At 57.3% G+C, this 57,671-nt stretch carries 50 protein-coding genes and 1 pseudogene (1 of these 51 running past the window's edge); 41 read left to right on the top strand and 10 right to left on the bottom strand.

The window, feature by feature from the left end:
• Positions 1-214 precede the first annotated feature (214 nt).
• Positions 215-1,477 carry a type II toxin-antitoxin system HipA family toxin gene (locus FVV99_RS15975; RefSeq protein WP_148255135.1) on the bottom strand — a complete coding sequence of 421 codons (1,263 nt, stop codon included), beginning with the start codon at positions 1,475-1,477 and terminating at the stop codon, positions 215-217.
• Positions 1,474-1,803 carry a helix-turn-helix domain-containing protein gene (locus FVV99_RS15980; RefSeq protein ID WP_201745125.1) on the bottom strand — a complete coding sequence of 110 codons (330 nt, stop codon included), beginning with the start codon at positions 1,801-1,803 and terminating at the stop codon, positions 1,474-1,476. The genes FVV99_RS15975 and FVV99_RS15980 overlap by 4 nt, the downstream gene beginning before the upstream one ends.
• Before the next feature lie 401 nt (positions 1,804-2,204).
• On the opposite strand from FVV99_RS15980, the gene FVV99_RS18855 reads away from it, so the two are divergent.
• The 10 genes from FVV99_RS18855 to FVV99_RS16030 all read left to right on the top strand — a co-directional run bounded on the left by FVV99_RS18855 (position 2,205) and on the right by FVV99_RS16030 (position 13,222).
• Positions 2,205-2,675, top strand: a complete 471-nt coding sequence (locus tag FVV99_RS18855; protein ID WP_236645439.1) for a hypothetical protein — start codon at positions 2,205-2,207, stop codon at positions 2,673-2,675.
• Positions 2,676-2,698: 23 nt separating this feature from the next.
• Positions 2,699-3,781, top strand: a complete 1,083-nt coding sequence (locus FVV99_RS15990; RefSeq protein WP_236645440.1) for a GGDEF domain-containing protein — start codon at positions 2,699-2,701, stop codon at positions 3,779-3,781.
• A gap of 195 nt (positions 3,782-3,976) precedes the next feature.
• Positions 3,977-4,189: an addiction module protein gene (locus FVV99_RS15995; protein ID WP_201745126.1), complete on the top strand. Its 213-nt coding sequence runs from the start codon at positions 3,977-3,979 to the stop codon at positions 4,187-4,189.
• Positions 4,186-4,482, top strand: coding sequence for a type II toxin-antitoxin system RelE/ParE family toxin (locus FVV99_RS16000; RefSeq protein ID WP_148255136.1), 297 nt, complete (start codon positions 4,186-4,188; stop codon positions 4,480-4,482). Before FVV99_RS15995 ends, FVV99_RS16000 begins: the two co-directional genes overlap by 4 nt.
• Positions 4,483-4,685: 203 nt before the next feature.
• Entirely contained in the window at positions 4,686-4,991 is a 306-nt protein-coding gene (locus FVV99_RS16005; RefSeq protein ID WP_148255137.1) for a nucleotidyltransferase domain-containing protein, read from the top strand.
• Positions 4,992-5,321: 330 nt separating this feature from the next.
• Entirely contained in the window at positions 5,322-6,092 is a 771-nt protein-coding gene (locus tag FVV99_RS16010; RefSeq protein WP_148255138.1) for a hypothetical protein, read from the top strand.
• A 109-nt stretch (positions 6,093-6,201) separates the two neighbouring features.
• Positions 6,202-7,236, top strand: a complete 1,035-nt coding sequence (locus FVV99_RS16015; RefSeq protein ID WP_148255139.1) for a helix-turn-helix domain-containing protein — start codon at positions 6,202-6,204, stop codon at positions 7,234-7,236.
• A 420-nt stretch (positions 7,237-7,656) separates the two neighbouring features.
• Complete coding sequence (locus FVV99_RS16020) at positions 7,657-10,320, top strand: autotransporter family protein (RefSeq protein WP_148255140.1); 2,664 nt, start codon at positions 7,657-7,659, stop codon at positions 10,318-10,320.
• A 545-nt stretch (positions 10,321-10,865) separates the two neighbouring features.
• A complete protein-coding gene (gene garD, locus FVV99_RS16025; protein WP_148255141.1) occupies positions 10,866-12,434 on the top strand; it encodes a galactarate dehydratase in 1,569 nt (522 codons plus the stop codon).
• A 38-nt stretch (positions 12,435-12,472) separates the two neighbouring features.
• The gene (locus FVV99_RS16030; RefSeq protein ID WP_148255142.1) at positions 12,473-13,222 is read left to right on the top strand and encodes an SDR family oxidoreductase; all 750 of its coding nucleotides are present in this window, start codon (positions 12,473-12,475) and stop codon (positions 13,220-13,222) included.
• Between the two features lie 7 nt (positions 13,223-13,229).
• On the opposite strand, the gene FVV99_RS16035 is transcribed toward FVV99_RS16030, so the two are convergent.
• From FVV99_RS16035 to FVV99_RS16060, 6 genes are all read right to left on the bottom strand, one after another.
• A complete protein-coding gene (locus FVV99_RS16035) occupies positions 13,230-14,657 on the bottom strand; it encodes an FAD-binding oxidoreductase (protein WP_148255143.1) in 1,428 nt (475 codons plus the stop codon).
• Positions 14,658-14,696: 39 nt separating this feature from the next.
• A complete protein-coding gene (locus tag FVV99_RS16040; RefSeq protein WP_148255144.1) occupies positions 14,697-16,376 on the bottom strand; it encodes a thiamine pyrophosphate-binding protein in 1,680 nt (559 codons plus the stop codon).
• 133 nt (positions 16,377-16,509) lie between these two features.
• Positions 16,510-18,402, bottom strand: coding sequence for a TRAP transporter permease (locus FVV99_RS16045; protein WP_148255145.1), 1,893 nt, complete (start codon positions 18,400-18,402; stop codon positions 16,510-16,512).
• Positions 18,403-18,512: 110 nt separating this feature from the next.
• Positions 18,513-19,463, bottom strand: coding sequence for a TAXI family TRAP transporter solute-binding subunit (locus FVV99_RS16050; RefSeq protein WP_148255146.1), 951 nt, complete (start codon positions 19,461-19,463; stop codon positions 18,513-18,515).
• A 176-nt stretch (positions 19,464-19,639) separates the two neighbouring features.
• Complete coding sequence (locus tag FVV99_RS16055) at positions 19,640-20,605, bottom strand: 2-hydroxyacid dehydrogenase (RefSeq protein WP_148255147.1); 966 nt, start codon at positions 20,603-20,605, stop codon at positions 19,640-19,642.
• Between the two features lie 12 nt (positions 20,606-20,617).
• Positions 20,618-21,946 carry a nickel pincer cofactor-dependent isomerase, group 22 gene (locus FVV99_RS16060; protein WP_161599016.1) on the bottom strand — a complete coding sequence of 443 codons (1,329 nt, stop codon included), beginning with the start codon at positions 21,944-21,946 and terminating at the stop codon, positions 20,618-20,620.
• Between the two features lie 113 nt (positions 21,947-22,059).
• Between FVV99_RS16060 and FVV99_RS16065 the strand changes: the two genes are divergently transcribed.
• The 28 genes from FVV99_RS16065 to FVV99_RS16200 all read left to right on the top strand — a co-directional run bounded on the left by FVV99_RS16065 (position 22,060) and on the right by FVV99_RS16200 (position 52,233).
• The gene (locus tag FVV99_RS16065) at positions 22,060-22,797 is read left to right on the top strand and encodes a FadR/GntR family transcriptional regulator (protein ID WP_148255149.1); all 738 of its coding nucleotides are present in this window, start codon (positions 22,060-22,062) and stop codon (positions 22,795-22,797) included.
• 33 nt (positions 22,798-22,830) lie between these two features.
• The gene (gene larC / locus FVV99_RS16070; RefSeq protein WP_161599017.1) at positions 22,831-24,027 is read left to right on the top strand and encodes a nickel pincer cofactor biosynthesis protein LarC; all 1,197 of its coding nucleotides are present in this window, start codon (positions 22,831-22,833) and stop codon (positions 24,025-24,027) included.
• A complete protein-coding gene (locus FVV99_RS16075; RefSeq protein ID WP_236645441.1) occupies positions 24,027-24,842 on the top strand; it encodes an adenine nucleotide alpha-hydrolase family protein in 816 nt (271 codons plus the stop codon). The genes larC and FVV99_RS16075 overlap by 1 nt, the downstream gene beginning before the upstream one ends.
• Positions 24,835-25,497 carry a nickel pincer cofactor biosynthesis protein LarB gene (larB, locus tag FVV99_RS16080; protein WP_148255152.1) on the top strand — a complete coding sequence of 221 codons (663 nt, stop codon included), beginning with the start codon at positions 24,835-24,837 and terminating at the stop codon, positions 25,495-25,497. Before FVV99_RS16075 ends, larB begins: the two co-directional genes overlap by 8 nt.
• Before the next feature lie 31 nt (positions 25,498-25,528).
• Positions 25,529-26,311 carry an HpcH/HpaI aldolase family protein gene (locus FVV99_RS16085; protein WP_148255153.1) on the top strand — a complete coding sequence of 261 codons (783 nt, stop codon included), beginning with the start codon at positions 25,529-25,531 and terminating at the stop codon, positions 26,309-26,311.
• Between the two features lie 120 nt (positions 26,312-26,431).
• Positions 26,432-28,174, top strand: coding sequence for an L-arabinonate dehydratase (gene araD / locus FVV99_RS16090; protein ID WP_201745127.1), 1,743 nt, complete (start codon positions 26,432-26,434; stop codon positions 28,172-28,174).
• 14 nt (positions 28,175-28,188) lie between these two features.
• Positions 28,189-28,914 carry a ribonuclease activity regulator RraA gene (locus tag FVV99_RS16095; protein ID WP_148255154.1) on the top strand — a complete coding sequence of 242 codons (726 nt, stop codon included), beginning with the start codon at positions 28,189-28,191 and terminating at the stop codon, positions 28,912-28,914.
• A 71-nt stretch (positions 28,915-28,985) separates the two neighbouring features.
• Entirely contained in the window at positions 28,986-29,585 is a 600-nt protein-coding gene (locus tag FVV99_RS16100; RefSeq protein ID WP_148255155.1) for a HupE/UreJ family protein, read from the top strand.
• A 151-nt stretch (positions 29,586-29,736) separates the two neighbouring features.
• Positions 29,737-30,666 carry a dihydrodipicolinate synthase family protein gene (locus FVV99_RS16105; protein WP_148255156.1) on the top strand — a complete coding sequence of 310 codons (930 nt, stop codon included), beginning with the start codon at positions 29,737-29,739 and terminating at the stop codon, positions 30,664-30,666.
• 335 nt (positions 30,667-31,001) lie between these two features.
• Positions 31,002-31,520 carry a hypothetical protein gene (locus FVV99_RS16110; protein ID WP_148255157.1) on the top strand — a complete coding sequence of 173 codons (519 nt, stop codon included), beginning with the start codon at positions 31,002-31,004 and terminating at the stop codon, positions 31,518-31,520.
• Between the two features lie 220 nt (positions 31,521-31,740).
• Complete coding sequence (locus FVV99_RS16115; RefSeq protein ID WP_148255158.1) at positions 31,741-32,994, top strand: O-antigen ligase family protein; 1,254 nt, start codon at positions 31,741-31,743, stop codon at positions 32,992-32,994.
• A 333-nt stretch (positions 32,995-33,327) separates the two neighbouring features.
• Positions 33,328-34,446, top strand: a complete 1,119-nt coding sequence (locus FVV99_RS16120; RefSeq protein WP_148255159.1) for a polysaccharide export protein — start codon at positions 33,328-33,330, stop codon at positions 34,444-34,446.
• Between the two features lie 5 nt (positions 34,447-34,451).
• Positions 34,452-34,904 carry a low molecular weight protein-tyrosine-phosphatase gene (locus tag FVV99_RS16125; protein WP_148255160.1) on the top strand — a complete coding sequence of 151 codons (453 nt, stop codon included), beginning with the start codon at positions 34,452-34,454 and terminating at the stop codon, positions 34,902-34,904.
• 19 nt (positions 34,905-34,923) lie between these two features.
• Positions 34,924-37,197, top strand: coding sequence for a polysaccharide biosynthesis tyrosine autokinase (locus FVV99_RS16130; protein WP_236645442.1), 2,274 nt, complete (start codon positions 34,924-34,926; stop codon positions 37,195-37,197).
• Between the two features lie 8 nt (positions 37,198-37,205).
• Positions 37,206-39,026 carry an ABC transporter ATP-binding protein gene (locus FVV99_RS16135; protein ID WP_148255161.1) on the top strand — a complete coding sequence of 607 codons (1,821 nt, stop codon included), beginning with the start codon at positions 37,206-37,208 and terminating at the stop codon, positions 39,024-39,026.
• A 39-nt stretch (positions 39,027-39,065) separates the two neighbouring features.
• A complete protein-coding gene (locus FVV99_RS16140; protein ID WP_148255162.1) occupies positions 39,066-40,076 on the top strand; it encodes an NAD-dependent 4,6-dehydratase LegB in 1,011 nt (336 codons plus the stop codon).
• Positions 40,077-40,118: 42 nt separating this feature from the next.
• Positions 40,119-40,745: an acetyltransferase gene (locus FVV99_RS16145; RefSeq protein WP_148255163.1), complete on the top strand. Its 627-nt coding sequence runs from the start codon at positions 40,119-40,121 to the stop codon at positions 40,743-40,745.
• Entirely contained in the window at positions 40,742-41,761 is a 1,020-nt protein-coding gene (gene neuB / locus FVV99_RS16150) for an N-acetylneuraminate synthase (protein WP_201745128.1), read from the top strand. Before FVV99_RS16145 ends, neuB begins: the two co-directional genes overlap by 4 nt.
• Positions 41,758-42,954 (top strand): UDP-N-acetylglucosamine 2-epimerase, encoded by a 1,197-nt coding sequence (gene neuC, locus FVV99_RS16155; RefSeq protein ID WP_148255164.1) that lies wholly within the window; start codon positions 41,758-41,760, stop codon positions 42,952-42,954. Before neuB ends, neuC begins: the two co-directional genes overlap by 4 nt.
• Positions 42,947-44,032 carry a sugar phosphate nucleotidyltransferase gene (locus FVV99_RS16160; protein ID WP_148255165.1) on the top strand — a complete coding sequence of 362 codons (1,086 nt, stop codon included), beginning with the start codon at positions 42,947-42,949 and terminating at the stop codon, positions 44,030-44,032. The genes neuC and FVV99_RS16160 overlap by 8 nt, the downstream gene beginning before the upstream one ends.
• A gap of 42 nt (positions 44,033-44,074) precedes the next feature.
• Positions 44,075-44,791, top strand: a complete 717-nt coding sequence (locus FVV99_RS16165) for an acylneuraminate cytidylyltransferase family protein (protein ID WP_148255166.1) — start codon at positions 44,075-44,077, stop codon at positions 44,789-44,791.
• Entirely contained in the window at positions 44,772-45,569 is a 798-nt protein-coding gene (locus FVV99_RS16170) for an SDR family NAD(P)-dependent oxidoreductase (RefSeq protein ID WP_148255167.1), read from the top strand. Before FVV99_RS16165 ends, FVV99_RS16170 begins: the two co-directional genes overlap by 20 nt.
• An 11-nt stretch (positions 45,570-45,580) precedes the next feature.
• A complete protein-coding gene (locus FVV99_RS16175; RefSeq protein ID WP_161599018.1) occupies positions 45,581-46,741 on the top strand; it encodes a polysaccharide pyruvyl transferase family protein in 1,161 nt (386 codons plus the stop codon).
• Positions 46,742-46,784: 43 nt separating this feature from the next.
• Positions 46,785-47,711 carry a Gfo/Idh/MocA family protein gene (locus FVV99_RS16180; protein WP_148255169.1) on the top strand — a complete coding sequence of 309 codons (927 nt, stop codon included), beginning with the start codon at positions 46,785-46,787 and terminating at the stop codon, positions 47,709-47,711.
• Positions 47,692-48,516 carry an SDR family NAD(P)-dependent oxidoreductase gene (locus tag FVV99_RS16185; RefSeq protein ID WP_148255170.1) on the top strand — a complete coding sequence of 275 codons (825 nt, stop codon included), beginning with the start codon at positions 47,692-47,694 and terminating at the stop codon, positions 48,514-48,516. The genes FVV99_RS16180 and FVV99_RS16185 overlap by 20 nt, the downstream gene beginning before the upstream one ends.
• Positions 48,517-48,542: 26 nt before the next feature.
• Complete coding sequence (locus FVV99_RS16190) at positions 48,543-49,532, top strand: polysaccharide deacetylase family protein (protein WP_148255171.1); 990 nt, start codon at positions 48,543-48,545, stop codon at positions 49,530-49,532.
• A 46-nt stretch (positions 49,533-49,578) separates the two neighbouring features.
• Positions 49,579-50,868 carry a DUF4910 domain-containing protein gene (locus FVV99_RS16195; RefSeq protein ID WP_161599019.1) on the top strand — a complete coding sequence of 430 codons (1,290 nt, stop codon included), beginning with the start codon at positions 49,579-49,581 and terminating at the stop codon, positions 50,866-50,868.
• Between the two features lie 417 nt (positions 50,869-51,285).
• A complete protein-coding gene (locus FVV99_RS16200; protein WP_148255173.1) occupies positions 51,286-52,233 on the top strand; it encodes a glycosyltransferase in 948 nt (315 codons plus the stop codon).
• A gap of 373 nt (positions 52,234-52,606) precedes the next feature.
• On the opposite strand, the gene FVV99_RS16205 is transcribed toward FVV99_RS16200, so the two are convergent.
• Together FVV99_RS16205 and FVV99_RS16210 are read right to left on the bottom strand one after the other, a co-directional pair.
• A complete protein-coding gene (locus tag FVV99_RS16205) occupies positions 52,607-52,834 on the bottom strand; it encodes a hypothetical protein (protein ID WP_236645443.1) in 228 nt (75 codons plus the stop codon).
• Between the two features lie 116 nt (positions 52,835-52,950).
• Positions 52,951-53,962, bottom strand: a pseudogene (locus tag FVV99_RS16210) (IS630 family transposase).
• Between the two features lie 250 nt (positions 53,963-54,212).
• Here FVV99_RS16210 and FVV99_RS16215 point away from each other — a divergent pair.
• The 3 genes from FVV99_RS16215 to FVV99_RS16225 form a co-directional block, all read left to right on the top strand.
• A complete protein-coding gene (locus FVV99_RS16215) occupies positions 54,213-55,259 on the top strand; it encodes a glycosyltransferase family 2 protein (protein ID WP_148255174.1) in 1,047 nt (348 codons plus the stop codon).
• A gap of 360 nt (positions 55,260-55,619) precedes the next feature.
• Positions 55,620-56,891: a protoporphyrinogen/coproporphyrinogen oxidase gene (locus tag FVV99_RS16220; RefSeq protein ID WP_148255175.1), complete on the top strand. Its 1,272-nt coding sequence runs from the start codon at positions 55,620-55,622 to the stop codon at positions 56,889-56,891.
• Positions 56,891-57,671, top strand: partial view of a polysialyltransferase family glycosyltransferase gene (locus tag FVV99_RS16225; protein WP_148255176.1) — the 5' portion only. The gene runs 413 nt beyond the window's last position; the window shows 781 of its 1,194 coding nt (coding positions 1-781); the start codon lies at positions 56,891-56,893; the stop codon falls past the right edge of the window. Before FVV99_RS16220 ends, FVV99_RS16225 begins: the two co-directional genes overlap by 1 nt.

Consider the following 57,671-nt stretch of genomic DNA (forward strand, 5'->3'; position numbering starts at 1 on the left):
TGCCGCTAACAGGCCGGATATAAGCGTGCAGTCTCACCCCGGCCATGGCGATTCGGGCTTGCACAACGGGACGGGTCCATATAAGCGGTTTCAACCGCGATGCAGGACGTGGGTCCTGCCTGGGTGGCTCGGCCAATCGCGACTGAAGTCGCTCCTGCAAAGACCTTGCGGGAGGATGGCCCTGCATTGGCCTGGGTGCATGGGGTTGCGTGCTCTAGGGGGTATCGATGCGCCACTCTGGAGGCAACTGCCGCCAGTGGGTTTTCAATAGTGCTTGGTGTTCAGGCAGCATTGGGCTGTTTGCCAGAAGCCTTGGCCAGTGTTCCCGAGCGCGTTGCATGGTGTCGTTCAATGCGATGCGAACCGATGCCCAGGGGATTCCGATGGCATTTGCCCAGGCTCTGAAGTCGTCCTGTTCGATGCGATACCAGTTCTTATGCCCATTGAGATTGAGGGCAATGTCCTGCTCGTCGTCGATATACGCTTTGGTCATGACGATGTCGTAGGCAGGCGAAAGTACGGGGGTGCGCTGGTCAGGGTAAAGGAGACTCCAGTTCTTGAGATGGGCATCACCATTGGCCAAGAGAATGTTCACCAACAAGCGACGGGCGAATTGCTGCACGTTGGCCAGCCCATCCTGGGTGTAGGTTCTGAGCAGTTTGCCGATCTGTTCGTAGTTGGTGGTACCGTACTTGTCGTGCGGATAGCGAACCAGAACTTGCGCCAGGTCTTCGGCGTGTTGGCGTGCTCCATCCAGCCGGTCGAATCGTTTGATGGCATAGACCCATTCTTCATCGGGCAGGCTGATGGCAGGAAGTCCTTCCAGGTCGCCCAAGGCGGCCAGTCGGACCTCGGGAATCTCTACACCACCGGCTTCGGCTAACTGCATGGCGGTGAACTCATTGGCGGGCACACCACGATGACGTGTCGAAGGCGTTTTGACGATCCAATCGCCCACCTCGTCGGCATGGTTGAAATGAAATCGCCCCTCACGCTCACGCATCGAGAATTTCATCTGGATGCCGGCCAGGGAAAACCCTTGTCCTGGCCGTGGAGTCCGTTTGACTGGCGTGATGCGTGTTCTATGGGCAAGAACATGATCGGGAATGTCTTCAGCGGCCACGGGGGTGGCCACCACGGCTCCCGGCAGATCCTGGCCGAGTTGGGACAAGAGAGGAAATTCGTGGTCGGGATGCACTTTCAGGGTTTGTGCCAGCCAGTCTCGCAATGCACCTTCCGGAAGTAGATTCGAAAAGTAGGGGTGAAGCCTTTGTTGACGGATCCACGGAGATGCCATGAGTTGGGTGGCACGTGGAAACGCCGGATGAGTTGTTAGCGTAAGGACCGGTCGTTGAGGGTCATGGCGGTAAGGCTCATTGAAGACCATGACATTGCGGCCACCTTGATATCCCGCTAAATAGCCGACATGAGTGTCATGCAGGCGAATATCCAGGACCTCCACCATTTCGGTTTTCATTGTTCATGTCCCGATGTGTCATCCATATCGTCCAGGAGGCCATGCCAGGGATCGACATCAAGGGGCGGCGCCTCGGCCATATCCGTGGCTTCCTCGAGCAGCCTCTGCACGAGGTGTACCTTGTCACGGGGAATCAGCATGAGCTCGGCGTTGAGGCCTTCGGCAACGAGGGTGAGGGTTTCCAGCCGCGGGTTGCCATGAGCTTCCAGGCGTTGATATTGCTGGCGGGACATATCGATACGAGATTGCATGTCCCGTTGCGTCAGACCGAGTTGGCGACGTCTACGCTTGATTTGTGTATAAAGGTCCATGATGATAGGCAACATATTTATTTCTTCTTGACCAGAGTAGAAACATTTATGTTGCTTTTCAAGATGAATTGCAACTTATTTGTTGCCTTTTGCCAACTGGCTTGGCGGTGATATCGCGACTGAAGTCGCTCCTACACAACCCGTGCCAACGGAATGCAGTGGTTGTGGGGTTCGTGGGAACGGTTTCAACCGCGAAACAGGGCGGTGAGCCCTGCCGAGGATGCACCGCGTGAATCGCGAGTGCAGTGATGTTTTTTCATGACGCCTGTCATCTTTGATGACGGGCGTTTTTGTTACATTGGTATGGTAACCTTTCGTTGGTGCGTAAATAGGCACCTGTCGCCGTGTGATTCCGTGACGGCATTGGATAATAACGCGTTCCAACTACGCAGGGGCGGTGAGGGGAGAGTGCGGCTATGCCGATCTGCAGGTCGTTCCGCTGGTTTGGCAGCTTCCTGGTGCTGATCGCACTGCATGTACAGGCGAATCCAAATCAGCTTGTGATCAGTCAGAATGACCGGGAGCATGTCATACCGGTCGAGACGCTACGCCAGCAGGCGGATATCGAATTTACCTTCCATGATCCTTACCAGCGCCAGGAGATAACGGTCCGTGGTCTAGCATTCTCTGAGTGGATCCGGGATCACTTCGATCCGGTGCCGGAGAAGCTGCGTATCATGGGTTGGGATGGCTACGAAACGGTTTTCGAAGGGTGGGATGATCCGCGGTGGGTGTTGGTGACCCATGAAAACGGTCGACCCCTGGGATTGCGCGAGAAGGGGCCGTTGCGCCTGGTAGAGCGTGACTACGGTGATCGTGATCCGGATAACCTGCGCAGCTTTAATGATTGGATCTGGATGATCAAGCGCATTGAGGTGGTCCCTTGAGTCTATCGCGCTGGAAGGGCTCAGTGAGATGGTTCTGGCTGAGCTTGATGAGCTTCACCCTGCTCGTCATGTTATTGATCTATGAAACGCGCTGGGTATCACCGGAAATCGACCGGTACTTCAGTCAATCGAACAACCTGACCGGCCAACAACTGGCGACACGCTCCAGGGAATTCCTGCATGAGGCCCTGGCGGCGTTTCATGAGGGCGCGCCGGATGACGGCACGACGGCCATGCATCTCGAGATGGCGTACAGTTTCATGGATATCGGTGTCTACCGTGAGAATTACCCCTGCACCGGGCCATCGCTGAGCCAGTTGAACCGGTTCATGCAACGCGCGGCCGAGCCTCCGCTGCCTTCGGGCGATGAAGCGAGTACAGCGCTGTTGCCCATCCTGGAGTGTTTGACGGCGATCGAAATGGGGCAGTTGAGTCGCCGCAGCCAGGCGGCCGCCGAATTTGCCGACAACACTCGCCGTCACCAATTCTGGGTCATGGTGGGCAGTGTACTGATTTATCTGCTCGGGCTCGTGTTCTGGCTGCTGCATGAACGCCAGCGGCGTGTGGCGGAACAGGCGACTCAGGAGAGCCTCGAATGGATGAAGAGGGCGCTACACGATCCCTTGACCGGCGTGAGCAACCGTAGCGCGTTGCATGAGCGTGTCGAAACGCACCCGGGCGACTGGCTGGGCATGATTCTGGTCGATATCGATTACTTCAAGCAATACAACGACACCCTGGGCCACCCGGAAGGCGATCAGTTGCTGCGACAACTGGCCTCGCTGATCGATGTGGCGCTGAAGGGTGAAGCGACACTCTATCGCATGGGCGGCGACGAGTTCGCGGCACTCTTTCCCTGCGATTCCGAAGCGGAATTGCGTGATCGTTGCCAGGAGTTGATAGCCCGGGTGCATAGCCAGGCGATACCTCATCCCGGCCACCCCGAACGCGATATCGTCACCCTCAGCATCGGCGGCACGTATTTTCAGGCGGCAAGCGACACCTTCCCGGCGGCGTATGCATCGGCGGATCATGCGTTGTATGCCGTCAAGGCCAGAGGGCGCGATGGCTGGCAGGTCCAGTCTTGTATGGAAACCGTTCAGTGAGCTGCACGTCCGCGAGATAACCCAATCGCGACTGAGGACCCTCCCACAAAACCTGGCGAGATGGTGGTGGTGTAGGAGGGGCTTCAGCCGCGATGCAGTTCATCACCCTTTGGGCGTTTCTTTCTTGAGGTAACGATTGCAATATGGTGTTTGGTGGCAGCATTATTGAAGGTAAGCCGCTGTTGGAGGTAGGCCATGACCATGAGGTTGGGCGACATGAGTACGCGCGAGAAGCTTCGCGCTATGGAGGCGTTATGGGACGATCTGACCCGAGATCCGGAATCTGTCCCCGCGCCTGACTGGCATCAGGAGGCATTGGAGGAAAGGGCGTTACGTGCTGAGACTGGTAGCTCCACATTCAGTGAGTGGGAAACCGTAAAGCAGCGTCTGCGCGAGAATACGCGTTGAAAATCGAGATATTGGAAGAGGCTGAGCAGGATCTGCTGGCAGGATTCCGGTTTTATGATCGATTGGAACCGGGGCTTGGTCAGTACTTTATAGATGCCTTGTTCTCTGACATCGACTCGCTTCTCTTATATGCTGGAGTCCACCAACAAGTCTTCGGCTACTATCGCCTTTTGGCGAAGCGCTTTCCGTTCTCCGTTTATTATCGGTATGAGCAGGATACAGTGCGCGTCTATGCCGTTCTGGATAATCGTCAGTCTCCTTCACAGGCAGTAAAGCGCTTGTTTGAATCCTGAGCTCAGGTTTTTTCGGTCGTTCTGTCCGCCCATTGCGACTGAAGTCGCTCCCACAAAACCTGGCGAGATGGTGGTGTGGTAGGAGAGACTTTAGCCGCGATGCAGGGCGGCGAGCCCTGCCTGGATTACACCGCTGATCGCGACTGCGACGTTTCCGCTGTGCAGTGTGATACGCTGAGTGAAACGTACCTGAAGGTGGCGATATGAGGTTGACAGCCTATCAATGCCAGGTGATCCGCGAGACTGTCGCGGACTGTTTCGGCCATGGTGCCAAGGTCCATCTCTTCGGGTCTCGTGCGGATGATACCGCGCGTGGTGGCGACATTGATCTTCTGGTCGAGACGGACATGACCGATGTCAATGCCATTGTCAGGGCCGAGATTCGCTGTCAGGTCAGGATTCAGCAGAAGCTTGGCGAACAGAAAGTGGATCTGCTCATCGATTATCCGGGACGAGGAGAACATCCGCCGATCTTTGAGGTCGCTGAACGGACAGGTATTCCCCTATGACGATGAATGGTAACGGAGTTGGTGGAGTTATTGAAAAGGATCGAGCAGAAGCTTGATCTACCTTCGCTTGAAGAGGCCTGAACGGCTTCAACGTTGATCGCGACTGAAGTCGCTCCTACAAGACCCGTACTCCGGGATCGGGTGGTTGTGGGGTTCGTAGGGGCGGTTTCAACCGCGATGCAGGGCGGTGAGCCCTGCTCATCAGGTGTCATCAGGTCCCGCCATTGCCACTATGTTCGGCGATTACAATAAGCTAACTGAGCGTTCCCTAAAGCTGTGTGATGATTCGTTCGCTTTCGCAGGTCACTAAAAGAACTGAAAGGGAACGACATGCTTCAAAAACTGGAACATATTTATTTAGGGATACTCCGTGCGTTTGTCATCGTGGTGGCGGGCATTCTGCTGATATCGGCGGCGTTTTTTGCATTGGGCGCGCTGAAGGGGCTTCAGTCTCCGCCGGAGCACGAGACGTTTGTCCCGCGAGTCGAGCATGAGGGGGCGGCACAGGATATCGTCGATTCCTATGCCGACGCGCCGGATGCTTCGCAATCCATGTCTGAGTCTCAGGAAGCAGCGGGGCCGGTGGGTGAGGAGAAGGAAGATCCGAATCTGGCCCATTATGAGGAAGTGGCCGATCTCATCGATTCATTCGTGGTCGAGGTGACCGATGGTCAGTTGACGACGAATATCGACTTCCTGATTGCAAACATTCGCGACCGGGCGGAATACTATTCCTATCAGGCGAGAACCGATGCCTACGCCGAGGGGTTGGTCTCCTACCTCGACGAGATTTTGAATGATGACGCTGTCAGAGACAGTGCGGAGCGGACGAATGCGTTCGATATCGTCAACCGGGCGCTGGATTCCTATGATCAGACATTCGATCGGCAGATAGAGCAGGAAGAGCAACGCCGGAACCAGGAGCGTCACCAGCATATTCAGGACAAGGCCAATGCGACCCAGAGCCTGTATATCGCCGGCGGGGCGCTCGGGGCCTTCCTGTTCATCGTGTTCCTGTCCATTTTCATCAAGATCGAGCGTAACCTCAGAACCTTGAGCCAGCATGTGACCGCTCAGAACGAGGCGCGTCAGAACGGCTAGCCCGTGCACTGAACGTTACGGTGTTTCCCATGAGCGCCCGTCACCCCACCGGTGGCGGGCGTTTGTGTTATGTTGGAATGAAAATCTGTCGTTGTCCGGAGCGATCCCCATGTTCGAGGACCTGAATTCTCCCCGTGAACGTCTGTCACAGGTCATCGAGTCGCTGGGCGACAGCTCGTTTCACGAGGCCTTGATGGCCTATCTGTCCGGGCTGTTCGGGAATTTGAATGGCTTGGTCATTCGCTACCATATGAGCGCTCGTCCCGAGATGCTGATCAATCAGGTTCTCGACGATAAGGTGCAGCAGGTGTATCTCAACGGCCTGTATATGCTCGATCCGCTCAACAATATTAATCGGGCCAGCTTCACCGCCGGGGTCTACAGCTTCAGCGAAAGCTTCGAGATCGACAGCGACAAGATCCGCTATCAGGAAGAGGTCTTCCAGCGCGCCCGAATCAGTGATGAGTTGGCGTGGTTGGTCATGATGCCGGATGCCAGCATGCTGGCTTTCTGTCTCGACAAGCCGGATGGGCGCTTTTCCGATACCGAGATCCAGTTGGCGAGTGCCGAGTTGCCGGTGGTCAAGGCGCTGGCGGCCAAACATTTCACGCTGGAGTTTCTCAGCAAGCTCAAGGAGCGGCCCGGGGTGTTCACCCAGGTCGAGCGCATCATTCATCTGGCGAGTGAGCGGGTGACTGAATCGTCGCGGTGGCGCCCCGACTTTGCGTCGATGGGCGATAGCGATAAATCGTTGATCGAGCAGGAGGCGCTCACGGTGCGTCGCGAGGGAGGGTATAGCGAGGCCTTGCTGGGGGATGAGTCGATACTGAGCAGTTGCATCGTGTCGCTGGATGGGGAGCAGTATCTTCAGCAGCGTATACGCCCACGGAACACCACCAGCGCAGAGGGCTACAAGGCCCTGATCGATAAGGCGCTGGCGCCGTTCGCGCTCTCTGAACGAGAGCAGGACGTCGTTTTCCTCTCACTGTTGGGTTATCCCAACTCCTTGATTGCCGGGAAACTGTCGATTTCCAGTGGCACGGTCAAGAATCACAAGTACTCCATTTACAATAAACTCGATATCACGTCCGAGCGGGAACTGTTCAACCTGGTGCTCAAGAATATCGTTGGCGTGGCGACGTGAAAGGCGATAGCAACCACCCCCCATCAGCGACTGAAGTCGCTCCTACCTGGAATCAGCAGCGGGTGTTGTAGGAGCGGTTTCAACCGCGAAGCAGGGCGGTGAGCCCTGCTTGGGAGGCACCGCTGATCGCGACTGAAGTCGCTCCTACGAACCCCCGTGCCCGGAGATGTAGGAGCGGTTTCAACCGCGATGCAGGGCGATAAGCCCTGCCTCTCATTTGCCTGTCCGTCTCTTTATGCCTCCGGTACTTGACTGTGCGTCTCGATATGCCGGAGAGGCGTTGCTCCCCTTCGGGCCGGTTGCTAAGTTGCCGAATCTCCAGTACCCCCATGACCGCGTCGTAAACGCGCTCGAGGCTACCCACCATACGATCGATTAACGACTAAATGACAAGATTGGTAACGCAGGGGCATTCACTACATGGTTACAGTACGTCGAGCGGTGTATTTACGACAACGGTGGTGCGTCCAGATCTTGGTGATCGGCGCTGCCAATCTGGTAGCGATCTCGCCACTTCATGCCATTGAAGTCATTGATGGCGGAGATACCGTTAACGTGCCTGGCGACAAGGCTTCCCCCTGGGACATGGGCGATACACTGTATGTGGGGGATGATGGCTCGGGAACGCTGAACATTGTCGATGGCCAGGTCGAGGTCGATGACAATATTCATGTTGGCGGTGACGCTGGCGAGGGTGAGATCAACGTCTCCGGGGGCGGCCATCTTGGCACCACTAGCAATCTATGGGTGGGTGCTGCAGGCACTGGCAGTCTCAACGTCGACGACGCCACAGTCACGGTCGGTGGTACATTCCAGGTCGGTCGGGATTCTAATGGAGACGGCGTTGCGGTCCTGGCCAGTGGTGGTCGGCTAACGGCCACCGATATGTGGATCGGGAATTACGGTGATGGCCGAGTGATCGTGGATGGTAGTGGTAGTGAGGCAAGCAGCACCAATACTATAGCGATTGGACGACTTAGTACTGGCCGTGGCAGCTTGACGGTCACCGATGGCGGCCGGGTTATAGCCCCGTCGATCGATTTTGGCAACCTGAGTGGCTCTCGCGGTATTCTGAACATCGGCGCCCCGGCGAGCGAAGAAGCCGCCGCACCGGGCATTGTCGACGCCGATACTCTGCAGTTCCGTGGCGGCAGCGGCCAACTGGTTTTCAACCATGACGACCCGGGTTATGTCTTCGATACCGATGTCGAGACCAGCACCGGGAGCGACCTGGATGACGCCACGATCCGGCATATGTCGGGGACCACCCATTTTACCGGCAATGGCAGCGGCTTTGCCGGAGTGCTGAGCATCGAGGGCGGTACCTTCCATGCTGATGAGTCGGTCGGCGGTGACGCCGTCGTCTCCGGCGGTATACTGAGCGGTACAGGCAGTGTTGGCGCTTTGAGGGTGGAAAATGGTGGCACGCTCTCGCCGGGTAACTCAGTCGGCACTCTCAGTGTAAACGATGGCGTCGTCTTCAATGCCGGAAGCACGTTCCTGGTGGAAGTGGACGGTACGGGGACAGACCGCCTGACAGCAGCCAATGATGTTCGCATCAATGGTGGTGATGTGCGTGTCGTCAGTCTGGAGCCTAACCAGGATGAAAGTGTTTTAGGTACTTACACTGTGCTCGAGTCTGTCACGGGCATCGACGGCGAGTTCGACACTGTCGAGGCCAACTACGCTTTCCTCGACCCTTCACTGAGCTACTCGGACCAAGCGGTCGAGTTGACTCTGCATATTGTTGACAGCGGTGAAGACGATAATGGTGGAGGAAATGAAGATAGTGAGAATGGCGGGGAGGGTGATGACGCTGGCCCATCGCCTTCACCTTCACCTTCACCTTCACCTTCTCCTTCCCCCGGCAGCCTGCTGTCTCCATATGCCGCCAGCGGTAATTCGCAGCGGCTTGCGTCGGCGCTGGAGACGATGGATTCCGATACATCGGGGTATCACGACTTCGAGAATGCCCTGCTGCTGCTGGAATTCGGAGAGGCCGGTCAGGCCGCCGAGGAGCTGGCCGGCAGCGACATTCCCGCCAGCCAGACGGCCATCGATCAGCTGACTCAGTCCTTCTCGGCCTCGCTGCAGGGGCGCATGAGTGGTGCCGGCAGCGAAACGCCACTGGCGGCGGCCGCCTTGCAGCAGCTGCATCGGGGCGATGCCGGGTATGCACCGCAACAACTGTCGATGCTGGAGTCGGCCTTTGCACCACCGTCTCGACAGGATCGCGAAGCGGTCGGCCCTCGTGGTTATGCGCCCACGTTGAGTCAGCCAACGGGGCCGGTGAGTTGGGCGCGAGCCGTCAGCAGCGACAGCCGGCTCGGCGGGGATGGCGAGTCACCCGGTGTATCCTCGCGCTCCTCCGGAGTGCATACGGGCAGCGAACTGTTCCTTGCGGACGAATTGATGGTTGGGGTCGCCGTCGGCATCGAGCGGGGCCGAGTCAGCGGCGATAGTGCCCAGAGCGATTTCGACGCCTACACAGCGGGGCTATATGCTCGCCAGCATGTCGGTGACTGGCGGCTGTCCGGCTCGGCCAGCCTGGGCTGGCTGGATCTGGAGGGCGAGCGCTATGTGACCGGTTTCGGCAGGCATCAGGCCGATTACGAGGCCCGCGTCGGCACTGTCGATGCCGAACTGGCGTATGACTTGCCACTCGAAGCTCGCGCCTGGCGTCTTTCACCGCTGATCGGTGTGACCTACACCCATACGTACCGCGACGGTTATCGGGAAGACGGCTTGGCGGGGCTGGATGTCGATGCCTCCAGCGACGACAGTGTGCGTGGTCGGCTTGGCGGTGAGTTTGCCTATCGGGTCTCGGACAGTGCCGTGATCACCGGGCGCCTGGCATGGAGTCACGAACTGGGCAATCCTGACGCCTCCACCGAGGCTTCGCTGTTGGGGAGTGAGACTTTCACCATCGAAGGCCAGACATTGCCGACCGACCTGATGGATGTGGGTGTGGGCATGGAAGCCCGAATCACCGACCGGGTCGATGTGTACGCCGCGTACGACGGCCGCCTGGGCAGTGGCTATGAGGATCACGCCGGTCAGGTGGGCATGCGTTGGCGGTGGTGAGTTCTCCTGTATGTTCGTGGGAGCGGTTTCAACCGCGATGCGGGTCGGTGAGCCCCGCCTGGGAGGCACCGCTGATCGCGACTGAAGTCGCTCCTACATAACCCGTGCCAGTGAGATGGTGTTGTGGTGTTCGTGGGAGCGGTTTCAACCGCGATGCGGGGCGACGAGCCCCGCCTGGGTGGCACCGCTGATCGCGACTGAAGTCGCTCCTACATAACCCGTGCCAGTGAGATGGTGTTGTGGTGTTCGTGGGAGCGGTTTCAACCGCGATGCGGGGCGACGAGCCCCGCCTGGGTGGCACCGCTGATCGCGACTGAAGTCGCTCCTGCACAACCTCTTGCCAGTGAGATGGTGTTATGGTGTTCGTGGGAGCGGTTTCAACCGCGATAAGCCGGTTCGATGCACTGGTCATATTTATCAACTTGTATGATATGTTATAAGATGATTAGTTATGATGAGGCATTGAACCGGTACTCGACGATTCGTTTCGACATGACGGGAGGTCGGGATGCAATGCACTGGCTGGCATGCATGAGGTGATAACCATGACCCAAACCATGGACGACAAGAAAATCATCAAGGTCCATGACAGCGACAACGTCGCCATCGTCATCGGGCAAGGCGGGGTGAACGCCGGAACGGAGCTGCAGGCCGGGCTGATAGCCGTTGCGGATATCCCGCAAGGGCACAAAGTCGCCTTGTCGGATATTCCGTCGGGTGCCGAGGTCATTCGTTACAGTGAGATCATTGGTACGGCGACCGAGACGATCCCGTTGGGTGGCCATGTCAATGAGCACAATATCGCGTTGCGCCAGCCGCCCGCCTTGCATGAGCTAGAGTCGGCGACCCGTGAGTATGGGCCGCCGGAAAGGTTGGAAGGGTATACCTTCCAGGGGTATCGCAACGCGGATGGCAGTGTCGGCACGAAGAATGTACTCGGCATCACGACGAGCGTGCAGTGCGTCGCCGGTACCGTCGAGCATGTCGTCAAGCGTATCAAGGCGGAATTGCTGCCGAAGTACCCCAATGTCGATGATGTCGTCGGGCTGACGCACACGTATGGCTGCGGGGTGGCGATCAATGCGCCTGCCGCGATCATTCCCATTCGTACCCTCAAGAACATCACGCTCAACCCCAACTTCGGCGGGGAGGTGATGGTCATTGGCCTGGGGTGCGAAAAACTGCAACCGTCGACGTTGGTGTCCGAGCAACCCGTCAAGATGTACGACTCGAGTGAGGAGGCATCGGCCACCGGCAATATTCTCAGCTTGCAGGACGAGCAGTTTGTCGGTTTTGCGGAAATGGTGGCCGGTATCATGGCCATGGCCGAGCAGCATCTCGCCAAGCTGAATCAACGGCGGCGCGAACCCTGCCCCGTGTCGGAACTGGTGGTGGGTACGCAGTGCGGTGGCAGCGATGCCTTCTCCGGGGTGACGGCCAACCCGGCCGTCGGTTTTGCCGCGGATCTGATCGTGCGGGCCGGTGGTACGGTCATGTTTTCGGAGGTGACGGAAGTCCGCGATGCGATTCACCTGCTGTCGCCACGGGTCGTCGATAAGGGCGTGGGCGAGAAGCTGGTTCAGGAAATGCAATGGTACGACGATTACCTGGCACAGGGGCAGGCGGACAGAAGTGCCAACCCGTCACCGGGAAACAAGAGCGGCGGGTTGAGCAATGTCATCGAGAAGGCATTGGGGTCGATTGCCAAGTCGGGTACGAGTCCCATCGTCGATGTGCTCGGGCCGGGCGAGCGGATCAGCAAGCGAGGGTTGAATTTCGTCGCGACTCCGGCCAGCGACTTCATCTGCGGCACGTTGCAGTTGGCGGCGGGCATGAACATGCATGTGTTCACGACCGGGCGCGGTACCCCTTATGGGTTGTCCATGGTGCCGGTGATCAAGGTCGGGACGAACACCACGCTAAGCCGCCGCTGGCATGATCTCATCGATCTGGACGCCGGCCGCATTGCTTCCGGCGAGGCCACGATCGAGACGATGGGGTGGGAACTGTTCCATCTGATCCTGGAGATTGCCAGTGGGCGTGAACAGGCGGCGGTCGACCGGCTGGGGATACATAACGATCTGGCGCTGTTCAATCCCGCCCCTGTGACGTAATACCGCCAGCAGCGACGAGAACCATTGAGGAGAGCACCATGACAGGCAAGGTTGCGGTAGTGACAGGCGCAGGGAGTGGTATCGGCCGGGTGGCATCGCTGGCCCTGGTCGCCGAGGGGTATCGCGTCGCGTTGGTGGGGAGACGGCGTGATCGCCTCGAGGAAACGGCGAGTCTCGCCAGTGATCGTGAAGCCACGCTGGTCGTAGAGGCCGATGTCATCGATGAGGCGTCGGTCGATGCGGCATTCGATCGGGTCGCCACTGCCTGGGGGCGGGTGGATCTGCTGTTCAACAATGCGGGACGCGGGGCACCACCGGCGACCCCGGATGAGTTGCCGGTCGCCGTATGGCGCGAGGTCGTCGATACCAACCTGACCGGCAGCTTCCTGTGCGCCAGAGCGGCGTTTCGTGTCATGCGCGAGCAGTCGCCACGAGGTGGCCGAATCATCAACAACGGTTCGATCTCCGCTTATGTGCCTCGACCGTTGAGTGTGGCCTATACGGCCACCAAGCACGCCATTACCGGGCTGACGCGGTCGCTGTCGCTGGATGGCCGTGCCTATGACATCGCCTGCGGCCAGTTGGACATCGGTAATGCCGACACCGATATGACGGCCCGAATGGCCGAGGGGATACTCCAGCCCAATGGCGACGTCGTGCCCGAACCGCGCATGGACGCCGACGAGGTGGGAAGGGCGGTCGTACACATGGCGAGTCTGCCGTTGGCGGCGAATGTGCAGTTCATGACGGTGATGGCGACCAAGATGCCCTACGTCGGGCGCGGTTGAGGCTGCGTCACAGCAATTTGCCGGGATTGAACAGCCCTTGCGGGTCCAGCGCCGCCTTGATGCGTTCCATCATCGCCAGGGCGACGGGGTCCTGGTAGCGGCGCAATTCGGTCCGCTTGGAAAGCCCGATACCATGCTCTGCCGAAATCGAGCCGTTCATGTCGGCGACCAGGTCGTGTACGGCGCGGTTGAACTGCGGTGTCAGGTCCATGAAGGCGGCAGTATCCATGGCCTCGGGCTGGCTGACGTTGAAGTGGAGGTTGCCGTCACCGACATGGCCGAAGGCGCAAATGCGGCATGCCGGAAGGATCGACCGGCAGGCGGCGCTGGCGGCCTCGATGAAATCCGCGATACGCGATACCGGTACGGAGATGTCGTGCTTGATCGAGGCGCCTTCGGCGATCTGGGCTTCCGCGACTCCTTCACGCAGCCGCCACAACGCCTGTGATTGCGTGCTGCTCGTAGCGATGACGGCATCCTTGATCACGTCGTTCTCGAAGGCGTCGGCCAGGGCCGCTTCCAGACGCGTATTCAGATCGAGTCCGGCATCCGGAGTCGTCAGCTCGATCAGCGCGTATGACGCATAGCTCTGGTCGAAGGGCGCGCGTGCCCCCTGAATGTGGGACAGCACGGCGTCCATCGCAAAGCGCGGCAGGAATTCGAAGGCCGTCAATGTATCGCTGAGTTGGCCCCGCAACTGGTCGTACAATGCCAGCACCTGATGCGGAGAGTCGCAGCCGACCAGCGCGGTGGCTGTCACTCGCGGCATGGGAAACAACTTGAGCACCGCAGCCGTGATGATGCCCAGCGTGCCCTCGGAGCCGATGAAGAGTTGCTTGAGATCGTAACCGGTGTTGTCCTTGCGCAAGGCGGTCAATCCGTTCATGACGCGGCCATCGGCCAGCACCACTTCCAGCCCGAGCACCAGGTCACGGGCATTGCCATAGCGCAGCACATTGATGCCGCCGGCATTCGTGGCCAGATTCCCGCCGATCTGACACGATCCCTCGGCGGCCAGCGATAGCGGAAACAGACGCCCGGCGTCATGGGCGGCGTCTTGCACCACCTGCAGGATACAGCCCGCCTCCACGGTGATGGTGGCATTGGTGGGATCGATGTCGCGAATCCGACTCATGCGTCCCAGTGCCACGACGAGGCTTTGCTGCGGTACGCCGCCTCCCACCAGCCCGGTGTTCCCGCCTTGCGGTACCAACGGCACGCCATGCGCGCGACACTGCTCGACGATGAAGGCGACATCGGCGGTGCAGGCCGGCAAGATCACGGCCAATGCATCCCCTGGATACAGCCGACGCTGTTCCTGGACATAAGGCAGCATGTCGGCAGCGTCGGTCAGTACGTAGTCGGCCCCGAGTCGATGGACCAGCGTGTCGAGCAACTCGTCGGCGATCGGCTGTCGGTTCAGGGCGTCGGGCATGTCGGGCTCCAGTGGGTGAGGCGTTCGATGTCGTAGGTGTCAACCGCGCTTGGCGAGACGTAGTCGGGTGATGGTGGTTCGCGTCGAGATGCGTTCGGGATCGGTGCGCAACTCGATGACCGCCGGGCGGTGTGCCTCGATGGCACCCTGCAGCGCCGGCAGGAATTCGTCGGTGCGGTTGACCATGGCCGTGTAAGCCCCCATGCCCGCCGCCATCGTGAGGAAATCCGGATTGACCAGGTCGGTGCCGACCACGCGCTCCGGATGCTCACGCTCCTGATGCATGCGGATGGTGCCGTAGGTGCCGTTGTTGAAGAGCAATACGATCGGGCGCCCGCCATGGTGTACGGCGGTGGCCAGTTCCTGGCCGCTCATCATGAAACCGCCATCGCCGACGAAGGCGAGCACCACCCGCTCAGGATCCTGCAGTGAGGCCGAGACGGCGGCCGGTACGGAGTAGCCCATGGCGCCGCACGTGGAGCCCAACTGACGGCCGGGGCGGCCGTAACGCAGATAGCGTTGGGCCCAGCCGGTATGGTTGCCGGCGTCGAGCGTGATGACCGTGTCGGCGGGGAGTTGATCGCGCACGGCCATCATGGCTTGACCGATATTGAGCGGTCCGTCTTCATCCGAGCTGCTGATATCGTCGAAATACGCTTGCCGGGCCTGCCGACGCCATTCGCTCCAACGCTCGGCGAGTTGTTCCCAGCGGCAGTCTCTCAGTGCGCGCGCGACCCGTTCCGGGGCCGCTGCTATGCCGATCTCGGGGCTGTAGACGCGGCCGATTTCATCGCTGTCACCATGGATATGGATCAGCGTCTGGTTGGCGACGGGGGGTGTCAAGGTCGTGTATGTCTTCGTGGTCATTTCCCCGAGCCGTGCACCAATCACGAGCAGTAGATCCGCCTCGGCAATGCGCTTGACCAATTGGGGCGAACTCGCGGTTCCGAAGTCGCCGATATAGACGTCAGAGCGGTTGTTCACGATGTCCTGGCGGCGGAACGAGCATGCCACCGGCAGGTCGTGTGCTTCGGCGAAGGCCGTGATGTCGCGGCAGGCCGTATCATCCCAGCCACTACCGCCGACCAGCAGCAATGGCCGTCTTGCTGACGATAGCGCCTCGCGGATGCGCGTCAGGTCGGCAGCGCCGATGTCGGCACGCGTGGGGCGATAGGGAGGGGCATCCACCGTATCGACGACATCGGTCAGCATGTCTTCAGGCAGTGCCAGCACGACCGGGCCCGGCCGGCCCGATGTCGCGATACGGAAGGCGCGTGCCATGTATTCGGGAATCCGCGCCGCATCATCGATCTGCGCTACCCACTTGGCGATGCTGCCGAACATTTGCTGGTAGTCGATCTCCTGGAACGCTTCACGGTCCCGTGAGGGGCGATCCACCTGGCCGATCAACAGGATCATGGGCGTGGAATCCTGCTGGGCGATGTGGACCCCGATCGAGGCATGGCAGGCACCGGGGCCGCGTGTCACCAGGCAGATGCCCGGCTTGTCGGTCAACTTGCCGTATGCCTCGGCCATGTTGGCGGCACCGGCTTCATGGCGTGCGTTGTAGAGGCTGATGCGATCCCGGACATCATGCAGCGCATCCAGGACTTCGAGATAACTTTCGCCCGGAACGCAGTAAGCGGATTCGACGCCGTGGATCAGCAACTGATCGACAAGCACCTGACCGCCGGAACGAGGGCGGAGAGACTGAGACATGGTAGTGACACTCCCAATGGACAATTCGGGATAGACCGGGGACTGTGCGATACGCGGCGGCAGTGGCCGAGGTTGCGCACGGTCCCCGGGCCTCGGGACGGCTGTCGTCAGCATCCCGAGGCGGGTGCGTGAGTCATTGCCGTGGCGACTCGTACAGATCCTGATCGCTCTTCGTGGTGAGAGACTGCCTGTTGAGCAGTATCGGCAGCATGCTGATCAGTAGCACCAGACTACCGCCGAGAGTGACTCGCCAATCGGGATAGATGAAGCTGATGGCAGTGCCGAAGAGCAGGAACTGTTGCCAGCGCCGTAGCGGCGCGAACATGTACCGTTGTAGTGCTGCGGCCAGCACAATGACGCCGATGGTGGCCTGCGTCAGCACCAGTGCGATGCGCAGCGGTTCTCCCTGCAGCAGGATGGTCGGTTCATAGACGAACATGAACGGCACGATGAAACCGGCGGCGCCCAGTTTGAGGGCCTCGATGCTCGATTCCCATATCTTGGCTTTCGACAGTGTATTGGCCGCGTAGACCGCCATGGCTACCGGAGGCGTGATGGCGGACAGGATGGCAAAGTAGAACACGAACAGGTGGGCGGCTTCGGCTTGCACGCCGAGTTTGGTCAGGGCCGGGACCAGCAGGGCGACCTGGACGATGTAGGCCGGCGTGGTCGGCATGCCCATGCCCAGGATGATACCCGCCACCATACTGAGCAGCAGGGCCAGTACCAGGATGTCCTGTGAAGCCGAAATGACGAAGTTCGAGAAGCTCAGGCCGATGCCGGTGATGTCGATCACGCCGACGACGATGCCGGCGCAGGCACAGGCGGCGGCGATCGGTAATACGTTCCTCGCCCCGTTTTCCAGTGCATCGATGGTGTTGCGCAGCGTGACGTAGTGGCGGGTCGTCTTGCGCAGAAACGCGGTAGGGATCACCGAGGCGATACCGCACATGGCGGAGTAGGGCGCAGAGTAACCGAGCACCAGGGCGCCGATGATGACGACCAGCGGAATGAACAGGTGGCCGCGTTCCTTGAGGACGCGCCCTAGTGGCACTTGATCCTCTTCAGGCACGCTGCCGACATTGTTGCGTTTGGCCGCGAAATGGATGCCGAAGAACAGGGCGACATAGAACAGCACGGCAGGTGTAATGGCATACATCGCCACTTTGAGATAGCCGGTGCCGAGATACTCGGCCATGACGAAGGCCGCTGCGCCCATGACCGGTGGCATGATCTGCCCCCCCGTCGAGGCGACGGCTTCCGTGGCACCGGCAAAGGCCGGCCGGAATCCCATGCGCTTGATCAAGGGAATGGTGAAGGTGCCGGTCGTCATGACATTGGCAACGGCCGAGCCGGACACGGAGCCGAACATGCCGCTGGTGACGCAGGCGACCTTGGCGGGACCGCCGGCCTGGCGTCCTGTCAGTGCGACGGCGAAATCCATGAACAACTGACCGATCCCCATGCGCTCGACAAGGGCGCCGAAGATGATGAACAGCACCATGTAGGTTGCCGAGACGGCGATCGGGATACCGAAGATGCCTTCCGTGGTGATGGCGAGCTGTTCGAGCACGACGGTAGGTAGCGTATTGGTTGCTGTAAAGGCGTAGACCAGAAAGCAGATGGCGGTAATCGGTAGCGCCGGTCCGATCGCTCGCCTGGCGGCTTCCAGCACCAGGATCACGAGGGTGATGGAGGCGATGATGTCACGCGTGGTCAGCGGGTCGACATAGATGAAGCGCGAGAAGATGTAGTCCAGATTCAAGCTGGGGTATAGCGCTGCAAACAGGCCTATGACCGCCAGTATCATGTCGTACCAGGGCGGTATGGTGACAGATTCGCGTCGGTAGTTGCTGGTCAGGAAAATCAGGGAAACGGCCAGCGCAACATGGATGCCGCGCAGTATGTAAGGGCCTGGCGTTCCGGCCAGCGCGATATAGATATGGTATAGCGACATACCGACCAGGATGACCTTGATCGATAGTCCGAAAACCCGGGCATAGAGCGACGTTGAGGTGTGGCGCACGGAGAACTCCCGATTTTATTGCTGTTCTTCGCCGATGACCTGGCTGCCGATAGGGGCTTGCCCCCTTGCCCAGTTCGGCTGGGCAAGGGCAGCGGTCGTCATGATGGCGTTTACAGTGCGTCGTGTTCGCGGTAGAACGCTTCCGCGGCGGGATGCAGCGGCACGCCGATGTCGGTGGCCATGTCTTCAGGCGTCAGATCCTTCATGGCCTGACTGATATCGCCGAGAGAGTCCGTGTTCTCGACCACAGCCTCCAGAAAGGCGGTGACGATCTCGTCATCGAAATCACACTGGGCGATCATGTGCGTGTCATAGGTGATGGCCGGCACATCCTCATCCACGCCCGGGTAGCTGCCCGCGTGAACCATGCGTTTCTGGAAGGCGGCGTTCTGCTCCTTGAACTGATCGAAGGTCGCGTCGTCGATCGGTACGAAGCTGATGTCACGGCTATTGGCCAGGTCCATCACCGAACCGGCAGGCAGGGCGGTACCGAGCGTGAAGATATCGGCGTGACCATCCTTCATGGCGATGACCGAATCGGAATATGACAGGTGGCTGACACTCTCTAGATCGTCGTAGCTCAAGTCGTTGGTATCCAGCAGGCCGCGCGTGAGCATCTCGCCGGTGTGACCATTCTGTTGCGTGGTGAGACGCTTGCCTTCGAAATCGGCGACGGATTCGACCTCGGCGTCGTCAAGCGCCATGACCTGGAAATACTGTGGATAGAGCGTGCCGAGGTTGCAGACGTTGTCGATGGCTTTGTTGAAGGGATCTCTGCCATTGATGCCATCGACCGTGGAGATGGAGTTGGCGAAGGCGATCGGGAAGCGCCCATTGGCCACACCCTGGACGTTGGCGAGGCCGGAACCTGGTGTCACCGTGATGGAAACATCATCGACCTTGTCTTCAACGACGGCTTTCAGTGCCCCTCCGATCGGATACCAGGATCCTCCCTGTGACCCGGTCGAGAGGGTGAAATCCTGGGCCTGAGCCATGGAAACCGCAGTGACACTCAGGGCAGCGATTGTTGTCATGGAGGCGTGCTTACCCAGTTTGAACATGACGTTACTCCTCACTTCTTGTCTTAGTTCGGTGCTGCACTGTCTTCATTGAGCTTGTTCAGTGCAGGTGTGAGCCTCGTTCAGCAAGGCAATTTTAAAGTATTGTTTATCATATGTTCTGTCAACTGGTTATATGACAAGTTATATAATTAATTGATAGAAAAGGATTTATAAGGTCATTCCTCCGACGTGGCCAGGTGGCTCGGTTGAGCCCCGGAAAAATGCTGTATCAGATGCTCCACGCTCTGAAGGGCCATCGCATTGCGCGTCTCGACGGTGGCACTTGCCCGATGAGCCGACAGCACGACGTTATCCAGCGTCAGCAGAGCATCGTTGATGCGGGGCTCATCGGCGAACACATCGAGGCCGGCTCCGAGCAATTCACCACGTTCGAGCCGGGCGATCAGGGCGCTCTCATCGACGAGCACGCCACGTCCCACGTTGACGACGATACCGTCCGGACCAAGTGCGGCCAGCACGTTGTCGTCGACCAAGGCCCGCATGCCGGGGGAGCTGGCGGCGGCCACCATCAGGACATCGCTCCAGGCGGCCAGTCGTTGCAGGTCCGGTTCGAACGCATAGGACACATCCTCTCTGGGTGTCCGGTTGGTATAGGCGATTTCCATACCGAAGGCTTCCGCCCGTGTCGCGATGGCCTGGCCGATACGACCGAGTCCGAGTATGCCGAGACGTTTGCTCGTCAGGCTGCGGGTCAAGGGAGGCTGCTTGCCTTGTGCCCAATGCCCCGCCTTGACGAAATCGTGTCCTTGCGGCAGGCGCCGAAGCGTCGACATCATGAGTCCGAAACCCATGTCGGCGACATCCGCGGTCAGCACGTCCGGGGTATAGGCGATGCGCAGGCCCTTGCGCTGGGCGTGATCGATATCGACCCGATCGAGACCGACGCCGTGCAGCGAGATGATCTCGAGGTTGGTCAACCGTTCCGCTTGCTCCGGTGTCAGCCCGATGTTGGCACCCGTCAGGACGCCCCTGGCGGTGTCCGCATGGTCGTGCATGGCGCGTTCGGGTGTCGGGCTATCCCATAGGTGGACGACGTTGAAATGTTCCTCGAGTCGCTCCATACCGGGGTCGGCGATACGTTGCAACAGAAGAACTTCGGGCTTGGAGGCTTGTTCTGTCATGACTCGTTATCCTCAATGAGTGTCGAAATGCTGATGCCAGAGCGAGGTCATCAGCTCGCCTTGCGCGTTGAACTGAAGTGTCTGCGGAGGGCCTATCGGTTCCGCCATGCCGTCGGGGATATCGTCCAGCAGGGCGGGAGATACCATGATCCGGTCCAGGTGCAGGGTGGTCGAGATCATGCAGAACCGGGCGTCTTCATCGTTGAGCGCCCACGACGTGGTGACGGCAGCCGCGATCACGTCCCGTTCGGTCGGCAGCACGATGGGGATGCGTGACTTATCCACCAGGGTGGCCGTCAGCGCATTCATGTAGGTGGCCTTGAAGTCGACGGCTTCGGCGGCCGCTCGGGTCGTGAAATCGGCCATGCCGATACCGACGGCGTTGCCCGCGGTCTCCTTGGTCAGGTTCAGCAACCCCAGTTTATGGATGAACGGCGTTGCGGGGTTGTCGATGCCGCGGATGTCGGTGCGTCCCGTGACGGCAAAGTCCATCCCCGTGCCGCTGATCTCCTTGCCGCTGCGTTCGACGATCAGTACATCGGCCTGAGTGATGGGCAGACGCGGAAGGTAGGATTTGGCCTCCTTGAGCAGGCGTTCGTCGGTTGCCATGATGGCGTCGGGTTCGGCCCCTTCGAGGTGCACGATATCCTTGTTGGCGTTCTCGACCAGGCCGATGCCGAGCGTGATGGGCGCATTGGCCAGGGCGATGCGTGCCAGGTTGGGCAGTACGTCGGAGAGGCCGCGCGGGCCGAGTTTGTGCACGCGTCGCGCCCCTTCGGCCTTGCCCAGCCCGACGGCGATCATCTTGGTCAAGCCGCTTTCGATGGGGCGGTCGAACGTCGTGTGGGATTTGATACGGTTGACGATGATGATGCCGTCCGCGTCGGCGGCATTGCGATCGAACTTGCATTCGATGCCTTCCGCCGTCTTGCCGTATTCGACGACGTCCATCGTGGCGTGCACGGGAGCGCCCACGCTGGCTTCGGTGATGCCCAGCTTGGCCAGCACCGCTTCCTGACCTTCGGCCGTGCCGCCGCCATGGCTGCCCATGGCCGGAACGATGAACGGTGTATGCCCCAGTGATTGAAGTTCGGACACGACAGCCGTGATGACCTCGACGAGCGCGGCGATGCCGCGGCTTCCGACACCGACCGCGACACGGCTGCCGGGGGCGAGCCGTGCGACTTGACGGCTTTCTCGCACCACCTGCCGGGTACGTCGGTCGATATCGGACACCGGCGTGCCTAGTCGGTGATTGAGTCGAACGGGGATGACTCGGGGCAGTCTGACCTCGGCCAGGTGGGGGAACTCGACGTCGGGAAAGCTGGCATGCTGGCCCATTTCGGTCTCCTTATTGTGGTGTTCGAGCAACGCTGTTAACACGCTTGCTGTTGGACGTGTATCTTGTATGATAAGAATATAAATCGCATTTTGTAAGTCATGAGTGAGAGAGAATGAAAGAGCCATCTGGATTCCGTGCCGTTCGCAAGACCGTCAGCTTGAGCGATCAAGTGACGGATGAACTTCGCAGCATGGTGACATCCGGTGACCTCGAGGTGGGGGAGCTACTGCCTTCCGAGAGCACACTGGCCAAGAAACTGGGCGTCAGTCGCACCGTGGTTCGTGAAGCTGTGTCTCGCTTGAAGGTGGATGGCTTGTTGAGCAGCCAGCAGGGGCGAGGGGTGTTCGTGGTATCGACACGCCCGGATCGCGGGTTCTCCATGCGTGGCCATGATGCGCAGAGCATCGAGCATGTGCTGCGCATGGTGGAGTTACGCATGGGGTTCGAGGTCGAGGCTGCGGCGTTTGCCGCCGAGCGACGTACCCGCCACGACTTGACGATGATGCGCGATGCTCAGAATTCGTTTCAGGAAGCGGTGGCGTCGGGCGACATTCAGGCCGGGGTCGATGCGGATATGGCGTTCCATCGGGCTGTCTGTACCGCCACCGACAACGAGCTGTATCTCGAGTTTTTCAACTATCTGAGCAGTTATCTCAAGGAAACGATCCTGGTGTCGCGGCGCAAGGCAGCGACCCGTGTCGATGGCGGGCAGGCCCCCATCGCCGAGCACCAGACCCTGATCGATGCCATCGCCGATCAGGATGTCGATGCCGCCCGGATTGCCGCGAGATATCACATCGAGTGCAACATGCACCGCCTGAAGACGTACTACGGCGTCATGAATCCGTAGCGTGCCTACGCGATAACGAGGATGGAGCTCGCCATGCAGCGAAAGCGCTTGATTCGGATCGATCCGCTCGGTGGCGTTGCCGGTGACATGATGGTCGCCGCGCTGCTGGATGCGTTTCCTGAACATGAACCGGCGCTGGCGGACTCGCTGGCGTGTTTGCGCTTGCCGGCCGCGGTGAACTGGCGTGTCGAGCCGGGGACGTTTGCGGGATTTCAAGGCAAACGGTTCCGCGTCGAGGCCGCAAGCGAACGGGCGGCCCATAGCCACCATCATTATCCCGATCTCGTCGAGCGCATCGGCCATTGCGGGCTGCCGCAGGGTGTTGCACGCCGAGCGCTGGATATCTATGCGCTGCTGGCGGATGCCGAGGCGACCGTTCACGGGACGACCCGCGAACAGGTGGCGTTCCATGAGGTCGGCGCCTGGGACTCGGTGATCGATGTCGTGGCGGTTGCCACGCTGCTTGAGGCCATCGGGGAAACCAAGTGGTTGTGCGGTTCTCTCCCCTTGGGGAGTGGCCAGGTGCCTACCGATCACGGCTGGGTGCCGGTGCCGGCACCCGCGACGGCCCAGCTTCTTGACGGGATGCCGGTGCATGACGATGGGCTCGGCGGGGAGCGCATCACCCCGACCGGGGCGGCCATTCTGCGCCATCTCGACTGTCGTTTCGATACCCGCTGCAGTGGACGACTGCGCGATACCGGCATGGGATTCGGCACGCGGGAACTGCCTGACCGGGCCAATGCCCTGCGTTTGCTGGTGCTCGAGGCGACGGCCAACGACGCCGGATGCGTACATGACCGGGTCATTCGGGCAACCTTCGATATCGATGACCAGACACCGGAAGACATCGCGATTGCCGTCGATATCCTGCGTGACACGGCCGGTGTGCTGGATGTCACGCTGGCGACCCGGGCAGCGAAAAAGGGGCGGGTCGGTTTTCAGGTCGAACTGCTGGCGCAGCCCGAGTGTTTCGACGACATCCTGGCGGCGTGTTTTCGCCAGACCACGACGCTCGGCATTCGCTATCACGAGATCGAGCGCGCGCTGCTGACCAGAGAACATGGCGAAGCCACTACCAGCCAGGGACAGGTCCGCATCAAGACGGCATCCCGGCCATCCGGTGCTACCCGTAAAGCCGAGGCGGATGACATCGCTCGACTGCGGGAGTCTCAACAGCGTCGACAGCAGGTCAGGCGTGAAGCCGAACAGGCAGGGGAGGAGCCGTGATGTGCGTACCCGCCGCACTGCATGATGCCTTGCAGACACCCGAAATGCTGGTCATAGCCGTCAGCGGTGGCGTGGATAGCCTGACCCTGGCAGCGGCCGCCCGTCGGGTCCGGGGCCGGGAGAACGTGACGCTCTGCCATGCGCTGTCGCCGGCCGTGCCGGGGGATGCCTCAGCCCGGGTCCGGCGGCTTGCCGGCCAATGGCAGTTGCAGCTCGAGGTCATCGATGCGGGGGAGTTCGACGATCCCGATTATCTCCGTAATCCCGTCAATCGCTGTTATTACTGCAAGACTCACCTGTACCACACGATGTCGCGCCTGCAGGCGCATTTCCAGGGGACGTCCCTGACGATGGCCTCGGGAACCAATACTGACGACCTGGGTGATTATCGTCCCGGTCTGATCGCCGCGAGCGAGCATGGGGTGTTCCATCCATTCGTGGATGCGGGTATGGACAAGGCTGCGGTTCGCGCGCTGGCGCACTCGTTGGGTCTGACCGATATCGCGCGTCTACCCGCCGCGCCCTGTCTGTCGAGCCGTGTCGAGACGGGGCTGGCGGTCGAGGCCGATACGCTGCTGATGGTGGATGCGATCGAAAAATCGGTACGTGACCGGCTGGGCAACATCACGGTGCGGTGCCGCGTTCGTCATTCGGAATACTGCATCGAGCTGGGCGACGCATCGTTCGAATCGCTGAGCCCGGCCATGCAGCGGCAATTGCTGTCTCAGGCCAGACGCATCATGGCGGATCATGGGCGTGAAGCGCCCGTTACCCTGGAAGCCTATCAACAAGGGAGCGCTTTTCTGCATGGCTGATGAACAGATTGTCCGTTTCGATCGCAATCGAGCCTCTCGTATCGGGTTGGAGGAGGCGGTCTTTGCGCAATCCAAGACGCCGGATCGCATTGCCGCGATCGTCGATGAGGCCGTCGCGGAGGAGCGCCGCTTGCTCATTACCCGCATCAGCCAGCAGTGCTGGGAGGCCCAACCTGCGCACATTCAGCAGATTCTCGATTATGACTCGCTGTCCAGCACGGCCGTGTTGGGTGACATGCCGTCCCCTCGGGATGCGCCGGCCATCGCCATCGTCACGGCCGGTACGGCGGATGCGCGAGTCGCTGCCGAAGCGCGGCGCACGCTCGAATATAACGGCTATGCCGTCGATGTGGTCAGCGACGTGGGCGTGGCCGGCCTGTGGCGGCTGCTCGACCATGTCGAGCGGCTGGAGGCCGTCCCCATCAAGCTGGTGTTCGCCGGCATGGACGCTGCCTTGCCCAGTGTCGTCGCCGGCCTGGTATCGGGAAGCATCATCGCGGTACCGACGTCGGTGGGCTATGGCGTCGCTGACGGTGGTCGAGCAGCCCTGGATTCGGCGTTGTCCAGCTGTGCTCCGGGCGTGACCGTGGTGAATATCGATAACGGATACGGGGCGGCCTGTGCCGCCATCCGGATTCTAGGAAGCCAGTCGTGATCATCGACAATAACAAACCCAAGGAGACGCTATGCCTGCCACCTTACCCAAGAACCGCTTCAAGTCGTTGTTGAACGAACAGGCGCAGATCGGTATATGGAGCACCTTGTGTTCCAACATCGTGATCGACGCCCTGAGCGATTCCGGATTCGATTGGGTGCTGTTGGACACCGAGCATTCACCGAATGAACTCCCCAATGTCGTGACACAACTGCAGGCGTTGGCGGGAACCCAGACCGCGGCTGTCGTACGCCCGGCCTGGAACGATCCGGTTCTCATCAAGCGCTTTCTCGACATCGGGGCGCAGACCTTGCTGATTCCCTTCGTGCAGACGGCGGAAGAGGCCGAACGCGCGGTCGCGGCAGTTCGCTATCCCAACCAGGGTATCCGCGGCGTGGCTGCTGCCCATCGTGCCAACCGCTATGGCCGCGTGCCTGACTATGTCCACCGGGCCAATGACGAGCTGTGCCTGATCGTGCAGGTCGAGACGTCGAGCGCGATCGACAATATTCCCGCCATTGCCGCGGTGGAAGGGGTCGATGCCATTTTCATCGGTCCTTCCGATCTCGCCGCCGACCTGGGGCATATCGGTGAAGCCGGACATGTCGACGTGCAACGGGAGATCGCCAGGGGCCTGGCACTGTGCAGTGAGCACCGACTGCCGGCGGGCATCCTCGCGCCCGTGCAGGAACAGGCGGAACAATGGCTCGATGCCGGCTTTGCGTTCATTGCGGTGGCCTCGGACATGGGGCTGTTGACTCGCCAGGCCGATGCCAGGGCGGATCATTTCAAGGCCTTGGTTGCCAATCGTTAAGCCGTTCGCTACCGCGTAGATCTTCTATCAAGAGAACGGCATCACTGTCATCTCATTCATCATATGAATGATAAGCAGACGAGTTGAATGTCGCGTCTCCTAGCTGTTTCAGGACATGTCATGACGATCAACAACAGAAAACGCCCCGATACCTTACGGAGTGCCCGCTGGTATGCGCCCGACGACCTGCGTTCCTTCGGTCATCGCTCGCGGGCCATGCAGATGGGCCGGGAACCGAGTGATTGGGAAGCCCGGCCGCAGATTGCCATCATCAATACCTGGTCCGATATCAATCCCTGCCATGCGCATTTCAAGCACCGCGTAGACGATGTCCGTCGTGGGATTCTCGAAGCCGGCGGTTTTCCTATCGAGCTACCCGCGCTCTCTCTCGCCGAGAACTTCGTGAAACCGACCACCATGCTGTATCGCAACATGCTGGCCATGGAAGTCGAGGAGCTACTGCGCTCGCACCCCGTGGACGGCGTGGTGTTGATGGGGGGGTGCGACAAGACCACGCCGGGCTTGGTATTGGGTGCGGTCAGTGCAGGACTCCCTGCGATTTTCGTGCCGGCCGGCCCGATGCTGCGTGGCAATTGGCAGGGCAATGTCCTGGGCAGTGGCTCGGATGCCTGGAAGTATTGGGATGAACGCCGCGCCGGCAACATCTCGCGTGACGAGTGGATCGCCATTGAAGGCGGGATTGCCCGTTCCTATGGCCACTGCATGACGATGGGAACGGCCAGCACCATGACCGCGATAGCTGAAGCCATGGGCCTGACGTTGCCGGCGGCCAGTTCGATTCCCGCCGCAGATGCCAACCATATACGCATGTGTGCGGCCTCGGGGCGTCGAGTCGTCGCCATGGTCTGGGAAGACCTGACCCCGGATCGAATCATCACGCCGGCGGCGGTCAACAATGCCGTCACCGTCGCCATGGCGACGGGATGTTCGACGAATGCGGTCATCCACTTGATTGCCATGGCCCGCCGCGCGGGCATCGACATGACGCTGGATGATTTCGATCAGGCCAGCCGTGATATTCCCGTCATCGCCAATGTGCGACCGAGCGGCGAGCACTATCTCATGGAGGACTTTTACTACGCGGGGGGTCTACGTGCGTTGATGACCCGTCTGACCGATTATCTGGCGCTCGACGCCTTGACGGTGGCCGGTGAGCCCCTGGGCGAGACGTTGCAGGGTGCCGAAGTCTACAACGATGAGGTGATACGCCCCTTGTCGAATCCGGTGTATCGGGAAGGGTCACTGGCGGTATTGCGTGGCAATCTGGCTCCCGATGGGTGCGTGATCAAGCCCGCCGCCTGCGACCCCAGGTTTCATGACCATACGGGGCCTGCCCTGGTATTCGATAGTTACCCCGAAATGAAGGCGGCCATCGACGACGACGATCTGGATGTCACGGCCGACCATGTGATGGTGCTTCGCAACGTGGGGCCCTTGGGAGGGCCGGGGATGCCCGAGTGGGGCATGCTGCCGATTCCGACCAAGCTCGTTAAGCAGGGCGTGCGCGACATGCTGCGCCTTTCCGATGCCCGCATGAGCGGTACGAGTTATGGCGCCTGCATGCTGCACGCCGCCCCCGAAGCGGCGGCCGGCGGGCCGTTGGCGCTGTTGAGAACCGGCGACATGGTCCACGTCGATATTGCGCAGCGGCGTCTTTCCATGGATGTCTCGGACGAGGAACTGGCGCGTCGCCGCGCTGAATGGACGCCCCCCAGGCCGGCCTTCGCCCGAGGCTATGGCTGGATGTTTGCGCAACACATCAAACAGGCGAACGAAGGCTGTGACTTCGACTTTCTGGAGACCGATTTCGGTCCTGCCGTGGGCGAGCCCGATATTTATTAAGGAGCACGAACGTCATGTCAGAAACGACCCTTACGACACAGACACGCGAAAAGCTGATGGGCGTCAGTACGGCCACCTTGAGTACGGCGCTATTCAAGCGTGGGTTGCGCAATCAGTTCATTCAGGAGGTAAGCCCTCTCGATCCCGAGAAACCCAATATGGTGGGAGAGGCGTTCACGCTCCGGTATATCCCCGCCAGGGAGGATCTCAACCCCATCACGGTCTTCCAGGATCCTGACCATCCTCAACGCGCCGCCGTCGAGCAGTGTCCTGCCGGCGGGGTGATGGTCATCGACAGTCGACGCGATCCTCGCGCGGCGTCGGCGGGATCCATCCTCATTTCACGAATGATGGTGCGGGGAGTGGCCGGTGTCGTGACGGACGGCGGTTTTCGCGACTCGCCGGAGATCGCCGGACTGGAGATTCCGGCGTATCACCAGCGTCCGTCCGCGCCGACCAACCTGACGCTCCACCAGGCGATCGGCATCAATGTGCCGATCGGTTGCGGCGATGTCCCTGTCTTCCCCGGCGATGTCATCGTCGGAGACAGTGAGGGAGTGATTGTCATACCGGCACATCTCGCCGATGAAATCGCTGATGAGGCCGTTGAAATGACAGCATTTGAAGACTTCGTCACGGAAGAGGTCCTGGCCGGTCGATCCATCATCGGTCTGTACCCACCGACGAAGCAGCAGAGCAAGGATGATTTTGCGGCCTGGCGACAACGTCAGGGCCGATAAGCACCACCGACGTTTGCCGAGGGCCGCATCGGTCCCGTGTTAATGCATTGATGATGAATCAGGAGGTAGCTATGTCGCGGCTTGTCAACGAAGCGGCCAGGGTGGGACTGGCACTGGGTGCCGTGGTTCTCGTGTGGTCGGGTAGCGTTCACGCCCATCCGGGACATGACGTCGTCGGCGGTGGGTTTGGGGCAGGGCTGACCCATCCGCTGTTTGGACTCGATCATTTGGTGGCAATGATGGCGATCGGCGTCTGGAGTCTCAATCAACGTCCGACGTGTCGGGCGGTGATCCCTCTGTTGGCTGCTTGCGGCATGCTGCTTGGTGCCGTCGTTGCGTGGGGAGGCTTACTCTTGCCGGGGATTGAATTCGGTATCGTCATGTCGGTCCTGCTGATGGGGATGCTGGTTACCACGCTCTGCAGGGCACCGACAATGCTGGGCGCCCCGATGGTCGTGCTTTTCCTGTTTTTCCATGGCCAGGCACATGGGGCGGAAATGCCGGCGGGGATAGCGCCGTTGGCCTATTTAGCCGGCTTTACTGTCGCCACGTTATTGATCATCTACACGGCCCGTTGGGTTGGCCAGCGGCTGATGTCACACGACAAACGCCTCGTACAACTGCTGGGTGCTCTCATCACGACCGGCGGTGCGTTCCTGACACTCAGCTAAGATGAAAAGCGGAATCGCGACTGAAGTCGCTCCTACCAAACCGGTGCCACCAGGATAGGCGGTTAGGGGGGCTGGTGGGAAATGGGATGGACCCGTCCCTATGCCATCGAGCCCTGGCAGTGATGGGTACCGATTCGATAAGGAGAACGTCATGTCCCAGCAACATGGAGACGTCTGGTCTCCGGTGATCACTCCCTTCGGCGCCGATCTGGCGCCGGATGAGCGGCGATTCGTGTCGCATTGCCGCTGGCTTGCCTCGCATGGTGTCGGGCTTGCGGTGTTCGGTACCAACTCCGAAGCCAATTCGCTGACGGTGGCGGAGAAGCAGGGGCTATTGAATGCCCTGGTCGAGGGTGGGATCGATCCCGCCCGTTTGATGCCCGGTACCGGGCACTGCGCGATTGGCGACAGCGTGACACTAACGCACGAGGCCCTGACGGCGGGCTGTGCGGGCGTATTGATGCTACCGCCTTTCTACTACAAGGGAGTCAGCGACGAGGGGCTGTTTCGCTACTACAGCGAGGTCATCGAGCGGGTAGGGGATGCACGGCTGCAAGTCTATCTCTATCACATTCCGCCCGTCGCCCAGGTGCCGCTGTCGTTGGCACTGATCGAGCGACTGCGCGATGCCTTCCCCGGCACCATCGCCGGGATCAAGGACAGCGGCGGGGATTGGGAACATACCCAGGCCCTTATCGATCGCTTCGGCGATGGCGACTTCGCCATCTATGCCGGCAGTGAGCGCTTCTTGCTGGATACCTTGCGAGCCGGCGGCGCCGGTTGTATCAGTGCTACCGCCAACGTCAATCCTGGCGCCATCGCCGGCCTGGCCGCGAACTGGCAGGCCGGGGATGCCGATCAGCGGCAGCAGGCACTCAACGTGCTGCGCGACCTGTTCGAGAGCTATCCCTTGATTCCCGCCATGAAAGCGGCGACGGCGCACTTCTCCGGGGCAGCAGATTGGCGACGCGTACGACCGCCGCTGGTCGAGTTGGACGAGTCGCGCTCCGCAGAACTCGTCGCCTCATTGGACGCCTTGGGATTTCGCATGGAGGGGCTGGAGAAGACCAATCATGGATGAGGCGTTGATGGAATCTTGTTTAAAGATTGAGATACTGCCTGCTGACTATACATTGGCTAGCTGAGATTACCCGTTGCAAGGAGGCATGCATGATCTCGTCATGGAGGATCTTTATTGATTGCGTGAGAGAGCCTTTTAAAAGACAGACTCCCAGCGAGATCGTTTCATGCCATCAGCCGATCAGTGATCCCAGCTTTACGTTACTGCTCGCCATGCAGCGGAGCCTCTCTCCAAGACCTCAAAGTTTCTTTGGTTTTCTGGCCTGGCATACGGTCGTGGTACTTGCCTCGTTGGTTGTCGTCATGGCCTGTTTATGGCTGTTTGGGAATTGGCTCATGTCGCTCCCTGGAGCCAATATCGCCCTCCTGATGTATGTGATTTTTCTGTATCTCTATGGTATCTGGATGATGTTGGTGCCTATATGGCAGGGAGCTAGTGCCATCATCGATCCATGCAACGACCTGTTGCAGGAACAGGATAAGCGGTTAGCGAAATCGATGGAGATGATCGCCAAGCTGGACAGCATGGTCTTTCCCAGTGCGCGATTGAGGCTGGCATATTTGACCTCGTTGATGAGAAGGCTATCTCGTCAGCAGCAGGTGATTCGGGGCATCGTATTAGGATCTCCGCTTCTGGGCATTCTCATTGATCACTTGGCGGGAACCGAGTGGGAACAGCTATTTGACACGCCACTGATGCTGTACCCCGCTTGTTTCATGATCGGTATACTCATTGGCTGGATACGCATGTATTCGGTATTGAGAGAATTATCCGATTTGCAGTTTGCTCTGGCGCACTGTCGCCATATTGGAAGTCAGTGCGAGGGTGCCCATGCGGGAGAGAACAGCCAGTAGGCCGTTGCGCCGAGGCTGCCGGATGTGCCGCTGTGGGTGCCTGACGGCACTAATCGCGACTGAAGTCGCTCCTACAGAACCTGTGTCCCGGGATCGGGGGGTGTGGGGGCGTAGGAGCGGTTTCAACCGCGATGCAGGGCGATGAGCCCTGCCTGGGTGGTACGGTCAATCGCGACTGAAGTCGCACTTACATCTGATGTGACGGAGGTTGGGCATATCTATGCAGCAGGCTTCGGGGTGGCAGCGGGTTAACGGTTGGGGTGTGGTGGCCATTGCCGCACTCCTGGTCACGCTTCCCTTGCTGTTGGAGGGGGTGTTGCTGTTGCTGCTGCCCGGGCTGGTGCTGGGGCTGTCGTTCCATGCCAGGTCGCTGTGGCTTGATCGGGATGATGGGAAGCTGGTGACGGCACTGGTCGTATTCGGGGCGGTGTGGCTGGCGGATGTCGGTTGGCGGGGCGAGGGCCTGATGCCCTGGTCGATGGCGCTCTGGCCACTGTGGGCGGTGGCCGGTCTGGTGTGGTTGCGCCGGTTCTGTCCGCCATTTCGTTACTGGTATTTCGGGATCGTGGCGGGTGCCTCGGGGGCCGGTGTGGTGGCGGTGATCGAGCGGTTGCTCGGGGCGGAGCGCGCCGGTGGGCATATCAATGCGATTCCGTTCGGTAATCTGTCGTTGCTGTTGGCGGCGATGTCAGTGGTGCTGGCACTGATGACACTGGAGAACGGGCGGTACCGATCATCTCGATGGCATCTGGTGGCTGCGGTGCTGGCCACGGTATGGGCGCTGGTGGCGATGGTGCTGTCGGGCACACGTGGAGCCTGGGTCGCCGTACCGGTGATGGGGCTCGTGATTGTATTAGCCTACCGTCGTAGTCTGTTCCGGTTGATTAATCCCTGGCTGGTGGCCGGGGTCCTGGTGGTGTGTTGCATCGTGGTGTTAGTCGCGCCTGTGGGAGTCATGCCACGCTTGCTGGAATTGGCCCAGGAGGTCGGTGCTTATCACCGTACCGGCGAGGCGGATACGTCATACGGAGCACGTGTCGAGATGTGGCGAACGGCCTGGCTGCTGTTCCAGTCTTCACCTTGGCTGGGTTGGGGGGAGGGGGATCTCATCGCCGGACGTGACATGTTGATCGCCGGCGCGTCGGTGTCACCGGCGATTCACTATTACGACCAACTCCACAGCGATATTCTCGATACGCTGGCGCGACGGGGCATCGTCGGCGGTCTCGGCCTTGCCATGGTGTATGGCGTCCCGGCATGGCTTTTCATTCGCTATCGGCGGCATGCGTGTCCCGAAGTAAAGGCGTTGATGGTATCCGGCATACTTCTGGTGATTGCCTTTCTAATTTTCGGTATGAGTCAGTCCATGCTACGCGATTCCAGAGGTCTCATTGCCTACCTGGGATTTCTGGCAATCTTATGGGCACTGTTGCAACGACGAGTGTCATTGTTACAAAAAGAAACTGATCGTTAATCTCGCTATACACCCCACTTCGATGCCTGACTTGTATAGAGGTATCGATTGGTTTGTTTTAATATTTCTTTTTAAATCAGTAAATTACACTTTTATTGATTTTCTTAGTCCTCTCTCGATAAAAAGCATTAGAAAATCCCTCCGTGCAGAAACCCCGACTATATGTAATCTTATGTAGTGCAGGGAGTTTTATTGTAACTAAGTGTATTAATCCCTTGTCGCATCGATATCGTTGCGATGGAAAGCGTTGTGCGGCTTGAGAGAATGCCGAGGTAACTCTGGGGCGGTAGCGTGGGTAAAGCATCGTTGATAACGAAAACAATAGGTACCGGTATGTTGATGCAGGGTGGACGTCACTGGTTGGGAGTTATCGCGCTATCAGCCGGCATCAGTGGCTGTGCAATGGCGCCTGGAGGGCATATCGATTATGAAACGGAATCCGTCTCGTTGGATGGCCTGGTCGATATCGAGCCGATTACGCCGGAGTTGGTCTCCGAGTACCGGGCCCGCCTGAACGGGAGCATTGCCAGCCCGATATCGCCGGCACTCAGTGCGGCGGTCACCGAGTACGAGTATCTGGTCGGGCCGGGCGATATCCTCAGCATTGTGGTCTATGACCATCCGGAGTTGACCATTCCCGCGGGTGGCGAAAGAAGCGCTGCCGAGGCGGGCAATGTCGTCCATCCCGATGGAACCCTCTTCTATCCCTATATCGGCCGGGTCGAGGTCGAGGGTATGACGGTCGAGGCGGTTCGCGACTTGTTGACTCGCCGGTTGTCCGAATACATCAACGACCCGCAGATCGAGGTGACCGTCGCTGACTATCGTGCCAAGAAGGTCTATGTCAGTGGCGCGGTCGGTTCGCCGGGCACCATTCCCATTACCAATGTGCCGTTGACGGCCATGGATGCCATCAGTCTGTCCGGTGGCATCAGCGGTGAAGGTAATTGGCATGAGGTGACGCTGACCCGCGATGACGAAGAGGAAGTTCTCTCCTTGTACGACATGATGCAGCGGGGCGACCGGACACAGAACCGGCTGCTTCAGGACGGCGATATTCTGCATGTACCGACGCGGGAGAACCAGAACGTGGCAGTGCTCGGGCAGGTGCGCGCGCCGGGCAACCTCAATCTGGGCAATGAGCGGATAACGTTGACCGATGCATTGGCCCGGGCCGGCGGCGTGGTGGAAGAGCGGGCCGAGCCGACGGGGATTTTCGTGATCCGCACCCACCGCGATGCCAGTGACAAGGTGGCCACGGTCTATCAGCTCGATATCAGCAATGCGGTGGCGCTGGCGATGGGTACCCGGTTCCCGCTGGAACCGCAGGATATCATTTACGTGACATCGGCGCCGCTGGCTCGCTGGAATACCGTCATCAGCCTGCTGTTGCCCTCCGTCAACCTACCGGGGTCGGTCGTGAATACCACCACGGACGTGAACGATCTGTGACATCGATGTTCGATTCGATTCTGGTGGTGTGCAGCGGCAATCTCTGTCGCAGTCCGGTGGCGACCGCCTTGTTGCAAGCCCGCCTTCCCGGTCGGGTGATCCACTCGGCCGGGTTGAATGCCAACCTGCAAGAGGGGCTGGGTGTGGCAAGTACGGCCAGGGAGTTGGCCGAGGCGGATGGACTGGGTGTACACCACCATCGTTCGCGATCGTTACGCAGGGAATGGCTGGAAAACGTCGATCTGGTGCTAGTGATGACCGAATCACAGCGGTTGGCGATCGGCGACATGGCCCCGGAAGCCACCGGCCGGACTTTCCTGTTCGGGCGCTGGCTCGAAGGGGGCGGCCCGCAGGGTGTGGAAATCCCCGATCCTTACCGCAAAAGCCGCGAAGCCTATGCCTATGTGCATCAGTTGCTCGTGAGGGCAGCCGACGAGTGGTATCACCGGCTGATATGACAGCCGCAGGGAACAACCAATGACACAAATGCCCTACCTTCCCCATAGAGAACCGTCCTCTTCCGGCGGCAGCGATATCGATTTCGGTCGCTTGTTCGGCATGCTGCTGGATCACAAGTGGTTCATCATCCTCGTCACGGCGTTGTTCTTCGTTGGTGGCGTCGTCTATGCCGCACTGTCCACGCCAATCTACCAGGGTGATGCGCTGGTCCAGGTCGAGCGCCGCTCTTCGGTCAGTCCGTTGGGTGATCTGGACTCCATCATGGGCAATGAAGAGGCCAACACCTCGGCGGAAGTCGAGATACTGCGCTCACGGATGGTGCTGGGCAAAGTGGTCGATCGAACCGGGCTCGATACGCTGGTGATTCCCGAGCGGGTGCCGTATATCGGTGATTACGTACGCCGCAACGGTATTGCCCGGCCCGAGCCGTTTTCGGTGCCGTACCTCTCGCAGTGGGGTATCGATGAGATCGACCTTCCCGACTTGCTGGGGATCGATACGGCGGCCTGGGGTGGCGAGAATGTGAGAGTCGGGCGCTTCGATGTCGAAGCATCGTTGCGGGGGTATCCCTTTACCCTCCGGGTCGAGGATGGTGACAGTTACTCGCTCGTTCAGGGGGAACGGACGATCGGCCAGGGGCGCGTCGGTGACAATGTCACGTTCCTTGATGGCGATATGCACCTGCGGGTGTCGGAGATCACTGCGCCGGCCGGAGTGGAGTTTACCCTGGTCAAACAGACTCGCGCGGTGGCGGCCGGGTCGCTGGGGGCACGTCTTGGTGTGAGCGAGCAGGGCGCGAGTGGCGGTAGCAGCACCGGCATGTTGCGACTGCGCCTGACGGGTACTGACCGGGCCGAGATCCAGGATTCGCTCGATGCAATCAGTGAGGCCTTCCTGATGCAGAATGTCGAGCGTCAGTCCGCGCAGGCGGATCAGAGTCTCGAATTTCTGGAAGAGCAGACGCCGGAACTACGGACCAAGCTGAATGAGGCTGAAGAGCGGCTGAATCAGTATCGGGTCGACACCAATAGTGTCGATCTCAATTCGGAATCGCAGTCCGTGGTCAATCAGATGATTGCCGTCGAGCAACAGCTCAGTGATCTCGAGTTGCAGGAAGCCGAGCTGGCGCAGCGCTTCACGGGCAATCATCCCTCCTACCGGGCACTGGGACGTCAACGAGCCCACCTGCAGGAGGAGCGCGAAGAGCTCAATCAGCGGATCGACAGTCTGCCGGCGGCCCAGCAGGAAGTCGTGCGGCTGACCCGGGATGTCGAGGTGACCCAGGCGATCTATGTCAACCTGCTCAATCGCGCTCAGGAATTGCAGGTGGCCAAGGCCGGCACGATCGGCAATGTGCGAATCATCGATGATACCGTGGTCGGCGCCGGTCCGATTGCCCCGAATAAGCCGGTGATCGTCATGCTGGCGACTGTCATGGGTGGTTTCCTGTCAGTGGCGTTCGTCCTGGCGCGCGGGTTTCTCAACCGCGGCGTGGAAAACCCCGAACAACTTGAGGAACTTGGACTGCCGGTCTATGCGACCGTGCCGTTGTCCGACGCCCAGACCAAACTGGTCAAACGCATCAAGCATCGGCGTGACAAGAAGAGTCGAGCGGTCATCGGTGGGTTGCTGGCATCGACGAACCCGACTGATACCGCCATCGAGGCCATGCGAGGCCTGCGTACCAGCCTACACTTCGCCATGCTGGACGCTATCAATAACAGCATCATGATCACCGGCCCGAGTCCGAATGTCGGCAAGAGCTTTCTGTCGGCCAATCTTGGGGCGGTCTGTGCCCAGGCCGAACAGCGGGTGCTGGTCATCGATGCCGATATGCGCAAGGGACACATTCACCATATCTTCGGCGACAAGCCCGATAACGGGTTGTCGGATGTCCTGTCGGGCAGATGCCATTGGCAGAAAGCCATCCGTTATACCTCGATCGAAGGGCTCTGTTATCTGTCGCGGGGTGTGGTCCCTCCCAATCCGTCGGAGCTGTTGATGCAGGAGCGGTTTTCACGCTTCCTGCAGAGTGTCAGCCCCGAGTTCGATCTTGTGATCATCGATACGCCGCCGATTCTGGCCGTCACCGATGCCGCGATTGTCGGCAAGCAGGTCGGAACGACGTTGATGGTCGCACGCTTCCAGTTGAATCCTCCCCGTGAAGTGAACATTGCCCTCAAGCGCCTCGAAAACGCCGGTGTCGAGGTCAAGGGCTGCATCATGAACGCCCTCGAGAACAAGGCGGCCGCCAGCTACGGCTACGGGTACTACCATTACACCTACTCCTGAGTCCACGCATGTTCCACCAACTCAAGGAACTCTACACGTTGCTGACCCGCGAGCAGCGCCGCAAGCTCAAGGCGTTGCAGTTGTTGGTAGTGATCATGTCGTTCACCGAAATCGCCAGCGTCGTCTCGATCGGGCCGTTCATGGCGCTGGTGGGTGATATTGAACAACTTCAGGGCAATGGCTGGTTGGCGGAGATCTATCAGTTCAGCGGTGCGGCAACACCCGAAGACTTCCTGTTCATGACGGGCATCATCGTCCTACTGTTGCTGGTGGTGGCCGGGCTGTTCTCCATGTACACGACCTGGCGTTTGTCTCTCTATGGAACCTATGTAGGTACGGAGATCTCCAGTCGACTCTACCGGTACTACATGCATCAACCCTGGCTGTTTCATACCACGGGTAGCAGCAGCTACCTGACCAAGCAGATCGCACAGGAGTGTCAGCGTGTCATCAACGGCATCATCACCCCGGTCATGGAGATGAACGCCAAGTTGTTGATGGCCAGCATGATGTCGGTGGCGATCTTTATCTACAATCCGGTCGTGGCACTGATTGCACTGGTACTATTCGGTGTTTCGTACTACGTCTTGTATAAGACGGTACGCAAGAAACTGATCGATAATGGCCGAGACATTTCGGAGGCTCAGAATCAGCGTTATCGACTGATGGCGGAAGGATTCGGCGGTATCAAGGATGTGTTGTTGCTGGGTCGGCAACGTCTATTTACTTCACAGTTCAATAGGACAAGCCGGCATCTAGCATATGCCATGGGCACCAATCAGGCGCTACGACAGGTACCTCGGTATGCCATGGAGATAGTCGCCTTCGGTGCGGTGATCTTTCTGGTGTTGTATCTGTTGAGATCCCATCAGGGCAACCTGGGAAGCATCCTGCCAGTATTGTCGGTGTATGCCCTGGCGGGGTTCAAACTGCTTCCTGCCTTTCAGCAAACCTATGCCAGCATTTCCACCATTCGCGGCAACCTGTCGGCGTATGAGACGGTTCGGGATGATTTGTGGGCCAGTCGTGAGGGATATGTACCTGACGATTTCGCCACCTCCCGGGGAAGTGATGCGTCGACTGACCCCGTATTGATACCTGAGCACGACATTGTGCTTGAAAACATCGCGTTTCATTATCCAAACAAGCTGGAACCGGCATTGAAAGGCCTGTCCTTGACGATACCCGTCAATGAAGTCGTTGGACTGGTAGGCGCATCGGGATCGGGTAAATCCACTATCATCGATCTGCTGCTGGGCTTGATCGATCCCGATCCGGGTGAAGTCCTCATCGATGGTCAGCCTCTAACTCGCGATATCAAGCGTGCCTGGCAGAATTCGGTCGGTTTCGTGTCACAAAACATCTTCCTGGCCGATGCCAGTATTCGGCGCAATATCGCCTTTGGCTTGCCTGATGATCTGATAGATGAGGCGCGCGTCAAGCGGGCGGTTGAACTCTCGCACTTGAGTGAGTTGGTCGATGAGTTGGAAGAAGGGCTCGATACCCGGGTGGGGGAGCGCGGCATTCAACTGTCCGGCGGACAGCGTCAGCGTATCGGCATTGCCCGCGCACTTTACCACGATGCCAGCGTATTGATCCTGGATGAAGCGACCAGTGCGCTCGATGGCATCACCGAAAAGATCATCATGGATGCCATTCACGATTTCTCCGGCAGCAAGACCATCGTACTGGTGGCTCACCGGCTGGCGACCGTGAAGCAGTGCGATCGTATCTATCTGATCAGCCGCGGTCGGGTCGTCGACCAGGGCGATTACGACAGCCTGATGCAGGATAACGACACCTTCCGCCGTATGGCGCAGCACGCCTGATTACACCATTCCCCTCTGACGTTTCCGGATGGACGACGCATGGATTTGACGAACAGAACGATTCTGGTGACCGGTGCCGATGGTTTCATCGGCTCGCATCTGGTGGAGACACTGGTCAGGCGGGGCCATTCGGTCAGGGCGTTCGTGATGTACAACGCCTTCAATTCCTGGGGCTGGCTGGATCAGAGTGAACCGGATATTCGGGAAGCGGTCGACGTGTTTGCGGGCGACATTCGCGATCCGCATGGCGTCCGAAAGGCGATGACAGGCTGCGATGTCGTACTGCACCTGGCGGCGTTGATCGCGATTCCGTATTCCTACCATTCGCCCGATACGTACATCGATACCAACATCAAGGGAGCGCTCAACGTACTGCAGGCAGCACGGGAGCTTGGCGTCGAGCGAGTGGTGCATACCTCGACCAGTGAAGTGTATGGCACGGCGCTCAGTGTGCCGATCGACGAGTCGCATCCATTGCAGGGGCAATCTCCCTACTCGGCGTCCAAGATTGGTGCCGACCAACTGGCGCTGTCGTTTCATCGCTCGTTTGCTACCCCGGTGGCGCTGATTCGACCGTTCAATACCTATGGCCCGCGCCAGTCCGCGCGGGCGGTGATTCCTACCATCATCACGCAACTGGCCGCCGGCAGCCGACGACTGCGGTTGGGCTCGCTGCATCCGACCCGCGACTTCAGCTATGTCGACGATACGGTGGCCGGTTTCATCAAGGTGGCCGAGTGTGACGACGCGGTGGGGCAGGCCATCAATGTCGGTAGTGGTTTCGAAATCAGTATTGGCGAGACGGCCAGATTGATTGCCGATCTGATGGGCCGCGAAGTGGCTATCGAATCCGACGATCAGCGGCTGCGCCCCGAAAAGAGCGAGGTCGAGCGGCTCTGGGCCGATACACGCCGCGCGGTATCCTGGCTGGGCCATGTGCCGACCTATGCTGGCGAGGACGGATTGAGTCGGGGGCTCGAGAAGACGATTGCGTGGTTCACGCAGACCGACAATCTGTCCCGCTACAAAGCCGACCATTACAACCTGTGATGGTTCCTCTCAAGATGATCTGCACGATAAAGGTGACAACTGGTGTGTGACTTCGTGGTGCTTGGGGGAGGAGGGCATGCCCGGGTCATCATCCACGGGCTGCAGTCTCTTGGTCATCAGGTCTGCGGTTACACCGCGCTGGAGAATGTTGGTGCGCTGCGGGGTGTGCCGTATCTGGGCAGCGATATGCTGTTGGCCGAGCTGAAACCGCAATTGCCCGAGTATGCCGCGCTGGGCATTGGCAAGGTGGTTCCCGATTCGCTTCGTAGCGGGTTGATGGACCGGCTGTTCAGACTCGGCTTCCGGCTGCCCGCTCTGATAATGCGGTACGCAGTCGTGCATGACGATGTCGATCTCGGCGAGGGATCGGTGATCCTGGATGGGGCGATCGTGGTTTCCGGCAGCCGACTTGGCCGGGCGTGCATCATCAATACACACGCCAGTGTCGATCATGATTGTGTCATCGGTGACGACGTACATATCGCTCCCGGGGGGACGTTGAGTGGTGGTGTCGTGGTCGGGAACCGCTGCATGATCGGGACCGGAGCCAAGCTGATTCACGGGGTGCGGTTGTGTGACGACTGCCTGATCGGCGCTGGCTCGACGGTCACGCGCAATATCGATGTTCCCGGTACCTATGTCGGGACACCTGCCAGGAGACTCCCTTGAACGATCTGGATAGCACCTTCGTGATCGCCGAAGCTGGTGTCAATCACAATGGCTCGATCGAGTTGGCCCTCGATCTGATCGAGACAGCCAAGCGCTGCGGGGCCGATGCCGTGAAATTCCAGGCTTTCCGGACGGATCGGTTGGTCACCCGGCAAGCCGGCAAGGCAGCGTATCAGCAACGAACGTCGCCGGAAGCGGAAACCCAGTACGCGATGCTCGAGTCACTGGAATTGTCCGAGGCACAATTCGCACTGATTAGTGATCGGTGCGCAACGCTGGGGATCGAATTCATGGCGAGCCCGTTCGACGAAGCGAGCGCCTCGCTACTCGATGACATGGGGATGCGTCGCTTCAAGATTCCCTCCGGTGAGATCACTAATCTGCCGCTTCTGGCACATATCGGTGCCTTCGCCAAGCCGGTCATCCTGTCGACCGGGATGTGTCACCTGGCGGACGTGGAACCGGCCTTGTACCGACTGTTGGATGCCGGCGCTGCGGATGTGACGCTGCTGCACTGCGTGACGGAGTATCCGGCGCCCTATGACGAGATCAATCTGACGGCGATGGATACGCTGGCTCGGGCGTTCGGCGTCAAGGTGGGCTATTCCGATCATACTCAGGGAACCGAGATTTCACTGGCGGCTGTCGCCATGGGAGCGGTGGTGCTGGAAAAACACTTCACTCTCGATACGACCATGCCCGGGCCGGATCACGCCGCTTCGCTGGCCCCCGATGACTTTCAGCGCATGGTGGAAGGCATTCGTCATATAGAGATGGCGCGAGGCGACGGCCGCAAGCGACCCGCTCCCTGCGAACAAGCGAATGCCAGCGTGGTGCGCAAGAGTATCGTCGTCAACCGCCCCCTGGCAGCAGGAGATGTCATTACGGAAGCGCATGTCACCGTGAAGCGACCTGGTTGCGGTATGGCGCCCAGCTTGCTCGGAGCGGTGATCGGGCGGCAGGTGGCCAGGCCGTTGGCAGTCGATGAGTTGCTCGATTGGCAGGATCTGTCGTGAGCCGTCGTCGTCTTTGGGTGCTGACATCTACACGGGCCGATTACGGATTGTTGTATTGGTTGTTACGGGAGATCGATGGTGATGACGATCTGGAACTGCAACTCGCGGTGACGGGGTCTCATCTGTCAGCCGAGTTTGGTGAAACGGTCAAGGATATCGAGCGGGATGGTTTTCACGTGTATCGCCGCATGGAAATCCTGCTCTCCTCGGATACCCGGATTGCCATGACCAAGGCCATGGGGCTGGCGATGCTGTCCTGTGGTGAGGCTCTGGCCGAGGACCGGCCGGATATGGTGGTTCTGCTGGGTGACCGATTCGAGATCGTGCCGGTGGCATTGGCGGCCGTGACTCACGGGGTTCCCGTGGCGCATTTGCACGGCGGTGAGACGAGCCGTGGGGCACTGGATGACTACTTTCGCCATGCCGTGACCAAGCTGGCCAGCCTGCATTTTCCTGCCACTGAGACCTACCGCCGACGGATTCTGCAAATGGGAGAAAGTCCGGAAAGGGTCTACAACTACGGTGCGCCAGGCCTGGATCACCTTCATCGCAGTGAACCGGTATCGCGTGAGGCCCTATCCGAGGTACTGGAACTGTCGCTCGACCGTCCCACCGCGATCGTGACTTACCATCCCGTCACGATCGAGTCGGATCGTGCAACGGCGTCACCGGTATCCGCGCTGTTGGCGGCTCTCGATGCTCGCCCCGATCTTCAGGTCGTCTTTTCCAAGGCGAATGCCGATGCCAGAGGACGTGCCATCAATACGGTGCTGGCGCAGTGGTGTGAGGCGCATCCGGAACGCAGCCGTCTTTTCGACAATCTGGGCCAACGGCTCTATCACGCCTGTCTGCATCATCTGGACCTGATGATCGGCAACTCCTCGAGCGGCCTGGTGGAAGCGCCGTCGTTCCGGCTGCCGGTCGTCAACGTGGGCAGTCGTCAGGAAGGCCGGCTGTTGGCCGACAATGTGATTTCGGTCGCCGATACCGTTGCGGCCATTTCACAGGGGATCGGCCAGGCGTTGGATCCGGCATTCCAGGCGAGTATCGCCGAGATGAGCAATCCCTATGACCATTTTGGCGATGGCAGCGCGTCGCGGCGGATCAAGGACGTTCTGAAACAGATACCGCTGGATGTCGCATTGATGAAAAAAGGGTTCGTCGACATGCCCGGGATAGCGGCACATGACTGAGCGAGGGGATACGATGACAGGCCTTGATGCACTAATGATCGATGCACAGCGCAAGGTACTGGATGCGTTGCATCAATTGGAGGAGACGCGGCGCAAGATTCTCTTCGTGATCGACGAGGAGCAACGTCTGGCAGGTAGCCTGACGGATGGGGATGTCAGACGCTGGATTCTCGGCGGTGGCAATCTGGACAGTGTCGTCGGTGACGTTTGTAATCGCGTTCCTCTCTCGGTAGATCCGCATGCCACTCTGGACGTGATCCGACAGCTCATGTCGACGCACAAGATCCATTCCGTGCCGGTCTTGGATGTTCAGGGCAAGATCGTCGACATTCTCTTTCAGGAAAATGTATGCCAGGACGCCACCATCGAGCCACATCGAGCGCCACTGGCCATGCCGGTGGTGGTGATGGCTGGCGGCAAGGGGACCCGGCTGGCTCCGTTTACCAGCGTGCTGCCCAAGCCCTTGATTCCGGTGGGCGAGAAAACCGCCATCGAGGTGATCCTCGATTCATTCGTCGAGCACGGCGTTGATGATTTCTACTTGTCGGTGAATTACAAGTCGAAACTGATACAGGCCTATTTCGAAGAGCTGGACCCGCCTTATCGCCTCAGCTATGTCCATGAGGACCAGCCGCTGGGGACGGGAGGAGGGCTGCATGCCCTGATCGGCAGGTTCGACGGTGATCTGATCGTGACCAACTGCGATGTCATAATCAAGGCCGATTACCACGCGCTGGTGGAGCATCATCGCGACGAGGGCAACGACATTACCATGGTGGTATCGCTACGCCATTACGATATTCCCTATGGGATTTGCGATATCGTCGATAACGGACAGTTGTGTTCGATGCGCGAGAAACCGCATTACAACTTCCTGGTCAATACGGGGCTTTATGTCCTTCACGCCTCTGTACTCGAGTTGATTCCTGAAAACCGGTTCTACCATCTCACCGACCTGATCGATGATGTGAAAGCCCAGGGTGGCCGGGTTGGTGTCTATCCCATCAGCGATAAAGCGTGGCTGGATACCGGTGAGTGGCAGCAGTACTGCGAGACCATGGCACAACTGCGTTCCTGACGCCGTGTCGCTACCTTTCCCATTGATTTCTGGTTCCCCCTCATGATCGACAGTCATCGTGTCATTGCCATGATTCCCGCCCGAGGCGGCAGCAAGAGCATCCCCGGCAAGAACATCCGCCTGCTTGGTGACAAGCCATTGATGGCCTGGGCGGTGGAAACGGCCTTGAGCGTCGATGAAATCGATCGTGTCATCGTGTCTACGGACAGTGAGGCGATTGCCGAGGTGGCGAGGATGTATGGGGCGGAGGTTTATGAGCGTCCCGGCCACTTGGCGACGGATACGGCCTTGGTACTTGAAACGGTTCGCGATTTGATGGGTCGGTTACGCGCGCGAGGAGAGTCCGCGCTCTATGGGGTTCTCTTGGAGCCGACCGCGCCGTTTCGGCGCCCGGAGGATATCCGGGCTTGTTTACAACGTTTGCACGAGGAAGGCCTCGATTCCGTGGCGACCTTCAAACCTGTGGATCTCAATCCACACCGGGCCTGGCGTTTGGAAAACGGGGAGCCTCAGCCGTTCATAGATGGCAGCATTCCTTGGTTACCTCGGCAGCAACTTCCAGAAGCGTATCAGTTGAGTGGCGAGGTGTACGCTTTCCGTGTCGCTAGTCTCGATTTGACACAGCAGGGGATGCTGTTCGGTCGGATGGGAGCAGTGGTCGTCGACGGTAAGTCTTCATTGGATATCGATGATGAGCACGATTTCCGTCTCGCAGAGTGGATGATCAGGGAGGAGCGGCATGAATCGATCACTGCATGACTTGTTTGACCTGTCCGGGCGCACGGCACTGATAACAGGAGGAGCCGGCCATCTTGGCAGTGCCATGGCGGAAGCTCTGGCCGAGCAAGGAGCCAATGTGGTGCTGGCTAGCCGCGACGTCGCCCATTGCGACGATGTGCTCAGGCAGCTTCGCGACCTGGCACCGGATAGCCGTCACCTGGTGTTGCCGCTGGATGTCACTGACCGGTCTTCGGTGCAACGCTGTGCAGAGACACTTCGTGAGCATTCTGGACGACTCGATATCCTCGTCAACAATGCCTGGTCAGGCAAGAAGAACAGCTGGCAGAGCATCGACGAAGATGACTGGTATCACGATGTCGATATCAGTCTCAACTCGGTGTTTCGGATGGTGAAGGAGTGTTATCCGTTGCTCAAGGAAAGCTCGGGATGCATCGTCAATATCGCCTCGATGTATGGTCATGTCGCCCCCGACTATCGGCTCTACGAGGGCACGGATCACGCCAATCCGCCCAGCTACGGGGCAGCCAAGGCCGGAGTGCTCCAGTTCACGCGCTACCTCGCCAGTTTTCTCTCTCCCGATGCGATTCGTGTCAATGCCATTAGTCCGGGGGCCTTCCCGCATGCCATCACCCAGGAGAATCGAGCATTCATGCAGCGCCTGGAGAACAAGGCGCCGGCGGGCCGGCTCGGTCATCCCCAGGATTTGAAAGGAGCTATTGCGCTTCTCGCCAGCGATGCCGGTGCCTACATGACTGGACAGAACCTGTGTGTCGATGGCGGATGGTCGGTCTGGTGAGGAACACTGGGATGAACGTCTGTCTGGTCAACGATACGTCCGATGATCCTAACTGGGGAGCCATCGCGACGTCTCAGGCGATGCGTGAGTTGATCCATGAGGCGGGTGGATCAGTGACCTCCACCTTGTATCAATACCGTATCGGTTCTCCGCAACCGGACGATACGGTTGACACCGCTGAGTCAACGTCAGTCGATGGTGACAGAAAGAGCGTGGCTGATATCGCGCCATGCGAGTGGGAAGCGTTCGACGAATGCGCGGCGCGCGTCCTGGATGGGGAGTGGTTTCCAGCGATCTATGGGGCATTGAGCGAATGCGATGTCGTACTGATCAACGGTGAGGGGTGTATCTACGACCGAACGCGCCAGAGCCGCATGATCTACTTCATCGCTTATCTCGCCAAATGCTATCTGGGCAAACCCTCGGCCATCGTCAACCACAGTATCGTGATGAACGATCCCGTGTTGGTGGAAATTGCCGCGAATGTCTACCCGTATCTCGACGATATCGTCTTTCGCGAACCGGATTCGGCAATCGTCTGTCCCGGCGTGTCAGGGCATGTGGGGGCGGATGCCGCCTATATCCATTCGCCGAGACCGCTAGCGGCGTGGAACGGCACCTACGGTGACGGTTTTGATCCCGAACGGCCCTATGCATGTCTCGGCGGTGGGTCGGTATTTTTCCGTGGATTACGACCCGGGCACGATCCCTTGCCGGGTGTCATGCAGTTGTGCGAGCGATTGCGGGACGCTGTCGGGCAGATCGTGCTGACGGCCTCTTCCCACAAGGATTTGAGCCTCATGACTCCCGTGTCGAGAGAGCTCGGTCTGCCGCTGATCGATATCGATAACTGTGTGCAAGAGGCGGTCGATGTGCTGGGCCATGCCGGGGTCTATGTCGGAGCACGATGGCACCCCGGTATTTTCGCGCATCGCGGCGGAACCCCGGTGATCGCCTGGACGGAGCATACGCCCAAGATGACGGCATTTCTCAAGCAGGCCGAATTGTCACAACGACCGTTCGATCCGTTTCTCATCGGGGAACAACTCGACGATATCGTAATGCTGGCGACCACTTACCTGGACGCAGGCGACGAACTCCGGGATCGACTGCGCGCCGGTGCGCAACGGCTGGAATACAAGACGCGTGACAATGTTCGTCTGCTCGGTTGAACACCAGTTTTTCTCTCAATAGCCCTGAAAGCAGGTTATTTCCATGGTCACACGAGTCGGTATGCTAGGCGTGAGCGAAGGTAACGGTCACCCCTTTTCGTTCGCCACGATCATCAACGGTTACCGTGGTCACGGTCTTAAAGAGGCCGGTTGGCCGGGAATCGATGACTATGTGCGCCGCCGCCATGACTCGGAGTTTGGGGTCGGCGATATGCGTGTGACTCATGCCTGGACGCAGGAGAGCGAACAAACGTCAGTCCTGTGTGAAGCTACCGGCATTCCCAATGCGATGAAATCGGTCAGGGACATGATCGGTGAGGTGGATGCCGTAATCATTGCTCGTGATGATCCCGAGAGTCATCGAGAACTGGCGATCCCCTTTCTGGAGGCCGGTATCCCGGTGTTCATCGACAAACCCCTGACGCTGGATCCCGATGACTTGAGAGATTTTCTCCCTTATCTCCAGCAGGGAAAGCTGATGTCGTGCTCGGGCATGCGCTATGCGAAGGAACTGGATGCCATTCGTGACGGCCAGGTGGAGCATGGCGATCTGAAAGTCGTACGCGGCACGATCGTCAAGGATTGGGCCCGCTATGGCATCCATCTGCTGGACGCGATCCTGCCGCTGTTACCGGCCCGCCCGCTGGCAGTGACACCGTTGCCGGGTCGGCACGAGTCGGTGCTGGTCACCTTGGCGGATGGTTTGAGCCTGACTCTGGATGCGCTGGGAGACGCGCCGGCCACCTTTCGTATCGAATTGATGGGAAGTCGAGCCATTAGCCGAGTCGACATAGCCGATAACTTTTCGATGTTTCGTCGTACGCTCTGGGAGTTCCAGCGCATGATCGTCGATCGACGCCCCCCGATTCCGGTGACGACGACCCTCGACTCCGTGCTCACCCTGATCGCCGGGCAACGGGCGCTATCCACTCGCAAGGAGGTTGCACTGGATGACTTCGACCTATCGTGACCTGTTCGATCTGAGCGGTCGTGTCGCCATCGTCACTGGAGGGGCCGGCATCCTGGGGCGTCATTTCTGTCTAGGGTTGGCTGAGCATGGCGCCAATGTCGTCGTGGCCGATGTGGATGGCGGGGCGGCGGAGGCCTATGCCGGTGAGCTGGAAAGCAAGACGGGCGTGTCCTGTATCGGCATGGCGTGTGATGTGGCTTGCGAGTCGTCGGTGGAACGCCTGGCGGCAGCCACTCTGGAACATTTCGGCAGGATCGATGTGCTGCACAACAATGCGGCGAGTAAATCCGACGATCTCGAGGCATTCTTCGCACCGGTCGAAGAGTACAGTCTAGCCGAGTGGCGCAAGATCATGGCGGTCAATCTGGATGGGGTCTTCCTGGTCTCCCGGACGGTCGGCAAGCGCATGATCGAGCTGGGCCGGGGTGGCAGCATCATTCATACTGGCTCCATCTACGGGCATCTGGGCAGCGACTCACGTATCTACGAAGGGTCGGAGTATCTGGGAACGGCGATCAACACGCCACCCGTCTATGCGGCGTCCAAAGCCGGTGTCGCGGGTTTGGCGCGCTATCTGGCCACTCAGTGGGCCACTCACGGCATTCGTGTCAATACGCTGGTGCCGGGCGGTGTGGAAAGCGGCCAGAACGATATCTTTCAGTCGCGCTATTCGCAGCGAGTGCCGCTGGGGCGCATGGCGCAAGTCGGCGATCTGGTCGGGGCGTCGATCTATCTCGCCTCGGAAGCCTCTCGTTACGTTACCGGCCAATCGCTGTTCGTCGATGGTGGTTTGAGCGCCTGGTAACCCTTTCTCGTGCAGGAGCAATCAGCATGTCGCAGCCGTTGACCATCGTGATGTACCACTATGTCCGTCCGTTGCGGGACTCGCGTTACCCGTCCTTGAAAGCCCTGGACGTGCAAGACTTCGCAGGACAGCTCGATTATCTCCAGCAGCATTATTGTGTCGTGCGGATGGAAGACGTCATCGCTTCGGCCAAGGGAGAGGCTTCGCTTCCCGAGAACGCTGCACTGCTGACCTTCGATGATGGCTACCGTGATCATTACGACCATGTCTTTCCGTTATTGGTGGAGCGGGGCCTTCAGGGCAGCTTCTTCCCGCCTGCCAGTGCGATCAGGGAACGTCGGATGCTTGATGTCAATAAGATCCACTTCGTGCTTGCGTCGGTCGATGATCATGCCCCGTTGGTCGATGCCGTATTCCGTTTCCTGGACACCTACCGCGAGAGATACGGGCTCGAGAGTAACGAGACCTATTACCAACGTCACTGCAAGGAAAGTCGCTACGACGGCCCTGAGGTGACCTTCATCAAGCGGCTGCTGCAAAAGGGGCTGCCAGAAGCGCTGAGAGCCGAGCTGGTCGATGCACTCTTTCACCGTTTCGTGACGGACGATGAAAGCGCATTCGCCGACGAGCTTTATATGAGCGTAGAAGAACTTCGCAAACTCCATGAGGGCGGCATGTACCTCGGTAGCCATGGTGACCGCCATGAATGGTTGAACACGTTGCCCGGTGAAGCGCAGCAACGGGAAATCGATGCCAGCTTGTCGTTTCTCGCCGAGTTGGGAATCCAGAGTGATGACTGGGTCATGTGCTATCCATACGGCGGATACAATGACTCGCTGTTGGCAGTATTGCGTGATCGAGGCTGTGCATTGGGACTGACCGTCGAGGTAGGGGTGGCGGACTTAACTAAAAATGACTCATTGTTGCTCCCTCGGCTGGACACTAACGACTTGCCCATCGACGGTGAGGCATTGCCGAATAACGGGACGTGTAGCGCTATTACGACTTACAGCTAGTTGTTATGTCTTGGATCACTCTGCCGAAGACGATAAGGGTATTGATATGAAAACGATGATCCAATTGTTAGATGACCTGACTCCCTTGAATCGTGTGATTTGCTCCAGCGACTACGATGATACGATCGAGTATCTAATGGATCTCCTGCCTTTCAAAGAACTCACTTATCCCGCAAACGACAATTATAATGGATGGGTGATTCCGCCCAAATGGGATGTCAAGGCCGCTCACATCTATCATGGGAGTGAAATGATATACGACGGTCGTTGGCACCCCATGGCGGTCATGGCCCTGTCGGCACCGTTCAAAGGCATAGTCACGCGTGAAGAGCTGTGCAAGCATCTGCACTTCGATCATCGCTTCGACGACCGGATACCCTTCCACTTCCGTCAGCTCTTCACCAGCTGGAAGCGGGACTGGGGGTTCTGTGTTACCAAAGCGTTCTATGACTCGCTGCCGCCGGGCGACTATGACGTCCTGATCGAGACCGAGGAAGCGCCCGGGCCCTTGCGGGTGCTCGACTATCACCTGCCCGGCAAGCTTGACGACACCATCGTTTTCGGTGCCAACCTCGATCACCCCGGGGTCGCCAACGATGGCGTGTCCGGCGTGGCCGTGGGCGTTGCGCTCTTTGATATGCTGCGTAAGCGTGATCTAAAGTTCAGTTATCGGTTGGTGCTGGCTCCGGGGATCATGGGTAATGAGTATTATCTAGGTAGGATGCCGGAGAAAGAAAGAGAGATACTCTTGGAAGGAGTCATGCTGGAGATGCTGGGATCTCCGACGCCGTTGAACCTGCAACTATCGAGAAGCCAAAACAGCAATATCGAACTTGCACTGCAGGAAGCTCTCGGTAACGGTTCGATTGAGCACCGTGTGGGGGAATTTGAAAGCCTGTTGCTCAATGATGAGTATATCTGGGAGGCCTACGGTGTACCGATGTCGTCTCTCTCACGCTTCCCTTATCCTGAGTACCACACCGATGCCGATAATGTGGCATTGATGAGCGAGGGGCGGCTTTCCGAGGCCCTGACCCTGATCGAGGCGGCGATCGACAATCTCGAGGTATCACCCGTTATCAAGAAAAAGTTCATGGGCAATATCTGCCTGTCCAACCCCGACTACGACCTCTATATTGATCCGGGCCAGGTAGCATTCGGCGATCAGCTGGACGACACTAGACGCCGCAAGCGCATGCTGATGGATATCATTCCAACAATCAGCAGGCCCACCACTACCAGGCAACTAGCCATGGAAGTGGGGCTACCGAAGCAAACGGTGGAGCAATATATCAGAGCTTGGCAGGAATGCGGGCTTTTGGAGGTGAGCGCTTGAGAGCGCCAAGTACCTTCGGCCGGCTTGCTGTGATACTGCTCGTCACGAAGCCTAGTGATTGACATACCCACAATTTATTAATCAACTTGGTGCTAGAGCAATACTAGTGCTTTAGCGAAAATTACTGAACAATAAGCTTTGAATGTTATTCATCATTTTTCGTAATGCAAACCGTTACTTTCTTGCAGAAGTTAGGATTGGTTAAATTTTATTGTATAAAAAACACCAACGATAGTATATGTTAAGATCTGGCTGCGGAAAAGAGCTGTTACAATATTGGTACACATATATGAAATTTTCGAAGCTTTGGTGAATTTTGTCACTATTATAATCTCTTTAAAGGTAGTCATAAATTAGAATCTGAAGGTCGGTTTTTAAGTTACCATAATTATTATTTATTTTTTATAGGAAATTGCTATGATATCAATAATAACCCCTGTTTATAATGGTGGAAAATACATTAGAGATTGCATTGAAAGTGTTCTTGATCAAGATGAAGTGGATGTTGAGCACATTATAGTTGATGATGGCTCTACTGATTCTACTCCTTCAATAATTTCTGAATATAAAAGTGTTGTGTTGTTATCGCAACGTCGGCATGGCGCAAACGCTGCAAGAAATAAAGGGTTGAATATTGCTAGAGGTTCCTATGTAAAGTTTCTTGATTCAGATGACATGCTAGTTAGAGGAGCCTTAAAAAAGCAATATTACTACTCTCTTGGTGTTTTGGGAAAGAAAATATCCTATGGGTATTATGAATCATTTCGTGACAATGGGCTTATTGAAAAAAAAATGAGGTCAAGCGCTGTAAAACTCAATAACAACGTTGCTGACTTGATCATGAGAAATATATTAATTTCTCTTCCTCTTTACCCACTTGAAACTCTAAAAGCAGTAGGTGGGTTTGACGAGCGGATGCATGCAAAGCAAGAATGGGCTCTTAATATTAAACTGTCATCGATTGGTTATAGTTTTGAGTTTGATGATACTTTGATTTTCAGACAGCGTCTGCACGACGCCTCACATAGGATAAGTAATAGAAAAATTAGCCCAGCTTTAGAATTAAAAAATCTAGAATATGCATTCGAAGCTGTAGCAAATAGTAATGAGAAAATAATATTTGATGCTTGGGCCCTTTATCTCTGGAGAGAGGGAGGGGGTTTGATAAAGAATGGAGATCATGAAGGTGGGAGGATGTTCTATAAGAAAGCAAAGGAAATCTCTCCAAATGGATATAAAAGCTTTTTAAATACAAAATATAAAATAGTGATGGCTATAGTAGGGGAAGTGGCTGCTACCCGGTTGTGGCATTATAAGGAACAGTTAAACAGTTCTTTATTGATAAAAAAGGTAAATAATATTTAGTTGCGGAGTTAAATTGTTTTCTTGAGTTAAGTATAATTATAGGTCCACCTTGTCTATCTGTTGTATTGTTTATGTTATTACTCATTAAGTTTATCTATCTGATATACATTACACTGGAAGTTGTTTATCAATAGAATAAAAAGTCCAATGAGTGGTGATGGTATATCACAAACTTATCTTAACTGAAGAGATGAGGGTTTAAATAAAATGAATATGCGATACGAGCCCTTCCATGAGTTTAATATGGTTAGGCTAATGGATGGTCGACTAAGAGTACTCCAATACCACGGCAGCCCAGCGCCTATAATGCTGCCATACAACCTCACCATGAAGGAAGTAAACGGTCTAGGAACCCCAAATATACCGGCCTGAATCAGGCCGGTAGGGTGTCTTTCCACTGCCAGGGCAGCAGGGCGTCGAGGCCGTCATCCTTACCGAGGGTGGACAGCGTCTCGAACACGAATTGCAGTACGCGTAGGGCGAGAGACCATTGGCCTTGGCCGTCTTGATCAGACTGTAAGTGGCTCCACTGGCCTGCGTTGTCAACGCCAATGAAGGATGTCCGGTTTGGGGGTGCGGCGTTTTTCTTGGACTCTTTCATCGTCAGCTTCAGCTTCAGGTTCGTGTGAGGTCTCGTCCTCCTTTTTTGACTGGGGACACCAGTGTGATCGACGCAAGTCAGTTTAAATGGATGTGGTTGCTAGAGTGCTTAAGTACCTAAGCAAAAGAAATTGCGCATTCCGTTCCGTAACCTGACAGGATCCGTTCTACCTCGCGGCACAACGTCGCGAAGCTTTCATAGGCAGTCAGCGGCAGCCAGGCATACTTGACCTGGCGCCAGAGGATTTTGATCAGGTTCAACTCGGGCGGGTAGGTCGACAGGTAGACCACGTGGACCCGCTGGTCCAGCCACTCCAGGCGCTTGCGTTGGAAGGACTCCGGACGATGTATGCTGGCATTGTCCAACACCACGATCACGAAGGTATCCGGCGCTTTCTGGGCAATGAAGTGGTCGCAGGCAGCGATGACCGTCTCCGTCGCCACGACTCGGTGGTGGACTGATAGACCAGTTTGCCTTGCCGACTCAGGAAGCCCAGTGCGTTGAGCCGGCGACTGCGCGAGTAGGCGGTCATCTCCAGCGGTTTCCCGACAGGACTCCACGCATAGGGCAAGGCAAATGACTGGGAATACGCTGATTTATCAAAATAGTAAAGCTCTGCGATGCCCTGATCTTCCCGGGCCTGAAGCGCTGACATCAGTCCTGGCGTGTTGCGGAAATCCGTCTCGTCACGTCGCCCCGTCAGGGACCGCCGGACGCGTTTGAAGCTATGGCCGATTTTTTTAACGTCCGCCTGAGGGTCGCGGTGCTGGAGGTCTTGCCGGTTTCCTCGAGCAGCCGAGCTCGAACGATCTTGATTTGATGAGGATACTCTTGGACCAGCTCCTGCAAGCGCCCATGATCCTGATCATCGAAAATCGGCGGTCGCCCGCTACGCGCCCTGTCATGGAGCCTTTGCAGGCCTTCAGTCTCCCAAGCCTTGAACCAGCTTGCCACCGTGTTACGGGTGACGACCAGGATCTCGCAGATCTGCCCGATCGTATGCCCTTTGTGGCTGAGCAGGATGCCATGAGCACGCCGACGCAGCGCAGGCTTTTCGGCATACTGGTAAGTGTCCATCAGGGCCTCCTGCTCAGCCGTAGTGAGAGGAGTAACAAAGCGGTGCCTCATGCGCACGTCCTGGTGCAAGGGGAAACAAGCTGACCATTATGCACAAAAACTTATGTGCTGTCACTTACTGAAGAGAACCGGGGGCGGGGCTGAAAGGAACTATCGGGTTCGAGACGTCTTGACAATGCGCTGATATATAAACCGAAGTTTGAGGAATATCTTGGATCAGGCCAAATCCATATGAAACTTATAATATGCTGAAAATACTGAAAATTTATGTATTATTTATTAGATAGCAAGGAGTTTAGAGATGCTGCTTTCATTGATAATACCCTTCTATAATTCCAAACACAAGTGCGAGAACTTATTAAAGACCTTGAGGGATATTGATGACCATGAAGTTGAAATTATTCTAGTTGATGACGGATCTGTGGACGGTACCGGTGAGCTTCTGGAAAAATTCAAGGATGATTCAAAAATCACAACTCAGGTTATATATCAAGATAACAAAGGGCCGGGTGGAGCTAGAAATCATGGCTTGAGTGTCGCAAGTGGAGAATATGTTTGGTTTATAGATTCTGATGATAATATTAATTTAAATGCAATCGATGTTATAAAAGAGGAAAGATATGGGTCTTACGATTTTATTGATTTCGACATATGGCATAGAGGAGAAGTTATTAACACCTTAGGTCTAAGCCCAGGCAGTTATACTGATTCTGAAAAAAGTAAAGCTTGTCTTTTGGAAATCTTTGGAAGGCTATGCTGTAAAGTATTTAGAAGGAAGTTTTTAGTTAGCAATAAAATATTCTACCCTGAATGCTGCCTTTATGAAGACCATCCTATGCCATTTATATATCCCTTTTTTGTAAAGCATTTTTATAAGAGCAATGTTGTCGGATACTATCATAATGAAGAGTTTGAATCAGTGACAAGATGCGACCCTAGTCCACGTTTTTTTGATAAATTGCTTACACTCCAGTATGGCTTTAGTCGGAGCAAAGCAATGTGCAATTCTGATGAATTGGAAAAGATAAAGAAAAAATTTGCTGTGCATTATTTGATATACACATCAGGGATGCTGATTACAAAAAAGCCAAGCTATCGCTGGATTATGATTGCTCGTTTAATGCGGCAATATAGAGATGTTGCCAAGGAAAATTCTATACAAATAAATCCACTAAATCATCTTGGTGGTAGTGTTGGCTATAAAGTGTTTTTTGTTTTCCTTTGGGTTATATCCTGCATGCTTCCTGATCAAAGCAAATATTTTCATAAGTTAAGGATTGAAGGATGGAAAGTTGATTTTAATCCTCCTGTCGGGCCTCAAATAATTAATGAGCCATATGTGAAATAATTCTGTTGGTATTATCTGCCACTCCTACAAATTGACAAATGGGGATTTGTGGTGCAATTCCTTCTGTTGGATGGGGAGCTTATACAGTCAGCAATAGCTCTTCAGCGTCGACTTCATTATTTCACTGACACGTAATGTCAGGCACGTAGCTTATATCATTGATCAGCTTTTCCAGAGCAGGAAAGAGCAAAAACTCCTCCCTGCGAGTACGCAACAGCTCATAATTCATAATCTAGTATCCTAATCCGACATCAGAATCTTTATATTAAATTCCAAATAAAATTTTTAACTTAAATAATTGAGAGTTACTAATTGATTTGCATACATTACTCCAATGCTCAATGAAAGGAGAGAGCCGCCATGTACGATACCGAATTTCTGGTGGTCGGTGCCGGTGTGACTGGACTGGCTTTCGCCGATCACATCGCTAGCAATGATTATTTAATATGCGAAGCTGCCAATAAAATTGGCGGGTATTGTAAAACAATTCAAAGAGATGGGTTTACCTGGGATTACTCGGGACATTTTTTCCACTTCAAGCATGCTGCTATTGAAAAGGATCTCGTCTCGAGAATGGGGGGGCAGAAAGTTTATAAGGTGAAGAAAAATAGCAAAATCTATTGGAATGGAGGGTGGATAGATTTCCCATTCCAAAAAAATATACATCAGTTGCCGAAAGATGATTTCGTAGATTGTATCCACGGATTGTTTTTTAGACAGAAGAAAACTCCTGAAAATTTTCAGGAGATGCTGTATTCCAAATTTGGAAAGGGCATATCAGAAAGGTTTTTGATACCATATAATCAGAAACTTTACGCTACAGACCTAAGAAATCTTGATATGAATGCAATGGGAAGATTTTTCCCGCATGCAGACATGGAGCAGATTGTCAATAACTTCAAATATTCTGACAATGGTAGTTATAATGATTATTTCACATATCCCAGTGGTGGAGCCATCCAGTATGTGAATGCGTTGGCTACGGGGGTCGCGCACGAACGCATTCTCTTGAACGAAAGGGTCATTTCGGTAGATCTAAAAAATCATATTGCATTAACTAATCGTCGTGAAATACGCTACGAGTCTTTGATCAGTTCGGCTCCGCTTCCTGCATTGCTGGGTTGCTGCAAGGTTGAGACTAACAGTAGCCTGTACAGCTGGAACAAGGTTTTGGTCTTTAACATAGGCTTCGACTCAAAGGGGCCAACAGATATTCACTGGATCTATTTTCCCCAGGAAGAAATTAGCTTTTATCGTGTCGGTTTTTACGACAATATCTTGGCAGAAAATAGAATGAGCCTGTATGTTGAGATTGGTATGAATCACAATAGCTCTCTAGGAGAGGGTGATGTCGAAAAAATACGTGATAGAGTCATTGGAGATCTTAGAAAAGTCGGCCTAGTGGTAAATCATAAGGTTTTGTCATGGCATTACACTGTCATGGATCCTGCTTATGTACACATTACTGAGAGATCAATAACTGAAGTTTCCAGAGTAAAAGAGATACTGTCCAACCATGGTGTCCATAGCATAGGGCGATATGGTGGTTGGACATATTGTAGTATTGAAGACAATATTGTGGAAGCTCAAGCTCTAGCTGAGACTTTCAATGCTGTTGATAGGATCTATTAATGACCGCCCGATCACTGTCGCTGCATGTTGCCATTGTTGCGCAAACGCCTTTCCAGTACTTGTCGGCTATCTTGATTCGTCAGGCTTCTGGTATGAAGTGTGACTTATGGTTGATTGATCCATCTTTAAAGGACTATGTGGACGGATGCCGTAATTCCGAATTATGGGAAAGAGTCGAATACCTGGAGGTGAATAAACTAGCGGTAGGGAAGTACAAGCTTACCGATAAGATAAAAAGGCGCTACAAGATTATGGCGGCTATTAAAAGAATAAAAAGATACCTAATGAATACAAGGCCTTCAGCAATCGTAATTTTTTCCGATAACCATGAGCTGACTGCTGGCTTTGCACGTCTAGGAAAAATAGTCTCTAGCTCACATGTCGTCATGGCAGAAGATGGGGCAGCCGTATACCTATCTTTCAAGAGAACCCAGACCATACTATGGAAGCGGATATTTGCACAGCTTATCAATGCTGACAACCCTAATGGCTATAGTATAGGTTGGTCGCCATACATTGATTCTTTATTAGTGTCTAATCCGGAAGTTGTGCATCAAGATTATGTGAGAGATAGAAAGGTTTTTCCCTACCCAGCAGGACCATACCCTCGAAGCGTCATGACAGAGTTCATTGACATGCTCAATATCAATCTTGAAGAATACATCGAGTATGATCGCGATATCGTTCTTCTCGGGCAACCTTGGGCCGAATTAGGCAGGATGGATAGTAATCAGGAGAGGAAAATGCTCCAGAGCCTCGGCGATAGCAAATTTTCCAGCA

This window comes from Aidingimonas lacisalsi (assembly GCF_008079445.1).
Classification (GTDB): domain Bacteria; phylum Pseudomonadota; class Gammaproteobacteria; order Pseudomonadales; family Halomonadaceae; genus Aidingimonas; species Aidingimonas lacisalsi.

Excerpts from the sequence above, each read along its gene's own strand:
- FVV99_RS16165 (WP_148255166.1), top strand. The coding sequence starts at position 44,075 with ATGATCGACAGTCATCGTGTCATTGCCATGATTCCCGCCCGAGGCGGC.
- FVV99_RS16205 (WP_236645443.1), bottom strand. The coding sequence starts at position 52,834 with ATGAAAGAGTCCAAGAAAAACGCCGCACCCCCAAACCGGACATCCTTC.
- FVV99_RS16060 (WP_161599016.1), bottom strand. The coding sequence starts at position 21,946 with ATGGGCCAGCATGCCAGCTTTCCCGACGTCGAGTTCCCCCACCTGGCC.
- FVV99_RS16140 (WP_148255162.1), top strand. The coding sequence starts at position 39,066 with ATGGATTTGACGAACAGAACGATTCTGGTGACCGGTGCCGATGGTTTC.
- FVV99_RS16110 (WP_148255157.1), top strand. The coding sequence starts at position 31,002 with ATGTCGCTCCCTGGAGCCAATATCGCCCTCCTGATGTATGTGATTTTT.
- FVV99_RS16160 (WP_148255165.1), top strand. The coding sequence starts at position 42,947 with ATGACTGAGCGAGGGGATACGATGACAGGCCTTGATGCACTAATGATC.
- FVV99_RS16215 (WP_148255174.1), top strand. The coding sequence starts at position 54,213 with ATGCTGCTTTCATTGATAATACCCTTCTATAATTCCAAACACAAGTGC.
- FVV99_RS16170 (WP_148255167.1), top strand. The coding sequence starts at position 44,772 with ATGAATCGATCACTGCATGACTTGTTTGACCTGTCCGGGCGCACGGCA.
- FVV99_RS16095 (WP_148255154.1), top strand. The coding sequence starts at position 28,189 with ATGTCAGAAACGACCCTTACGACACAGACACGCGAAAAGCTGATGGGC.
- FVV99_RS16120 (WP_148255159.1), top strand. The coding sequence starts at position 33,328 with ATGTTGATGCAGGGTGGACGTCACTGGTTGGGAGTTATCGCGCTATCA.
- FVV99_RS16115 (WP_148255158.1), top strand. The coding sequence starts at position 31,741 with ATGCAGCAGGCTTCGGGGTGGCAGCGGGTTAACGGTTGGGGTGTGGTG.
- FVV99_RS16015 (WP_148255139.1), top strand. The coding sequence starts at position 6,202 with ATGTTCGAGGACCTGAATTCTCCCCGTGAACGTCTGTCACAGGTCATC.
- FVV99_RS16200 (WP_148255173.1), top strand. The coding sequence starts at position 51,286 with ATGATATCAATAATAACCCCTGTTTATAATGGTGGAAAATACATTAGA.
- FVV99_RS16030 (WP_148255142.1), top strand. The coding sequence starts at position 12,473 with ATGACAGGCAAGGTTGCGGTAGTGACAGGCGCAGGGAGTGGTATCGGC.
- FVV99_RS16050 (WP_148255146.1), bottom strand. The coding sequence starts at position 19,463 with ATGTTCAAACTGGGTAAGCACGCCTCCATGACAACAATCGCTGCCCTG.
- FVV99_RS15975 (WP_148255135.1), bottom strand. The coding sequence starts at position 1,477 with ATGAAAACCGAAATGGTGGAGGTCCTGGATATTCGCCTGCATGACACT.
- FVV99_RS16175 (WP_161599018.1), top strand. The coding sequence starts at position 45,581 with ATGAACGTCTGTCTGGTCAACGATACGTCCGATGATCCTAACTGGGGA.
- FVV99_RS16040 (WP_148255144.1), bottom strand. The coding sequence starts at position 16,376 with ATGTCTCAGTCTCTCCGCCCTCGTTCCGGCGGTCAGGTGCTTGTCGAT.
- larC (WP_161599017.1), top strand. The coding sequence starts at position 22,831 with ATGCAGCGAAAGCGCTTGATTCGGATCGATCCGCTCGGTGGCGTTGCC.
- FVV99_RS16185 (WP_148255170.1), top strand. The coding sequence starts at position 47,692 with ATGACTTCGACCTATCGTGACCTGTTCGATCTGAGCGGTCGTGTCGCC.
- FVV99_RS16085 (WP_148255153.1), top strand. The coding sequence starts at position 25,529 with ATGCCTGCCACCTTACCCAAGAACCGCTTCAAGTCGTTGTTGAACGAA.
- FVV99_RS16100 (WP_148255155.1), top strand. The coding sequence starts at position 28,986 with ATGTCGCGGCTTGTCAACGAAGCGGCCAGGGTGGGACTGGCACTGGGT.
- araD (WP_201745127.1), top strand. The coding sequence starts at position 26,432 with ATGACGATCAACAACAGAAAACGCCCCGATACCTTACGGAGTGCCCGC.
- FVV99_RS16190 (WP_148255171.1), top strand. The coding sequence starts at position 48,543 with ATGTCGCAGCCGTTGACCATCGTGATGTACCACTATGTCCGTCCGTTG.
- FVV99_RS16010 (WP_148255138.1), top strand. The coding sequence starts at position 5,322 with ATGCTTCAAAAACTGGAACATATTTATTTAGGGATACTCCGTGCGTTT.
- FVV99_RS16125 (WP_148255160.1), top strand. The coding sequence starts at position 34,452 with ATGTTCGATTCGATTCTGGTGGTGTGCAGCGGCAATCTCTGTCGCAGT.
- FVV99_RS18855 (WP_236645439.1), top strand. The coding sequence starts at position 2,205 with ATGCCGATCTGCAGGTCGTTCCGCTGGTTTGGCAGCTTCCTGGTGCTG.
- FVV99_RS16065 (WP_148255149.1), top strand. The coding sequence starts at position 22,060 with ATGAAAGAGCCATCTGGATTCCGTGCCGTTCGCAAGACCGTCAGCTTG.
- FVV99_RS16180 (WP_148255169.1), top strand. The coding sequence starts at position 46,785 with ATGGTCACACGAGTCGGTATGCTAGGCGTGAGCGAAGGTAACGGTCAC.
- larB (WP_148255152.1), top strand. The coding sequence starts at position 24,835 with ATGGCTGATGAACAGATTGTCCGTTTCGATCGCAATCGAGCCTCTCGT.
- FVV99_RS16055 (WP_148255147.1), bottom strand. The coding sequence starts at position 20,605 with ATGACAGAACAAGCCTCCAAGCCCGAAGTTCTTCTGTTGCAACGTATC.
- FVV99_RS16220 (WP_148255175.1), top strand. The coding sequence starts at position 55,620 with ATGTACGATACCGAATTTCTGGTGGTCGGTGCCGGTGTGACTGGACTG.
- FVV99_RS16020 (WP_148255140.1), top strand. The coding sequence starts at position 7,657 with ATGGTTACAGTACGTCGAGCGGTGTATTTACGACAACGGTGGTGCGTC.
- FVV99_RS16105 (WP_148255156.1), top strand. The coding sequence starts at position 29,737 with ATGTCCCAGCAACATGGAGACGTCTGGTCTCCGGTGATCACTCCCTTC.
- garD (WP_148255141.1), top strand. The coding sequence starts at position 10,866 with ATGACCCAAACCATGGACGACAAGAAAATCATCAAGGTCCATGACAGC.
- FVV99_RS15980 (WP_201745125.1), bottom strand. The coding sequence starts at position 1,803 with ATGTTGCCTATCATCATGGACCTTTATACACAAATCAAGCGTAGACGT.
- FVV99_RS16130 (WP_236645442.1), top strand. The coding sequence starts at position 34,924 with ATGACACAAATGCCCTACCTTCCCCATAGAGAACCGTCCTCTTCCGGC.
- FVV99_RS16005 (WP_148255137.1), top strand. The coding sequence starts at position 4,686 with ATGAGGTTGACAGCCTATCAATGCCAGGTGATCCGCGAGACTGTCGCG.
- FVV99_RS16035 (WP_148255143.1), bottom strand. The coding sequence starts at position 14,657 with ATGCCCGACGCCCTGAACCGACAGCCGATCGCCGACGAGTTGCTCGAC.
- FVV99_RS15995 (WP_201745126.1), top strand. The coding sequence starts at position 3,977 with ATGACCATGAGGTTGGGCGACATGAGTACGCGCGAGAAGCTTCGCGCT.
- FVV99_RS16135 (WP_148255161.1), top strand. The coding sequence starts at position 37,206 with ATGTTCCACCAACTCAAGGAACTCTACACGTTGCTGACCCGCGAGCAG.
- FVV99_RS16195 (WP_161599019.1), top strand. The coding sequence starts at position 49,579 with ATGAAAACGATGATCCAATTGTTAGATGACCTGACTCCCTTGAATCGT.
- FVV99_RS16075 (WP_236645441.1), top strand. The coding sequence starts at position 24,027 with ATGTGCGTACCCGCCGCACTGCATGATGCCTTGCAGACACCCGAAATG.